The sequence below is a fragment of the Pseudomonas thivervalensis genome (assembly GCF_001269655.1).
Lineage (GTDB): Bacteria > Pseudomonadota > Gammaproteobacteria > Pseudomonadales > Pseudomonadaceae > Aquipseudomonas > Aquipseudomonas thivervalensis.
In genome coordinates this window covers 573,497-617,602 of the sequence record NZ_LHVE01000009.1, presented here as the reverse complement: position 1 = coordinate 617,602, position 44,106 = coordinate 573,497, and the positions used below count along the sequence as shown (strand labels likewise).

The 44,106-nt window shown below is 62.6% G+C and carries 41 protein-coding genes and 2 pseudogenes (1 of these 43 running past the window's edge); 22 read left to right on the top strand and 21 right to left on the bottom strand.

Annotated features, from left to right (window positions below; all coding sequences use genetic code 11):
* A partial coding sequence (locus tag AD659_RS14870; protein WP_053122481.1) for a carbon starvation CstA family protein occupies positions 1 to 1,794 on the bottom strand: 1,794 nt, incomplete at its 3' end.
* Between the two features lie 321 nt (positions 1,795 to 2,115).
* Between AD659_RS14870 and AD659_RS14865 the strand changes: the two genes are divergently transcribed.
* Both AD659_RS14865 and AD659_RS14860 read left to right on the top strand, forming a co-directional pair.
* Positions 2,116 to 3,477, top strand: coding sequence for a cache domain-containing protein (locus tag AD659_RS14865; RefSeq protein ID WP_053122480.1), 1,362 nt, complete (start codon positions 2,116 to 2,118; stop codon positions 3,475 to 3,477).
* A gap of 31 nt (positions 3,478 to 3,508) precedes the next feature.
* Positions 3,509 to 4,141, top strand: coding sequence for a response regulator (locus AD659_RS14860; protein WP_053122478.1), 633 nt, complete (start codon positions 3,509 to 3,511; stop codon positions 4,139 to 4,141).
* A gap of 110 nt (positions 4,142 to 4,251) precedes the next feature.
* Here the strand turns inward: AD659_RS14860 and AD659_RS14855 are convergent, their stop codons facing one another.
* Both AD659_RS14855 and AD659_RS14850 read right to left on the bottom strand, forming a co-directional pair.
* Complete coding sequence (locus tag AD659_RS14855; protein ID WP_053122476.1) at positions 4,252 to 5,118, bottom strand: SDR family oxidoreductase; 867 nt, start codon at positions 5,116 to 5,118, stop codon at positions 4,252 to 4,254.
* Between the two features lie 59 nt (positions 5,119 to 5,177).
* Positions 5,178 to 6,407 carry an arabinose transporter gene (locus AD659_RS14850; RefSeq protein ID WP_053122474.1) on the bottom strand — a complete coding sequence of 410 codons (1,230 nt, stop codon included), beginning with the start codon at positions 6,405 to 6,407 and terminating at the stop codon, positions 5,178 to 5,180.
* A gap of 142 nt (positions 6,408 to 6,549) precedes the next feature.
* On the opposite strand from AD659_RS14850, the gene AD659_RS14845 reads away from it, so the two are divergent.
* Both AD659_RS14845 and AD659_RS14840 read left to right on the top strand, forming a co-directional pair.
* Positions 6,550 to 7,176: a TetR/AcrR family transcriptional regulator gene (locus AD659_RS14845; protein ID WP_053122472.1), complete on the top strand. Its 627-nt coding sequence runs from the start codon at positions 6,550 to 6,552 to the stop codon at positions 7,174 to 7,176.
* A 67-nt stretch (positions 7,177 to 7,243) separates the two neighbouring features.
* The gene (locus AD659_RS14840) at positions 7,244 to 8,035 is read left to right on the top strand and encodes a transporter substrate-binding domain-containing protein (protein WP_053122470.1); all 792 of its coding nucleotides are present in this window, start codon (positions 7,244 to 7,246) and stop codon (positions 8,033 to 8,035) included.
* A gap of 148 nt (positions 8,036 to 8,183) precedes the next feature.
* Here AD659_RS14840 and AD659_RS14835 read toward each other — a convergent pair whose 3' ends face one another.
* Genes AD659_RS14835 through AD659_RS14825 form a run of 3 tightly spaced genes read right to left on the bottom strand, consistent with a single transcriptional unit; the run spans position 8,184 to position 11,090 of the window.
* Entirely contained in the window at positions 8,184 to 9,203 is a 1,020-nt protein-coding gene (locus AD659_RS14835) for a TRAP transporter substrate-binding protein (RefSeq protein ID WP_053122468.1), read from the bottom strand.
* Between the two features lie 49 nt (positions 9,204 to 9,252).
* Positions 9,253 to 10,533 carry a TRAP transporter large permease subunit gene (locus AD659_RS14830; RefSeq protein WP_053122465.1) on the bottom strand — a complete coding sequence of 427 codons (1,281 nt, stop codon included), beginning with the start codon at positions 10,531 to 10,533 and terminating at the stop codon, positions 9,253 to 9,255.
* The gene (locus AD659_RS14825; protein ID WP_053122463.1) at positions 10,530 to 11,090 is read right to left on the bottom strand and encodes a TRAP transporter small permease; all 561 of its coding nucleotides are present in this window, start codon (positions 11,088 to 11,090) and stop codon (positions 10,530 to 10,532) included. The genes AD659_RS14830 and AD659_RS14825 overlap by 4 nt, the downstream gene beginning before the upstream one ends.
* 518 nt (positions 11,091 to 11,608) lie before the next feature.
* On the opposite strand from AD659_RS14825, the gene AD659_RS14820 reads away from it, so the two are divergent.
* On the top strand, positions 11,609 to 11,818 hold the full coding sequence (locus AD659_RS14820; RefSeq protein WP_053122461.1) for a hypothetical protein: 210 nt from the start codon (positions 11,609 to 11,611) through the stop codon (positions 11,816 to 11,818).
* 204 nt (positions 11,819 to 12,022) lie between these two features.
* Here the strand turns inward: AD659_RS14820 and hpaR (AD659_RS14815) are convergent, their stop codons facing one another.
* Complete coding sequence (gene hpaR, locus AD659_RS14815) at positions 12,023 to 12,445, bottom strand: homoprotocatechuate degradation operon regulator HpaR (RefSeq protein WP_003201625.1); 423 nt, start codon at positions 12,443 to 12,445, stop codon at positions 12,023 to 12,025.
* Between the two features lie 267 nt (positions 12,446 to 12,712).
* Positions 12,713 to 13,618, bottom strand: a complete 906-nt coding sequence (hpaA, locus tag AD659_RS14810) for a 4-hydroxyphenylacetate catabolism regulatory protein HpaA (protein WP_053122459.1) — start codon at positions 13,616 to 13,618, stop codon at positions 12,713 to 12,715.
* 185 nt (positions 13,619 to 13,803) lie between these two features.
* On the opposite strand from hpaA, the gene AD659_RS14805 reads away from it, so the two are divergent.
* The 8 genes from AD659_RS14805 to hpaI all read left to right on the top strand — a co-directional run bounded on the left by AD659_RS14805 (position 13,804) and on the right by hpaI (position 21,184).
* Positions 13,804 to 14,481, top strand: a complete 678-nt coding sequence (locus AD659_RS14805; protein WP_053122457.1) for a fumarylacetoacetate hydrolase family protein — start codon at positions 13,804 to 13,806, stop codon at positions 14,479 to 14,481.
* Complete coding sequence (locus tag AD659_RS14800) at positions 14,478 to 15,248, top strand: fumarylacetoacetate hydrolase family protein (protein WP_053122454.1); 771 nt, start codon at positions 14,478 to 14,480, stop codon at positions 15,246 to 15,248. Before AD659_RS14805 ends, AD659_RS14800 begins: the two co-directional genes overlap by 4 nt.
* A gap of 5 nt (positions 15,249 to 15,253) precedes the next feature.
* On the top strand, positions 15,254 to 16,714 hold the full coding sequence (gene hpaE / locus AD659_RS14795) for a 5-carboxymethyl-2-hydroxymuconate semialdehyde dehydrogenase (RefSeq protein ID WP_053122452.1): 1,461 nt from the start codon (positions 15,254 to 15,256) through the stop codon (positions 16,712 to 16,714).
* Positions 16,715 to 16,904: 190 nt separating this feature from the next.
* A complete protein-coding gene (gene hpaD, locus AD659_RS14790; protein WP_053122450.1) occupies positions 16,905 to 17,762 on the top strand; it encodes a 3,4-dihydroxyphenylacetate 2,3-dioxygenase in 858 nt (285 codons plus the stop codon).
* Positions 17,763 to 17,807: 45 nt separating this feature from the next.
* Positions 17,808 to 18,200 (top strand): tautomerase family protein, encoded by a 393-nt coding sequence (locus tag AD659_RS14785; RefSeq protein WP_053122444.1) that lies wholly within the window; start codon positions 17,808 to 17,810, stop codon positions 18,198 to 18,200.
* A gap of 51 nt (positions 18,201 to 18,251) precedes the next feature.
* Positions 18,252 to 19,556 (top strand): MFS transporter, encoded by a 1,305-nt coding sequence (locus AD659_RS14780; RefSeq protein WP_053122442.1) that lies wholly within the window; start codon positions 18,252 to 18,254, stop codon positions 19,554 to 19,556.
* A gap of 12 nt (positions 19,557 to 19,568) precedes the next feature.
* A complete protein-coding gene (gene hpaH / locus AD659_RS14775; protein WP_053122440.1) occupies positions 19,569 to 20,372 on the top strand; it encodes a 2-oxo-hept-4-ene-1,7-dioate hydratase in 804 nt (267 codons plus the stop codon).
* A gap of 14 nt (positions 20,373 to 20,386) precedes the next feature.
* Positions 20,387 to 21,184 carry a 4-hydroxy-2-oxoheptanedioate aldolase gene (gene hpaI / locus AD659_RS14770; protein ID WP_053122438.1) on the top strand — a complete coding sequence of 266 codons (798 nt, stop codon included), beginning with the start codon at positions 20,387 to 20,389 and terminating at the stop codon, positions 21,182 to 21,184.
* A 168-nt stretch (positions 21,185 to 21,352) separates the two neighbouring features.
* Here the strand turns inward: hpaI and hpaR (AD659_RS14765) are convergent, their stop codons facing one another.
* The 3 genes from hpaR (AD659_RS14765) to AD659_RS14755 all read right to left on the bottom strand — a co-directional run bounded on the left by hpaR (AD659_RS14765) (position 21,353) and on the right by AD659_RS14755 (position 24,273).
* Entirely contained in the window at positions 21,353 to 21,775 is a 423-nt protein-coding gene (gene hpaR / locus AD659_RS14765) for a homoprotocatechuate degradation operon regulator HpaR (protein WP_053122435.1), read from the bottom strand.
* Positions 21,776 to 22,103: 328 nt separating this feature from the next.
* Entirely contained in the window at positions 22,104 to 23,045 is a 942-nt protein-coding gene (locus tag AD659_RS14760) for a p-hydroxyphenylacetate 3-hydroxylase reductase component (protein WP_053122433.1), read from the bottom strand.
* 58 nt (positions 23,046 to 23,103) lie between these two features.
* Complete coding sequence (locus AD659_RS14755) at positions 23,104 to 24,273, bottom strand: p-hydroxyphenylacetate 3-hydroxylase oxygenase component (protein ID WP_053122432.1); 1,170 nt, start codon at positions 24,271 to 24,273, stop codon at positions 23,104 to 23,106.
* A gap of 311 nt (positions 24,274 to 24,584) precedes the next feature.
* Between AD659_RS14755 and AD659_RS14750 the strand changes: the two genes are divergently transcribed.
* The 6 genes from AD659_RS14750 (at position 24,585) to AD659_RS14725 (ending at position 29,629) form a co-directional block, all read left to right on the top strand.
* Complete coding sequence (locus AD659_RS14750; RefSeq protein WP_053122430.1) at positions 24,585 to 25,883, top strand: NAD(P)/FAD-dependent oxidoreductase; 1,299 nt, start codon at positions 24,585 to 24,587, stop codon at positions 25,881 to 25,883.
* A 216-nt stretch (positions 25,884 to 26,099) separates the two neighbouring features.
* On the top strand, positions 26,100 to 26,465 hold the full coding sequence (locus AD659_RS14745) for a cupin domain-containing protein (protein WP_053122428.1): 366 nt from the start codon (positions 26,100 to 26,102) through the stop codon (positions 26,463 to 26,465).
* Between the two features lie 51 nt (positions 26,466 to 26,516).
* Entirely contained in the window at positions 26,517 to 27,176 is a 660-nt protein-coding gene (locus tag AD659_RS14740; protein ID WP_053122426.1) for a helix-turn-helix transcriptional regulator, read from the top strand.
* 78 nt (positions 27,177 to 27,254) lie between these two features.
* Entirely contained in the window at positions 27,255 to 28,076 is an 822-nt protein-coding gene (locus AD659_RS14735) for a molybdenum cofactor biosynthesis F family protein (protein WP_053122424.1), read from the top strand.
* Positions 28,069 to 28,869, top strand: coding sequence for an SDR family NAD(P)-dependent oxidoreductase (locus AD659_RS14730; protein ID WP_053122422.1), 801 nt, complete (start codon positions 28,069 to 28,071; stop codon positions 28,867 to 28,869). Before AD659_RS14735 ends, AD659_RS14730 begins: the two co-directional genes overlap by 8 nt.
* Positions 28,862 to 29,629 (top strand): SDR family oxidoreductase, encoded by a 768-nt coding sequence (locus AD659_RS14725; protein ID WP_053122420.1) that lies wholly within the window; start codon positions 28,862 to 28,864, stop codon positions 29,627 to 29,629. Before AD659_RS14730 ends, AD659_RS14725 begins: the two co-directional genes overlap by 8 nt.
* Positions 29,630 to 29,802: 173 nt before the next feature.
* Here the strand turns inward: AD659_RS14725 and feaR are convergent, their stop codons facing one another.
* The 3 genes from feaR to AD659_RS14710 form a co-directional block, all read right to left on the bottom strand.
* On the bottom strand, positions 29,803 to 30,765 hold the full coding sequence (gene feaR, locus AD659_RS14720) for a transcriptional regulator FeaR (RefSeq protein WP_053122418.1): 963 nt from the start codon (positions 30,763 to 30,765) through the stop codon (positions 29,803 to 29,805).
* A 123-nt stretch (positions 30,766 to 30,888) separates the two neighbouring features.
* Positions 30,889 to 31,509: a DUF3156 family protein gene (locus AD659_RS14715; protein ID WP_053122417.1), complete on the bottom strand. Its 621-nt coding sequence runs from the start codon at positions 31,507 to 31,509 to the stop codon at positions 30,889 to 30,891.
* Positions 31,454 to 32,953 (bottom strand): APC family permease, encoded by a 1,500-nt coding sequence (locus AD659_RS14710; protein ID WP_053122415.1) that lies wholly within the window; start codon positions 32,951 to 32,953, stop codon positions 31,454 to 31,456. Before AD659_RS14710 ends, AD659_RS14715 begins: the two co-directional genes overlap by 56 nt.
* Positions 32,954 to 33,245: 292 nt before the next feature.
* Between AD659_RS14710 and AD659_RS14705 the strand changes: the two genes are divergently transcribed.
* Complete coding sequence (locus AD659_RS14705; protein WP_053122529.1) at positions 33,246 to 34,574, top strand: alginate export family protein; 1,329 nt, start codon at positions 33,246 to 33,248, stop codon at positions 34,572 to 34,574.
* A 125-nt stretch (positions 34,575 to 34,699) separates the two neighbouring features.
* On the opposite strand, the pseudogene AD659_RS30515 reads toward AD659_RS14705, so the two are convergent.
* Together AD659_RS30515 and AD659_RS30510 are read right to left on the bottom strand one after the other, a co-directional pair.
* Positions 34,700 to 34,867 (bottom strand): annotated as a pseudogene (locus AD659_RS30515) (methyl-accepting chemotaxis protein); the annotation flags it as partial.
* 126 nt (positions 34,868 to 34,993) lie between these two features.
* Positions 34,994 to 35,239 (bottom strand): annotated as a pseudogene (locus tag AD659_RS30510) (PAS domain-containing protein); the annotation flags it as partial.
* A gap of 628 nt (positions 35,240 to 35,867) precedes the next feature.
* On the opposite strand from AD659_RS30510, the gene AD659_RS14695 reads away from it, so the two are divergent.
* Positions 35,868 to 37,355, top strand: coding sequence for an aldehyde dehydrogenase family protein (locus AD659_RS14695; protein ID WP_053122411.1), 1,488 nt, complete (start codon positions 35,868 to 35,870; stop codon positions 37,353 to 37,355).
* Positions 37,356 to 37,504: 149 nt separating this feature from the next.
* Here the strand turns inward: AD659_RS14695 and AD659_RS14690 are convergent, their stop codons facing one another.
* From AD659_RS14690 to AD659_RS14675, 4 genes are all read right to left on the bottom strand, one after another.
* On the bottom strand, positions 37,505 to 38,962 hold the full coding sequence (locus AD659_RS14690) for an amidase (RefSeq protein ID WP_053122409.1): 1,458 nt from the start codon (positions 38,960 to 38,962) through the stop codon (positions 37,505 to 37,507).
* 17 nt (positions 38,963 to 38,979) lie between these two features.
* Positions 38,980 to 40,236, bottom strand: coding sequence for an MFS transporter (locus AD659_RS14685; RefSeq protein WP_053122407.1), 1,257 nt, complete (start codon positions 40,234 to 40,236; stop codon positions 38,980 to 38,982).
* A 12-nt stretch (positions 40,237 to 40,248) separates the two neighbouring features.
* Positions 40,249 to 41,181, bottom strand: coding sequence for a SphA family protein (locus AD659_RS14680; protein WP_053122405.1), 933 nt, complete (start codon positions 41,179 to 41,181; stop codon positions 40,249 to 40,251).
* Between the two features lie 69 nt (positions 41,182 to 41,250).
* Positions 41,251 to 42,243, bottom strand: a complete 993-nt coding sequence (locus AD659_RS14675; protein ID WP_053122402.1) for a helix-turn-helix domain-containing protein — start codon at positions 42,241 to 42,243, stop codon at positions 41,251 to 41,253.
* Positions 42,244 to 42,393: 150 nt separating this feature from the next.
* On the opposite strand from AD659_RS14675, the gene AD659_RS14670 reads away from it, so the two are divergent.
* Positions 42,394 to 43,404: a GlxA family transcriptional regulator gene (locus AD659_RS14670; protein ID WP_153044024.1), complete on the top strand. Its 1,011-nt coding sequence runs from the start codon at positions 42,394 to 42,396 to the stop codon at positions 43,402 to 43,404.
* Between the two features lie 24 nt (positions 43,405 to 43,428).
* Here AD659_RS14670 and AD659_RS14665 read toward each other — a convergent pair whose 3' ends face one another.
* Positions 43,429 to 44,106, bottom strand: the 3' portion of a protein-coding gene (locus AD659_RS14665) for a LysR family transcriptional regulator (protein WP_053122398.1). 264 nt of this gene lie beyond the right edge of the window; only the last 678 of its 942 coding nucleotides appear in the window; its start codon lies off the right edge, out of view — the gene reads right to left on this strand; its stop codon occupies positions 43,429 to 43,431.

Here is a 44,106-nt window from a genome sequence, read left to right as displayed (position 1 = left end):
GAACAGCTTGATCAAGCCCGCGGTGGTGGTGCAGATCAGCAGCCAGGCCGCCGGCAGCAGCGTGACCCAGACGTAGCGCTGGCGCTTCATCTTGATCAGCACCACGGTGGCGAGCATCAGGGCGATACCGGCCAGCATCTGGTTGGAGATGCCGAACAGTGGCCACAAGGTGTTGATGCCACCCAGCGGATCGATCACGCCCTGGTACAGCAAGTAACCCCACAGTGCGACGCAGCCGGCGGTAGCGATCAGGTTGGCCGGCCAGGATTCGGTGCGCTTGAGCGAAGGCACGAACGAGCCGAGCAGGTCCTGCAGCATGAAGCGCCCGGCACGGGTGCCGGCGTCCACGGCGGTGAGGATGAACAGCGCTTCGAACAGGATCGCGAAGTGGTACCAGAACGCCATGGTGTTCTCACCCGGCAGCACCGAGTGCAGGATCTGCGCGATCCCGACCGCCAGGGTCGGCGCACCGCCGGCACGGGCCAGTACGGTGGTTTCGCCGATGTCCTTGGCCACCGCTTGCAGCGCCTCGGGAGTGATGGCAAAGCCCCAACTGCTGACCGTCTGCGCCACGGCCACCACGTCACCGCCGACGATTGCCGCCGGGCTGTTCATGGCGAAGTACACGCCTGGCTCGATCACCGAAGCAGCCACCATGGCCATGATCGCCACGAAGGACTCCATCAGCATGCCGCCGTAACCGATGTAGCGGGCGTTGGTTTCGTTATCCAGCAGCTTGGGCGTGGTGCCCGAGGAGATCAGCGCATGGAAGCCGGAGACCGCACCGCAGGCGATGGTGATGAACAGGAACGGGAACAACCCACCCTTCCACACTGGCCCGGTGCCGTCGGTGAACTGGGTCAGCGCCGGCATTTTCAGCTCGGGCATGGTGACCAGGATGCCGATCGCCAGCGCCACGATGGTGCCGATCTTGAGGAAGGTGGACAGGTAGTCCCGCGGCGCCAGGATCAGCCACACCGGCAGTACCGCCGCGACAAAACCGTAGCCGATCAGCATCCAGGTGATCTGGATCCCGGTGAAGGTGAAGGCCTTGGCCCAGACCGGGTCGGCAGCGATCTGCCCGCCCAGCCAGATCGAGCCCAGCAGCAACAGCACGCCGATGATCGAGATTTCACCGATGCGGCCCGGGCGGATGTAGCGCATGTAGATGCCCATGAACATCGCGATCGGGATGGTCGCCATCACCGTGAAGATCCCCCACGGGCTCTCGGCCAGGGCCTTGACCACGATCAGCGCCAGCACCGCGAGGATGATGATCATGATCAGGAAGCAGCCGAACAGCGCAATGGTGCCGGGAATGCGGCCCATTTCCTCGCGCACCATGTCGCCCAGGGAGCGACCGTTGCGGCGGGTGGACAGGAACAGGACCATGAAGTCCTGCACCGCACCGGCCAGCACCACGCCGGCGATCAGCCAGAGCGTGCCGGGCAGGTAGCCCATCTGCGCCGCCAGCACCGGCCCGACCAGCGGCCCCGCCCCGGCAATGGCCGCGAAATGGTGGCCGAAGAGAATGTGTTTGTTGGTCGGGACATAGTCCAGGCCATCGTTGTTGAGCACGGCGGGGGTGGCCCGGCGCGCATCGAGTTGCATCACGTTGTTGGCGATGAAGAGGCTGTAGTAGCGGTAGGCGACCAGGTAGATGGCCACGGCTGCGACGACGATCCAGAGGGCGTTGATGGGTTCGCCGCGGCGCAAGGCCACGACACTCAACGCACAGGCTCCCAGAACAGCCACGGCAAACCAGGCGAGGTGTTTAACCAGACGGGTTGTCATTGCGTGTCTCCTGCCGATATCCAGTGGATTGCGGCGATTGTTTTTATAGTGTGCCCCGGCTATTCGGAGCCGGCCCAATATCCCTGCTGGCGGTCAAGAAATAAATCCGTAGTACTACGTAGAACCCCAATTCCCTGTGGGAGCTCGCTCGCGATGGCGGATCTTCAGCCAACACTACATTGACTGATACACCGCTATCGCGAGCAAGCTCGCTTCCACACAAGTTCGCGCCCACAGGTTTGTGCCTGGCAGGTTGGTTTGGCATATGATGCCGACCATTCACCTCCATCCCGATCCCGCCGAGCCCGGACAGGAGTACAGATGCTGCTCAAACACAAAATCGTCGCCCTCGGGATTTTGCCGCTGGTCCTGGCCATCGCGGTCATCTGCGCCCTGGTGATCTCGCTCAACCGCCAGTTGGGCGATCAACAGGCGCAACTGATCGAAGACAGCATCCTGGCGAGCAAGCGCGCCGAGTTGAAGAACTATGTCGAGATGGCCCAGAGCCTGATCGCCCCGCTGTATGACGACGGTCAGGGAGACGCACGCGCGCAACAGCAAGTGCTGGAAGAACTGCGCAAGCTCAGCTTCGGCATCAACGGTTACTTCTTCGTGTATGACCGCCAGGGCCGCAGCCTCATGCATGCCCGCCAGTCGGAACTGGTGGGGCAGTACCTCTGGGACATGAAGGACCCTCACGGCCTGCCGGTCATCCAGGCGCTGATCAGAAGCGCCGAGTCAGGCGATGGTTTCCAGCGCTACGCCTGGAACAAGCCCTCCTCCGGCCAGGTGACCGACAAGTTGGCCTACGTCGTGAGGCTCGACAAATGGGGCTGGACGCTTGGCACCGGGATCTACCTGGAGGATGTCGAACGCGCCACCCAGCAAGCCCGTGACGAAGTTGCCCATGGCATCCACACCACCATGCAAGCCATCGCTGCCATCGCGTTAGTGGCGGTCCTGCTGGTATTCGCCGGTGGCATGACCCTCAACGTCAGCGAACACCGCCTGGCCGACAAAAAGCTGCAGCGGCTGAATCAACGCATCGTGAGCCTGCAAGAAGAAGAACGCTCACGGGTTTCCCGCGAGCTTCATGACGGCATCAGCCAACTGCTGGTGTCGATCAAGTTCCAGTTCGAACTGGCCAGCCATGTGTTGGAGAACGGCCAGGAAAACGGCCTGGGCATCCTGAAGAACGCCACCGACCGGCTCGGCGAAGCCATTGGCGAGATCCGTAATATCTCCCACGACTTGCGCTCGTCCCTGCTCGACACCTTGGGCTTGCCCTCCGCCATCGGCCAACTCGCGACCGAGTTCCAGCAGCGCAGCGGGTTGGAAGTGTCCTACCGCAGCAACGAATTCGATTGCCGCTTGGAAAATGGTGCCCCTGTCTCGCTGTTTCGCATCGCCCAGGAAGCCTTGACCAACATCGAGCGCCATGCCGGGGCGAAAAGCGTCGGCATTACCCTGTTCGGCTCCAGCCAGTCCTTGCGCCTGACAGTGGTCGATGACGGGATGGGGTTCAACGTCCCGCAAGTGGAACGCGGCCATGCCGGCATCGGCCTGCGTAACATCCGCGAACGGGTCGAGCATTTCGGCGGACGCCTGGAAGTGACATCGGTGCCGGGCCGCAGCGAACTGGACATCCTGCTGCCCATGAACCTCTCGGTCACGGAAAGCTGATGCACGCCCACGCCAACAAGAGTACTTGCCGATGACCCTGCCTCCCGTGATTCGCGTCGCGCTGGTCGATGACCACTCCCTGGTCCGTGACGGCATCAAGGCCCTGCTGGCGGTGATGCCGCAACTGGATGTGGTGGGTGAAGCCGAGAACGGCGCGCAAGCGCTCGAAATGGTCGGTCGCTGCCAACCGGACCTGCTGCTGATGGACATCGGCCTCAAGGACAAGAACGGGCTCGAACTGACCCGGCTGCTGGGCAAGCAATACCCCAGCCTCAAGATCCTCATCCTCAGCATGTATGACAATTATGAATACGTGAGCGAGTCCGTACGCGCCGGCGCCAGCGGCTACGTGCTCAAGAACGCGCCGTCACGGGAAATCATCGCGGCCATCGAAGCCATCATCAGCGGCAGCACCTTCTACAGTGCCGAGATCGCCCAGCGGCTGGCCACCGACCCCAGCACCGACAACGAGCTGACGCCACGGGAGAGCCAGGTGCTCTACCAGATGGTCCAGGGCCTGAACAACAAGGAAATGGCCCGGGAGCTGGACATCAGCGTACGCACCGTCGAAACCCATCGCCTGAGCATCCGCCGCAAGCTGAACATCGACAAACCCGCGGCCTTGGTGAAATACGCGATCGATCACGGGATCGTTTCGCGCTAGAAAACCATTGTGGCGAGGGAGCTTGCTCCCGCTGGGTTGCGAAGCGACCCCAATATTCTACGGTCGCTGCGCAACCGAGCGGGAGCAAGCTCCCTCGCCACAGGGACCCCTTATCCAGCGTAGTAACCAGGGTGTTCCAGATCGGCCAACAGGCTGGAGCCACTTGGTGTCCAGCCCAGCAGGGCGCGGGTGTATTGGCTGGACACGGCCATGGTCGCCCCCGCCATGTGGGCGAACCAGCCAAAATGCTCGCGCTCCCGGGACTCGACCGGCAACCCCAGGCCACGACCGATCGCCTGGGCGATCTCCTTGAACGGCACGGCCTCATCGGCGACGGCGTGGTAGACGGACTGCGTCACGCCCTGCTCCAGCGCAAGCCGATAGACCCGTGCGGCATCCAGCCGATGCACGCCCGACCAGCAATGGCCGCCGTTCCCAAGGTAGGCCGAGACGCCCGTCTCCCGGGCCAGGCGAATCAGCAGGGGCACGAACCCGTAATCGCCGAGGCCATGGACCGAGGGTGCCAGGCGCACCGTTGCGCAGCGAACCCCGCGCTCGACCAGCGCCCGGGCCGCCGTTTCGGATTTGCGCGGTGAGGCCGGGCTGGGCACTTCCAATTCGCTCGCCCCCCGGGTCAAGCCCAGCAGGCCGGACGTCACCAGCAAAGGTCGCATGGACCCTTGCAGCGCGCTGCCCAAGACTTCGATCACATGGCGGTCCTGTTCGGCGTTCTCGGCGAACCGCGAGAAGTCATGATTGAACGCGGTGTGAATCACCGCATCCGCCGACGAGGCGGCCCGGTGCAGGATATCGAGGTCATCCAACGTCCCGCGGACCACCTTCGCGCCCGTCGCGGCCAGTGCGGCGCCCTTTTTTTCGCTTCGGGCCAGGCCGGTGACCTGATGCCCGGCGCCGATCAAATCCTGTACCACGGCCGATCCAACCCAGCCCGTGGCACCAGTAACGAATACGTGCATGTGCAACGCTCCTGTTCTAAAAAAGCGAGACCGAATATCTTCTATAACCCATCGAAAGCTCAGGATTTGTATAGAACTTGTGCTTCCCGCCCTCTGAGCAGCACCAAGGCCACTGCGAAGGACAGAGCAACGGCAATGGCGCCGCCCAGGTAAACCGCACCGATACCCCAGCCACTCGCCAACAAACCGGCCAGCGGGCTGGTGATGCCCAGGGAAATATCCAGGAACGCGACATAGGCGCCCATGGCCAGGCCGCGTGCCTGCGGCGGCGCTCGCCGTACCGCTTCCACGCCGAAGCCGGGAAATGCCAGGGAATAACCGAAACCGGTGCATGCCGCGCCCAGGTAAGCGATGGTCGCGCCGTCGGCGCCCCAGATCAGCAGCAGCCCAACGGTTTCGATCAAGACGCAGACCAGCGCGACGCGGGCGCCGCCAAACTTGTCCGGAAGGTGCCCGAAAAGCAGACGCGCAGCGATGAACGCCACACCGAACGCCGTGAACGCCAAAGACGCGTTGCCCCAATCCCTGGCCGCGAACAACAGCGCGATAAAGGCCGTGATGACACCAAAACCAACGCTGCAAAACGCCAACCCCATGCCGGGCACCCACACGGCGCCCATCACCTTGTAGAACGGTGTCCGCCGAGTCGCCGTAGGGGCGACAGCCCGGACACCCGACACAATCACCAACGCCAGCAGCGCAATGAACACCGTCGCGACGGCAATCCCCGTGAACCCCCAAACGCTATTCAGCGCCACGCCGAGCGGAGCGCCCAAGGCATAGGCGCCGTACATGGCGATGCCATTCCAGGCCATGACCTTGCCAGCATGCTGCGCGCCGACCAGGCCCATGCCCCACCCCAGCGCACCGGTGACGATGAGACTTTCCCCAAATGCCAGCAGCACTCGTCCGCCCAACAGCAGCCAGACCGACGTGACAGGCACGGCAACGAACGCCAGGGAAACCAGATAGACCAACCCGGAAACCGCCGCCGTCACCAGGCCGACCATGACCGCGCGCTTGCCACCGCGCATGTCGGCGAAATTGCCAGCCCAGGCCCGTGACAACAGCGCCGCGGCGAACTGCGCACCGACCACCAGGCCAATCACCAGCGTACCCATGCCCAGGGTGTCATGCAGGTGAAGGGGCAAGACCGGCAATTGCATGCCCAGGGTGAGAAAACCGATGAAAACCGTCAGCGTGAGCGGCAACAGCTTGAGCACCGGATTGGCACCGAGGGATGCCTGAGGCACCGCAGAGGCGCCTAGATGAATATTTTCTTGAGTCATGACCCTACCCACGGAAAAGGATGCGATATGACGTTGAACGCGGCCTGTGGAGCCCACTAGAATGCGATCAATTCGTCGCATTCAAGATACGAATAATCCGTCGCGTTTCCTATTCGCATTCCCTACCGAGGTTCATGCCCGCATGTCCGAACGCTCAAGCCCGCAGATTTCCTCGCGTAAACAGCCGAAACAGGCACGCTCCACCGAGCTTGTGGCGGCGGTCCTGGAGGCGGCTGTTCAGGTTTTGGCGACCCAAGGGGCGACACGTTTCACAGTGGCCCGTGTGGCCGAACGGGCGGGGGTCAGCGTCGGTTCGGTGTATCAATACTTCCCGAACAAAGCGGCGATCCTGTTCCGCCTGCAAAGTGATGAATGGCGGCAAACCAGTGACATGCTGCGCGAGATTCTTGAAGACAACCGCAAGCCGCCCTTCGAGCGGCTGCGTACCCTCGTGCGGGCGTTCATCCAGTCCGAATGCGACGAGGCGCAGATACGCGTCGCCCTCAACGACGCCGCACCGCTCTACCGCGACGCCCCCGAGCACCAGGCCGCGCGGATGTCAGTGCAACGGTCGGTGGACGCTTTCATGCTGCAAGCCTTGCCCGACGCCCCGGCACCGATCCGCGCCTTGGCGGGTGACCTGGTGATCACGACCCTCAGTGCCGTGGGCAAGCGCTTTTCATCAGCGCCCCGCTCTCCTGCGGAAGTCGCCACCTATAGCGACGCCATGGCCGATATGTTCTGCGCCTACCTGGGAAGCCTGCAGTGACAGCTTGCCGACACTTTTACTACACTCCCCGATCTTGTTTCCCTCCGCTACGAGACGTCCTATCACTATGAAAACCATAACAAGCTCGATGACGTTCTGTGGCCTGTTGGCGCTCTCCTGCAGCGCCTTGGCCGAGCCAGCACCTTCTCTGCTGGACCAGGTCCTGCAACGCGGCGAACTGAAGGTGTGCACCACCGGCGACTACAAGCCCTACACCTTTAAAACCGAAGCAGGCGAATATGAAGGCATCGACATCGACATGGCGCGCTCCCTGGCTGCCAGCCTGGGCGTCAAGGTGCAATGGGTGCAGACCACCTGGAAAACCCTGATGCCGGATATGGTTGCAGGCAAATGCGACGTCGGCATGGGCGGGATTTCGGTGACGCTGGAGCGCCAGAAGAAGGCCTATTTCAGCACCACCCTCGACGTGGATGGCAAGATCCCGCTGGTGCGTTGCGAGGACAAGGAGCGTTACCAGACGATCGAGCAGATGAACCAGCCTTCGGTGCGTCTTGTCGAGCCGGCCGGCGGCACCAACGAAGCCTTCGTCCGCGCGTTCCTGCCCAACGGCCAATTGAACTTCCATGACAACGTGACCATCTTCCAGCAACTGCTGGACAAGAAAGCCGACGTGATGATTACCGACGCGTCCGAAGCGCTCTACCAGCAAAAACTCAAGCCCGGCCTGTGCGCCGTCAACCCGACCCGCTACCTGCAATATGGTGAGAAGGCCTACCTGCTGCCACGGGATGACAACACCTGGAAGATGTACGTCGACCAGTGGCTGCACCTGAGCAAGGCCAATGGCAGCTACCAGAAGGTGATTGGCCAATGGCTGGCCGTTCCAGCCGCTCAATAACCGTTCACTGACGAAACAAAAATCCCTGTAGGAGCGAGCTTGCTCGCGATGGCGTCAAGTCAGCCGCCTTGATCTTGGCTGATACACCGCTATCGCGAGCAAGCTCGCTCCCACAGGGTTGGTTCTGTTAAGGGCTGGTCCGTTTACCTCACTGCGCCGCCCGCACCTTGGCGATTTCGTCGTACATCGTCTTCACCAGGTCGCCATCCAGGGATTTGGCGAACTTATCGATCACCGGCTTCACGCGCTCGCGCAAGCGGTCTTTCTCGGCTGGACTGATTTCATTGACGGTCATCGCATTGGCCAACGTGGCCTTGGCTTTGTCCATGCCCGCCGCCGTGACTTCACGCTGGAATGTTTGCGCCTCGGCCGCGGCCGCGCGAATCATTGCCTTTTCATCGTCGTTGAGGCGGTTCCAGGTTTTCTGGCTGATGATCAGCGACTGCGGGTTGAAGATGTGCCCCGTGACGGAAAGGTACTTCTGCACCTCATAGAACTTGTTGCCCTCAATCACCGTGAAAGGGTTTTCCTGGCCGTCGATGGTGTGCTGCTCAAGGCCGGTGTAGACCTCGGGGAACGCCATCGGCACGGGGTTGGCGCCGAGGGCGGAGAAGGTCTCCAGGTAGATCGGCGACTGGATCACGCGAATCTTCAAGCCCTGCATGTCTTCAAGCTTGGTCACCGGGTGCTTGCTGTTGGTCAGGTTACGAAAACCCAGGTCCCAATAACCCAGCCCTACCAGCCCTTTGCTGTCCAGTTGCGCCGCCAGTTTCTGCCCGACCGGCCCATCGATGACTGCATGGGCTTCCTCGACGTTGTTGAACAGGAACGGGAAATCGAGCATGGCGTAATCCGGGGCCTGGGCGGCCAGGATGCCGGAGTTGAGCACGGTGATGTCCAGTGTGCCGCCCTGCAACGCCGATACCGTTTGCACGTCGCCGCCCAACGTACCGCCGGGGAACAGGCGGACCTTGATCTTGCCACCGCTCTTCTCGCTGAGCAGGTCGGCGAACTTCTGCGCGCCCTGGCCCTGGGGGTGTTCCTTGACGTTCTGGAAGGCGAATCGCAAGGTGCGTTCGCGTATTTCGTCCGCGTGGCTGGCCACACTGCTCAACAGCAAGCCCGTCGCGCACGCCCCGGCCAGCAGGGTTTTCATCAGTTTTCCCATGTCACTCTCCGATCGTTATTGTTTTAAGGTCGAGCTAGCCAACACCGGGTTATCCGGTGAAGAATTTCAACGGTCCCAGGACCAATTGCGGGAACAGGACCAACAGGAACAGCACCACGAACTGCGCAAACATGAACGGCCACACTCCGCGCACGATCTCCTCGAAGTCGAGCTTGGCCACTCCGCAAACTACGTTGAGCACCGTGCCCACGGGCGGCGTGATCAGGCCGATGGCCGTGTTGATCAGGAACAGCACGCCGAAGTACACCGGGTCGATCCCCGCCTGGATGACGGCCGGCATCAGCACCGGGGTCAGGATGAGGATGGTCGGGGTCATGTCCATCACCGTGCCCACCAGGATGATCAGCGTCATCATCACCAACAGCAGGAGAGTCTGGTTGTCCATGAACGGCGCCAGCAGTTCCGCCAGTTGGCCGGGCAGGTCGGCGATGGTCACCAGCCACGAGGAAACCATGGCCGCCGCCACCAGCAGCATCACCACCGAAGTGGTCCTGGCCGAGGACAGGATCACTTCGTACAACTGGCTGACTTTCATTTCCCGGTAGATCACCAAGGACACGAACAGCGAATAGACCGCCGCGACCACCGCAGCTTCCGTAGGCGTGAAGATGCCGAACTTGAGGCCCAGAATGATGATCAAGGGCAGGCCCATCGCCCAACTGCCGTCGAGCAACGTGCGCAGCACTTCGGCACGGGAACGCTTGGGCGGCGTCTCGACGTTCTCGCTGCGGGAGATGTACCACCAGGCAACGGCCAGCGAAGCCCCAAGCATCAGCCCCGGCACGATACCGGCCAGGAACAGCTTGGAAATCGACACCCCGGACGCCACGCCAAAGACGATGAAGCCAATACTCGGCGGAATGACCGGCGCAATGATGCTACCGGCGGCGATCAGGCCAGCCGAGCGCCCTCGATTGTGCCCGGCCAGCACCATCATCGGCACCAGCAACGCCGCCAGCGCCGCCGCATCGGCCACGGCCGAACCGGACAACGATGCCAGCAGGCAGGAAGCGATGATCGCCACGTAGCCCAGCCCCCCGCGCTTGTGCCCCACTAGCGCCATGGCAATGTTGACGATGCGTTTGGACAGCCCGCCGACGTTCATGACTTCGCCGGCCAGCATGAAGAACGGCACCGCCATCAGCGGGAAACTGTCAGCACCGTTGAGCAGGTTCTGGGCAATGATTTGCGCGTCGAACAGATCCAGATAAGCCATCAACGCCACGCTGACCACCAGCAAGGCAAAGGCGATAGGTATGCCCAGTGCCATGCTGCCCATCAGGGACCCGAGAAAAATAACCAGTGTCATGGGCGGGTACTCTTGATGGGGTCAGGGGTGGCGGCGGTATGGGTGATCAGCTCGGCGTCGTTGTCCTTGACCATCACCAGCTCGTCATCCCCCAGCTTGCCGAACAGCGCCAGGTAGAGCTCGTAAAGCAGGATCGCTGCGGCACTGGCGCCGAACACCAGGCCGGCGCCGTAGAACAGCGCCATGGACAATCCCGACGCCGGGGCAACGACATTCAGGTTGATCGCCGCTTGCTGCCAACTGCCGCTGAAGATCAGCCAGCAGATGTACAACATCAGCAGATGGCCGATGACCAGGCAGATACGCTTGCCTGCTGGCGGCAAGCGCTTGACCAGGCTGTCCATGCCCAGGTGGGCACGGTCCTTGAGCGCCACCAGGGCACCGAGAAAAATCATCCAGACGAAGAACCAGCGCGACAACTCCTCCGACACACTGATGCCCGAGTTGAAGGCATAGCGCAGCACCACATTGCCAAACACCAGCACGATCATTGCGACCATGCACAACACAATCAGCAGCTTCAGCAGCTTGAAATACAGATCCACGACTTTTGTCATCTTGAAGAACTCCGAGGCTTGTCGAGCGCCGACATCCCACTGGCGCAATAAGACCGCAACAGCGTGGGCCGCTAGCGAATCAAACCTGGAAGGCTGGACGGAGCACTCGAGAGATGAATCAAGGAGACGGCGTGGGACGCTCGCAGACGGACTGGCATGGGGTGTTCCTCTATTTTTATTATGGTCTCGGTCACGAGGGACAAGACAAGTGCCACTAAAATGTACCACCCGGTTAGTTTGGTCAATAACCCACGCAGGGATCCACCGCAAAGCGTGCGATTATCGACCAGACAATGCGCGGTTTTTCATCTCGTGGAACTCTCAGCAGCGCCCCCGCGTCCCCACGCTGCAACAGGATTTGTATCGCTCTGTATAGGAAGCACGGCTTGATACGAAACGGCAGGTTTCGCCCCCGCCTGGCACACATCGTCGATACATCTGCGCGTTTAACTGTGATCACCGGACAGCAACACCTTCGCTGCCACGGACCTACTCAATCAAACGCAAGGAGAATCACCATGTTCAACTTCCCGAAACTGTCGTCCTTGGCAATCGCCCTGACACTGGTTGGCGGGGTCGGCCTGTCGAACGTTGCCTCGGCAAAGAACGCCCCGGCCCAGGCTGCGCATCAACTGGCTGAAGGCGGCTCCGATCGCTTGAGCCAGAATCGCGTGGCCGAGGGTGGGGCTGATCGATTGCAGGAGTTGCGTGAACGCAGCCCGGTGTGAAGCGTTTCTGTGGCGAGGGAGCTTGCTCCCGCTGGGCTGCGTAGCAGCCCCCTGCCCATTCCCGCAAGTTCAGGCATCGGTCGGCGGGCTTTGCGACTGCTTCGCAGTCGAGCGGGAGCAAGCTCCCTCGCCACAAGAACTCAAAGCTCAAGACACACTGGCCCAAAACTCAAGCCACAGGGCTCAGGGCTCAGGGCTCAGGGCTCAGGGCTTGATGTTCTTCAGCTCATTGAGCAACGCGAGCAGTTGCTGCATCTTTTCCTCGCCGAACTGTTCTTCAATCCGCCGGTAGTTGCTTTCCATGCCCTCGCTCATGGACACGAAACACTGCTGGCCGCGCTCGGTCAGGCCCACGAAGACCCGTCGCTGGTCCTGGCTGGACTTCTGCCGACGCACCAGCCCATCGCGCTCCAGGCGACTGAGCACACCGGTCATGCTCGGCTTGAGGATGCACGCCTGGTGAGCGAGCTGATGGCTTTCCAGTTCTCCTTGCTGATGCAGGATGCGGATCACCCGCCATTGCTGCTCCGTAAGGTCATGCTGGTTCAGCGCCGGGCGAAAAAAAGCCATCGCCGCTTCGCGGGCTTGCAACAGCGTCAGGGTCAAAGAAGGTCTGGGGTTGGCCATGTTCGAACTGTGTGGATGGGCGAATCGGCAGCTTAGTGTCGTCTCCAGGCTGCCGCAAGAAGCAAAGCCGCACGGGAGCTTCCGTGGCCAGAGATTGCTCCCGCTCGGCTCTGTAGGCGCTGGCGAAGCCTGCGATCTTTTGATCTTTCGCTTGAGATCCAAGTGTCTCGAGAAAGATCGCAGCCTCGCTCCGCTCGACAGCTCCTACAGGCCCAGCGGGAACAATCTCTGGCCACGGGACTATCTGCATAAAGTACGGCTGCGTTTTCAGCGCAACCCCGACTGCCGCTGGCGATACTCCCCCGGCGTGAGTTGGGCGTAACGCTGGAAAAAACGGCTGAAATACGCCGGGTCCTTGAAGCCGAGCTGGTAGCAGATTTCATTGGCCGAGCTGCCGGTGAACAACAACAGGCGCTTGGCCTCCTGCATCAGTCGCTCCATGATCAGGCGCTTGGAGGGTAGATCGGCGATGCGTCGACACACGTCATTGAGGCGCGCCTCGGTCACGCCGATGCCTTCGGCGTAGCGCGACAACGGCCAATGTTGCAGGTAGTGGGCCTCGATCAGCTCGTTGAAGCGGTGAAAGATCTTCAGGTCTTCATGCCGTGCCGGCCTGGCTTGCAGGGAGTTGGAACACAAGCGCAGCAAGCTGATCATGATCAGCCGCGTCAGGCCGTCCAGCGCAGCGCTGCGTCCCGGCCGCCCCGCCACCACCTCCTCGCTCAATTCCTCGAACAGGTATTCCAGCCGCCGCGCCTCCCCCGCTTGCTGCGGCCCCAGTTGCGTCAAGGCCACGCAGGCTGCCGGCATCTGCACGCCAGCCGGTGCCAGGCTCGGGTCGGCATCGATCAACTGCCACACCAACTGCTGGCGCACCGTCAGCACATGCCCGTCGCTGTCGGCCTCGGTCACGAAGGCATGGGGGATGGTTGGCGGTGTAAGGAAGAACATCGGGCCGGATTCGACGTACTGCTGGTCATCGAGGTACACCCGCACGGTACCGCTCTTGACGTAGTGCACCTGGAAGAAGCGGTCGTGGCGATGCACCGGCATGTTGCGACCGAAAAAACCCGCCAGGTTGGCGAGCCGGTCGTAATGCACTTCGGCATCGCTGTAGCGCTGGTCGTACACCTGACCAATGTTGATGTTCGGGATCGGCTGGCGGTCGGTCATCACGCAGTGCTCGTTTTTATTCTGATTCAGGTACCTGCCGCCCTCATCCTGCACCGAATCCGGCAAGGCAACCAGTGCCGGTCATTCTGTCACGCTTGACGATAGTTAACATCTTAATTATAACTGTTAATACATTAACAATAACCGCAGAGCCCTCATCACTCTGCCATCGCCAGGAGACAAGCATGAGCCGTGCCCTGCATGACGTCGCGACCGGTACCCTGTTCGGGGTCGCGCTGAACTACCAGGGGTTGCTGAAACAGCGCCTCGCCGAATTCGAGCAACCGCCCTACCAGAAGCCACCGCTCAAACCTGTGCTGTTCATCAAGACGCCCAATACTCGCAACCGACACGACGCCAATGTGGTTCACCCAGGTGGCGGCGAAACGCTGCAACCAGGACCGGCCCTTGGCGTGGTGATGGGCAAGTCGGCCAGCCGCGTCAGCGCCGCCGAGGCCCTGGATTACGTGGCCGGCTACACCGTCGTCAATGAATTCAGCCTCCCGGAAGACAGCTATTACCGCCCCGCCGTCAAGGCCAAGTGCCGGGACGGCTTCTGCGCCATCGGCCCGGAACTGGTGCCCACCGCCCAGGTGGCCGATCCCCACAGTCTGGCGATCACGCTGTACGTCAACGGCGAGGTGCGCCAGCAAAACAGCACGGCCAACTTCGTTCGCAACATTCCCCAGTTGATTGCCGAGATCAGCGAGTTCATGACCCTGCATGCTGGAGACGTGCTGATCACCGGCACGCCTGAAGGTCGGGTCGATGTGCTGCCCGGTGATCGTGTCGAAGTGGACATCAGCGGCCTGGGCCGTCTCGTCAATACCATCGTGGCCGAGGAAACAGGAGCAGGTTCATGAAACACGCGCGCATTCGTTTTGCCGGCCAGGATCACGCCGTCATCGTTGAAGCCCACAATGCCGTACGGCTGGCCGACGGTCGCCTGCTGGCCGAGGATCAGGTCCAGTGGCTGCCACCGGCCACCGGCAGCATGTTCGCCCTGGGCCTGAACTACGCCGATCACGCCGCTGAACTGGCGTTCAAGCCACCAACGGAACCCCTGGCGTTCATCAAGTCGCCCGGCACCTACACCGGCCACAACCAGGCGACCTGGCGCCCCGATAACGTCGCCTACATGCATTACGAGTGCGAGCTGGTGGCGGTCATCGGCAAAGCCGCGCGCAACGTCAAGCGCGAGGATGCACTGGACTACCTGGCCGGTTACACCGTGTGCAATGACTACGCGATCCGCGATTACCTGGAAAACTACTACCGCCCCAACCTGCGGGTGAAAAACCGTGACGCGACGACGCCCGTCGGCCCATGGATCGTTGATGTGGCCGATGTACCGGACCCGAGCAACCTCACGCTACGCACCTGGATCAACGGCGAGTTGCGCCAGGAAGGCAGCACCAAGGACATGATTTTCGACATCCCCTACCTGATCGAATACCTGTCCAGCTTCATGACCCTGCAGCCCGGCGACATGATCGCCACCGGCACGCCGGAAGGCCTGGCGGATGTGGTACCCGGTGATGAAGTGGTGGTGGAAGTGGAAGGCGTCGGCCGTCTGGTCAACCGAATTGTCAGCGAAGCCGAGTTCTTCGCATCCCGTAAAGAGGCTTGAGCAGCATGATCAAACACTGGATCAACGGCCGTGAGGTCGAAAGCAAAGACGTCTTCGTCAACTACAACCCGGCCACCGGGGAAGCCATCGGCGAAGTCGCCAGCGGCGGTGCCGAGGAAGTCGCCCAAGCGGTCGCAGCCGCCAAGGAAGCGTTCCCGAAATGGGCCAACACCCCGGCCAAGGAACGCGCCCGGCTGATGCGCAAGCTCGGTGAGCTGATCGAGCAGAACGTACCGAAGCTGGCCGAACTGGAAACCCTCGACACCGGTTTGCCGATCCACCAGACCCGTAACGTGCTGATCCCGCGCGCTTCCCACAACTTCGATTTCTTTGCCGAAGTCTGTACACGGATGGACGGCCATAGCTACCCGGTCGACGACCAGATGCTCAACTACACCCTCTACCAGCCGGTGGGTGTCTGCGCGCTGGTCTCGCCCTGGAACGTGCCGTTCATGACCGCGACCTGGAAGACCGCGCCGTGCCTGGCGCTGGGCAACACGGCCGTGCTGAAGATGTCCGAGCTGTCGCCGCTGACCGCCAACGAGCTGGGTCGCCTGGCGGTCGAAGCCGGCATTCCCAACGGTGTGTTGAACGTGATCCAGGGCTATGGCGCCACCGCTGGCGATGCGTTGGTGCGTCACCCCGATGTGCGGGCGATCTCCTTCACCGGCGGCACCGCCACCGGCAAGAAAATCATGCAAACCGCCGGGTTGAAAAAATACTCGATGGAACTGGGCGGCAAGTCGCCGGTGCTGATTTTCGAAGACGCCGACCTGGAACGGGCCCTTGATGCGGCATTGTTCACGATTTTCTCCCTCAATGGCGAGCGTTGCACCGCTGGCAGTCGGATCTTCATCCAGGAAAGCGTCTATCCGCAGTTCGTCGCCGAGTTCGCCGCCCGTGCCAAACGCCTGATCGTCGGTGACCCGCAAGACCCGAAGACCCAGGTCGGCTCGATGATCACCCAGGCTCATTACGACAAAGTCACCGGCTACATCAAGATAGGCCTCGAAGAAGGCGCCACCCTCCTGGCCGGCGGCCTGGAACGCCCGGCCAACCTGGCGGCGCACTTGAGCCGCGGCCAATTCATCCAGCCGACGGTATTCGCTGACGTCAACAACAACATGCGCATCGCCCAGGAAGAAATCTTCGGCCCGGTGGTGTGCCTGATCCCGTTCAAGGATGAAGCCGAAGCCTTGCAACTGGCCAACGACACCGAGTACGGGCTGGCCTCGTACATCTGGACCCAGGACATCGGCAAGGCCCATCGCCTGGCCCATGGCATCGAGGCCGGCATGGTCTTCATCAACAGCCAGAACGTGCGCGACCTGCGCCAACCTTTCGGCGGCGTAAAGGGTTCCGGAACGGGCCGCGAAGGCGGACAGTACAGCTTTGAAGTGTTTGCCGAGATCAAGAACGTTTGCATCTCCATGGGCAGTCATCACATACCGCGGTGGGGGGTATAGGCCCAAGCCTCATGGGCGACGATGACTCCGTGGCGAGGGAGCTTGCTCCCGCTCGATTGCGCAGCGATCGCAAAAAATGGGGCCGCTTCGCAGCCCAGCGGGAGCAAGCTCCCTCGCCACAAGAGCTCATTGGCAATGACTTGATTCACCGTTTCAAGATCAACAAGAACAATTTTTCAGGAGAATCATCATGGGCGAAGTCGTCCTGGCTGCGAAAATCTGCCACGTTCCCTCGATGTACCTGTCGGAGCTGCCCGGCAAGCACCACGGTTGCCGCGCCGCCGCGATTGCCGGGCACAAGGAAATCGGCCGCCGTGCCCGTGAACTCGGCGCCGACACCGCCGTGGTGTTCGACGTGCACTGGCTGGTCAACAGCGCCTATCACGTCAACAGCGGCGAGCACTTCAAGGGCATCTACACCAGCAACGAGTTGCCGCACTTCATCAAGAACATGGAGTACGAATACTCCGGCGCGCCGGAACTGGGCGAGCTGATCGCCGCCGAGGCCAATGCCGTGGATGTGCGCACCCTGGCTCACAACATCCCAAGCCTGGAACTGGAATACGGCACGCTGGTGCCCATGCGCTACATGCACATGGATGTTCCGCAAGACCAGAAATTCAACGTCGTGTCGATTGCCGCCTGGTGCGCCTGGCATCGCCTGCAAGACAGCTTCGCCTTCGGCGCCGCGGTGCGCCGGGCCATCGAGAAAAGCGATCGCAAGGTGCTGGTGCTGGCGTCCGGCTCGCTGTCACACCGTTTCTCCGATGATCGCAACGCCGAAGCCAATATCCATAACTGGACGCGGGAGTTCGACAAGCAGGTCGACCTGCACGTTGTCGAGATGTGGCGCCAGGGCCGCTGGAAAGAGTTCTGCGCGATGCTCCCGGACTACGCCGAACACTGCTTCGGCGAAGGCAAGATGCATGACACGGCGATGTTGCTGGGGCTGCTCGGCGGGCCGGACTACGACAAGCCTGCCGAAATCATCACCGAGCCGTTCGGCAGCTCCGGCACCGGACAGATCAACGCTGTCTTCCCTGTTTGACACTGCGGCCGTACGGCATCCCCGTGCGGCCTGAAGGAGCCGTTCATGCCGCATTTCATCGCTGAATACACCGATAACATCGAACGACAAGCCGACCTGCCCGGCCTGTTTGAAAAGGTCCACGCCGTGCTGGGCGATAGCGGCGTGTTCCCCCTGGGCGGCATCCGCAGCCGGGGCGTGCGCCTGGGTACCTGGCGCATGGCCGACGGCAAGCATGACTACGCCTTCGTGCACATGACCTTGAAAGTCGGCCACGGTCGCGACCTGGCCACCCGCCAGAAAGTCGCGGAAAAACTCTTCGAGGTCATCACTGCGCACTTCGCCGAACTCCAGGCCCAACGCCTGCTGGCCCTCTCGTTCGAGATGATCGAGCTGCACGAGCAACTCAACTTCAAGGCCAACAACGTCCACGCCTTCCTCAAGGGCCAGGCCAGCTGAATCCGTCTGTCCGCACTCCCCATCGGCCTCTCTGACAAAAAGTACAAGATCATGAGCACAGCCAATACCGCCGACACTGCCGGCACGGTCGCCCACGACCGCACCCACGCCACCATCACCTGGCGGCTGATGCCGCTGCTGCTGGTCTGTTACCTCTTTGCCCACCTGGACCGCATCAACATCGGCTTCGCCAAGATGCAGATGAGCACCGACCTGCAGTTCAGCGACACGGTCTACGGCTTCGGCGCCGGTCTGTTCTTCATCGCCTACGCACTGTTTGGCGTGCCCAGCAACATGGCCCTGGACCGGGTCGGCCCACGGCGCTGGATCGCCACGCTGATGGTGGTCTGGGGCGCCTTGTCCACCGGCATGTTCCTCATCGAAAGCGCCACCGGTTTCTACGTGCTGCGCTTTCTGCTTGGCGTCGCCGAGGCCGGTTTCTTTCCCGGTATCCTGGTGTTTCTCAACCGCTGGTACCCGGCCCGGCGCCGGGCCCAGGTGACCGCGTTGTTTGCCATCGCGGTGCCGATGGCCGGGGTGATTGGCGGGCCCTTGTCCGGTGGCATTCTCGAGCATTTCCATGACCTTGGCGGCCTGCGCGGCTGGCAGTGGATGTTCGTCATCGAAGGGCTGCCAGTGATCCTGCTCGGCCTCGTGGTGCTCAAGTGCCTGCCGGACAGTTTCGAGACGGTCAACTGGCTCACACCCCACGCCAAGCAACAACTGCGCGAACAACTGAGCCTTGAAGAGCAGCGCAAATCCATCACCTCGTTCTCGGCGATCCTCAACAACCCACAAGTCTGGTTGTTGGTGGCGGTGTACTTCGCCGTGATGCTGGCGGTGAACACCCTGGCCTTCTGGATGCCGACCCTGATCCACGGTGCCGGCATCGGCAGTGACGGCAAGGTCGGGCTGCTCAGTGCGGTGCCCTACCTGGCCGGCTGCTTTTTCATGATCGGCTGCGGACGCTCGTCCGACCGCCAGCGCGAACGCCGCTGGCACCTGTGCGTGCCGCTGTTGATGGCGGCGCTGGGCATCGCGGTCGCCGGGCTTTCCCCCGGCAACCCGACCCTGGTGCTCAGCGGCCTGATCGTCGCCGGCATGGGCGCCAGTGCGGCGCTGCCGATGTTCTGGCAATTGCCACCGGCCTTCCTGTCCAACGGCACCCAGGCCGCCGGCATCGCCCTGATCAGCTCCTTCGGCAGCATCGCCTCATTCTTCGCGCCCTACCTGATCGGCTGGATGCGCGACACCACCCAGAGCGCCAGCCTCGCCCTGTACGTGCTGGCCCTGCTCATCGCCCTTGGCGGCTTGCTGGTGCTGCGCACCCGGGCTGCCATCGTCAATCCTCAATAAGAGACCCTTGCCATGCTTGACCAGACCTTCATCCAGCAAGCCGCCGCCCGCCTCGACCAAGCCGAACGCTCCCGCGAGCAGGTGCGGCAGTTTTCCCTCGACCACCCGGGCATCACCATTGAGGACGCCTACGCCATCCAGCGCGCCTGGGTCGCACAAAAGATCAAGGACGGCCGCAAGCTGGTCGGCCACAAGATCGGCCTGACCTCCCGGGCCATGCAAGTCTCGTCGAACATCACCGAGCCAGACTACGGCGCGCTGCTCGACGACATGTTTTTCGATGAAGGCACCGACATCCCGTTCGAGCGTTTCATCGTGCCACGGGTGGAAGTGGAGCTGGCGTTCATCCTCGGCAAACCCTTGAAAGGCCCGAACGTGACGGTGTTCGACGTACTCGACGCCACCGAATGGGTGATCCCGGCGCTGGAAATCATCGATGCGCGCATCCAGCAGGTCGACCCGCAGACCAAGGCGACCCGCAAGGTGTTCGACACCATTTCCGACAACGCCGCCAATGCCGGCGTGGTCATGGGCGGTCGCGCCGTACGCCCGACCGAGATCGACCTGCGCAAGGTCCCGGCGGTGCTCTACCGCAACGGTGTGATCGAAGAGTCCGGCGTCTCGGCGGCCGTGCTCAATCACCCGGCCAAAGGCGTGGCCTGGCTGGCGAACAAACTGGCGGCCTATGACGTCACCCTGCAACCAGGGCAGATCATCCTCGGCGGTTCCTTCACCCGCCCCGTGGCTGCCAACCCCGGCGATACCTTCCATGTCGACTACGACATGCTCGGTTCCATCGCCTGCCGTTTCGTCTGATCGGAGACTGCCTCATGGACATGCCCATCAATACCTTCAAGCAACGCCTGCGCAGCGGCGAAGCGCAGATCGGCCTGTGGCTGGGGTTGGCCGATGCCTACTGTGCGGAACTGGCGGCCAATGCCGGCTTCGATTGGCTGCTGATCGACGGTGAGCACGCACCGAACGACTTGCGCACCTTGCTCGGCCAGCTCCAGGCCATGGCGCCCTACCCCAGCCAACCGGTGATCCGCCCGGTGATCGGCGACACGGCTCTGATCAAGCAAGTGCTGGATATCGGCGTGCAAACCTTGCTGGTGCCAATGGTGGAAAGCGCCGACCAGGCGCACGAACTGGTCCGCGCCATCCACTACCCGCCCCACGGTGTCCGCGGTGTCGGCAGTGCGCTGGCCCGGGCGTCACGTTGGAACAGCATCCCCGGCTACCTCGACAAGGCCGATGAACAGATGTGCCTGTTGGTCCAGATCGAGAGCCGCGAGGGCCTGGCCAACCTGGATGCCATTGCGGCGGTGGAAGGCGTGGATGGGGTCTTTATCGGCCCGGCGGACCTGAGCGCATCGATGGGGTTTCGCGGCAACCCCGGTCATCCGCAGGTGCAAGCGGCCATCGAAGACGCCATCGCCCGTATCCGCCAGGCCGGCAAGGCCGCCGGGATTCTCAGCGCCGATGAAAAACTGGCCCGGCGTTACATCGAACTCGGCGCGGCGTTTGTCGCCGTGGGCGTGGATACGACGGTGTTGATGCGGGGCTTGCAGACGCTGGCGGCGACGTTCAAGGGCACACCGAAGCCAGCGACAGGTGGTGTGTACTGATAGCAACACAAATCTCTGTGGCGAGGGAGCTTGCTCCCGCTGGACTGCGCAGCAGGCCCTGGATCAGTCGCTGCGCAGGGTCAGGCAATAAGAGATTGGAGTGTTGTTGGGGCCGCTTCGCGGCCCAGCGGGAGCAAGCTCCCTCGCCACAAAAGCCCTATACCTGCTTCAGCGCCTGATCGCTTTCAGCTCATTGAGCAACCCCAGCAACGTCTGCAATTTTTCTTCCCCTAATTTTTCCTGCAAGCGCTGGTAGTTCGCTTCCATGCTCTGGCTCATCGAGTCGAAGCTCGCCTGCCCTTGCGGCGCCAGGCGCACCAGTACCCGCCGCTGATCCTGTTCGGCCTTGCGCCGCACCACCATGCCCGCCGCCTCCATGCGCACCAACACGCCGGTCATGCTGGGCTTGAGGATGCAGGCCAGTTCGGCCAGGCGATTGATCTCCAGTTCATCATGCTGGCTAAGGATACGGATGACCCGCCATTGCTGCTCGGTCAAGCCGTGTTGATTGAGGGAAGGCCGGAAAAAACCCATGGCCGCTTCGCGGGCCTGGAGCAGGGTCAGGGTCAAGGATTGGCGCGGCTTGGGCATGAGTATGTTCGCGAGAGGGATTTAGTTAATGAGTTAACTAAATCTTAGCACCTCCCACCCATGCCGGACCATCCGTTCACAGAATCTGGATCAAGCGATGGCCCTGTGACAAGGAAGCTTGTATGAGCGGTGTGGACGCGGTGTAAAAGCGAGCGCTGTGTAGGAGCTGTCGAGTGCAACGAGGCTGCGATCTTGTCCCAGACAATTGAGTCGAGAGCGAAAAGATCAAGATCAAGATGATCAAGATCAAGATCAAGATCAAAAGATCGCAGGCTTCGCCAGCTCCTACAGAGCCCAGCGGGGGGCAAGGGAAGGTATCGATGCGAGCTCAAGCGCCCTTGATCACCCCTTTGAGCACTTGTTTGAAATGTTCGACCTGTTCCTCGCTGAACTGGCCGAACACCTTGTCTTGCTGCTCCTTGGCAATCGCCCAGAGCCCTTCGGTCTCATCGATGCCCTTGACGGTCAGGCGTACCCGCTCGCCTTCATCGCTCACCAGGCCCTTGCGCTTGAGGTTGGCCACGGCTTCTTCGATCTCGCGCACCGGCATCGCCACTTCCCGCTGCAGGTCGCACAGGTTCAGCCCGGCGTCGTTCTCCAGCACCATCAACATCCGCGCTTCGCTGGTGCGCAACCCCGTGGACAACTGACGCGGCTGGTAGCTGGCCTGGTAGGCCCGCAGCGCCTGGGTCATCAGGTAATACAGGTTGTGGCTCAAACGGCCCTGGAAGTGACTGCTGGGGGACTGGCCCTCTTCCCGCTTGGTCATGCGGGTGTGGGGCAGCACCATCGAGTAGGCACCCTGGTGATAGAGCAAGGGCGAGCGCCCGAAATCGTCAAAGGCCACGACCTTGCCGATCATGATCCAGTGATCGCCACCGTCGACCTGCTGGAATTTTTCGCAGTGAAAACGCGCCGAGCAATCGACAAATACCGGAGCGCCGCCTTCGCCGGCCTCGAATTCTATTTCAGCGAAGCGGTCCTCCTTGGGTCGGGCGAAATTGTTCGACAGGTCGATCTGGTCGGCGGCCAGCACGTTCACCGCAAAATGACTGGCGGCTTCGAACACCTCGTGGCTGCTGGAACGCTTGTCGATGCTCCACAAAATCAGCGGCGGGTCCAGGGACACCGAGTTGAAACTGTTGGCCGTCACACCGACCTTGCGGCCATCTTCAGTGGCGGCGGTGACCACGGTCACGCCGGTGGCGAAGTTACCCAGGGCCCGGCGGAACGCGCGGGTGTCGAAAGCGGTATCACAAAGACTGGACATGCAAGACTCCCGGCCGCTTCAAGGGGCGGCCTCGATTATTGTTCTAGGGGACAAGCGATCAAACCATGGACGGATCAGGCTCAAGCCCCATCAGCTCACGGCCGAGGATCTGCGCACAGACGTCGTAGTCGGTGTAGGCATGGGCGCCGGTCAGGTGGGCATCGCGGAACAGCCGTTGCAACTCGTTGGTCTCGAACCAGGCGCCGCCGCCAGCAGCTTCCATCAAGCGGTCGACGGCCTGGATGCACATCTTGGTGGCGTAGCCCTGGTTGGTCCGCCAGAACGCCAGGGTTTCCCGGCTGGGGTACTCGTGACGCTCGCCGTGTTCGGCGTGCTCCTGCCAGGTTTTCTCCAGGAAAGCACGGGCCGCCGCCACCTGATGGGTAGACTCGGCCAAGCGCATCAACGCCGGGGTGGCGGCACCGACGGCCGCGCCGGTGTAGGCCCGCACGCGGTTGCGGGTTTTCTCGCGAAAGACTTCCAGCATGCGTTCGGCCACGCCCAGGCTGACCGTGGAGAAACCACTGGCGAAGTACGGCCGGTACGGCGAGTAGAAAATCTTGCTGTCGGGGTACAAGCCGAAGCCGCCGGACTTGCCTTCCATCATGTCCTTGGCTTTCTGGATCCGGTGTTCCGGCACGAAAGCGTTGTCGATGATCAAGGTCTTGCTGCCACTGCCGCGCATGCCCACCGCGAACCAGTCATCGCGAATTTCATAGTCGCTGCGCGGCAGCACCGCGAAGCAATAGTCCTGGGTGCCTTCGGCGTTTTTCCGGCGAAACCCCACGATCGCCCATTCGGCATGATCGCAGCCGCTGCTCCAGCCCATTTCACCGCTGAACATCACACCGCCGTCGACTTCCTCGGTGCGACCAAACGGTGCGATGCTGCTGCTGGCGGTGGCATCCGGGTCATCACCCCAGACTTCCTGCTGGGTCTTGGCCGGGAACATTGCCAACTGATGGCTGTGGGTGCACAACAGGCTCATGGCCCAGGCCGTGCTGGCACAGGCGCCAGCCAGCGACGCAATGCAATCGGCGAACTGCGGCAGGGAAATCTCCATGCCACCGTAGGGTTTGGGCTGGAAGGCCCGGTGCATGCCGATGCTCTTGAGCAAGGCGATATTCTCGGCAGGCACGCTACGGTCTTTTTCCGCCTGGAAGGCGTTCGCGGCAATGGCCGGCAGGAGGGGCTTGAGGTCTTCGAGCAGCGGGTTTGGCTTTTTCATGGACGGGCTCTTTTATTATTGGCATCTGCCGATCCCGCCTTTGCCCGGCAACCTGAGGTTGCACAAACGGCGGGATCAGTGATTAAGGCCGGTCCAGTATGGGCAATCGCGGGCAGGTGAAAAATGCACCTTCCAGATCCAAGATTGTACTTTTCATGGCGCAGGTTCCGACGCCCTGGCGCGCTCGGTCAAAAACCCCGGCACGGATGATCAAGACAAGCGACCCGCCAGGGCTCTTAATAGGGCCATCCCCTGCCGTGCCTTGCGTAGGCGTGGCACCGGAGTTTCCTTTCACTTTGTCAGGTTGCGTCATGATCAATATCGAAACGCCCACCTATTACACGGCCACCAAGAAATACAACCTCAGCTTCCCCACGCTGGAACAGGACGTGGACGCCGACGTCGTGGTCATTGGCGGCGGTTTCTCCGGCATCAATACCGCCCTTGAGCTCGCCGAAAAAGGCATCACCAACATCGTGGTGCTGGAGGCACGTTACCTTGGGTTCGGCGGCACCGGGCGCAATGGCGGGCAGATCATGGCCGGCATCGGTCATGACCTGGAAAAGATCAAGAAGGACGTGGGTGAAGACGGCCTGCGCCAGGTTTTCGAGATCAGCGACCTGGGCGCCGACATCATCAAGGACCGTATCGCCAAGTACGGCATCGACGCCGACTTCTGCCACGGCTACGGCTACATGGGTTTCAACGCGCGCCAGGAAAAAACCCTGCGGGCCTGGGAAAAAGACTTCAAGTCGATCAACAGCAAGCATGAGATCCGCTTCCTCGGCGGCTCCGACGTGCAGCAGATCATCGGCTCCAACGCCTACAGCAGCGCCTTGCTGCACATGGGCGGCGGGCACGTGCACTCGCTGAACCTGTTGCTGGGTGAAGCCAAGGCCCTGGTCAGCCACGGCGTGCGGATTTTCGAGAACAGCCCGGCCCTGGAAGTCAGCTATGGCGAGCGCATCACCGTGCGCACCGGACGCGGTTCGGTCAGGGCCAGCAAGCTGCTCTGGGCCTGCGACAGTTTTCTCAACAAGCTGGAACCGGAACTGCACCGCTCGACCATCAACACCTACGCCTTCCAGATGATGACCGAGCCGTTGTCGGACGAACTGATCCAGCGTATCAGCCCGATTCGCGGTGCCTACAGCGACATTCGCCCGGTGATCGACTACTACCGTGTCACCAACGAAAATCGCCTGCTGTTCGGTGCCGCGACGCCGCTGGTGGAGCACATCCCCCAGGACCTCAAGGCCTGGAACCGGCGCCTGATGCTGAAGATCTTCCCCTACCTAAAGGACGTGAAGATCGACCTGGCCTGGGGTGGCCCGATGGCGTGCAGCCCGAACCTGTTCCCGCAGATCGGCACCCTGCCCGGCCGCAGCAACGCGTTTTTCGTCCAGGGTTACTCAGGCTTTGGTGTCACGCCGAGCCACATCATCTGCAAGGTGCTGGCCGAAGGCATGAGCGAAGGCTCGGCGCGCTACGACCTGGTCAGTTCGATCCACCGCCCGACCATCCTCGGCAAGGACGCCATTCGTCCGTTGCTGCTGACTGCCGGCAAGTCCTGGCACCAGCTGTCTGGCTACTGGAACGGCCGTCGCTGATAGGAACGACTGAACACAAGCCCTGTGGCGAGGGAACGCCCCTGCGCCGCCGAACCGGACCGTAGGAGCTGACGAGTGAAACGAGGCTGCGATCTTGCCACTGACAATTGAGTCGAAAGTGAAAGATCAAAAGATCGCAGGCTTCGCCAGCTCCTACAGTGTCCGCCACAAAAGCCCACCTAACTTCCTTTTTTTCAATCATCAGGAGTCACTGCCATGCCCCTTATCACCCTCGAAAAAGATATCCAGTTGTCCGACCTGGACGCCTGGGGCACCGTTGCCGATCTCGGTTCGCAGATTCTCGAAGGCGAGGTCAAGGCCTTCGGCAAGATGACCTTCGGCGCCCCCACCGACCCGGTCAGCAGCGCCTACTTCGGCACCACCCAAGGCAAGTTCCGGATGGTCTACCCGTTCGCCGAACAAGCCACCGTGGTCACCGGTGAAGTGGTCCTTACCGACGAGGCCACCGGCCAGAGCACCCGCTACAAGGCCGGTGACAGCTGGTTCGTGACCAAGGGCACACCGGTGCTGTGGGAAGTGGTCAGCGAAAGTTTCGTCAAGCACTACTTCGCGGTAGTCTGACCGGACAGGGCTGCCGGCCCAACCGGCGGCCCGCTTGCAAAGGTTATGACCATGAATGTCATCCCGACCCAGGACATCGCCGGCCAGTGCCTGCACGCCTTCACCCAACTGGTTCCGGTCAGCCGGGCGGCGTTCTACTGCGTCGATCGGCACCTGCAAGTCCACGACTTCAGCCTCCATGGGATGAGCGGCGAGATGCACCGCGACTACCTGGACAATTACCGTCAGTTCGACCCGCTGCATCCGCGCCGCTGTGCGTCCAGCGAGCTGGCCGTGGTGCCGTTGGGCCTGGCGATGGCCAGCCAACCGCTGCGTGACAACCATCGTTATCGCGACTTCCTGCAACGCTATGGCGTGGTCGACGTGGTGGAAGTCTTCGCCCATCGCGACGGTCAGCCCCAAGCCGCGATTTCGCTGCTGCGCACCGCCGAGCAAGGCGCATTCACCCCTCAGCAGTTGAGCCAACTCAGCGCGTTGCAGGCCCTGTTGCAACTGGCCGTGGCCCATCTGCCGGCCCATGAGGACGCACTGGCCGACCTGACGCCCAAGGAACGCCAGATCGCCTGGCTGCTGCGCCAAGGCGTCAGCAACAAACAATTGGCCCGGGAACTGGAGGTGGGTTTGCCGACCATCAAGACGCACCTGATCCACCTGTTCCGCAAGGTGGGGGTGAGCAGTCGCACCGAGTTGGTCAGCGCACTGTTCCTCTGATCAACCATTCGGTTGATAGGCCAGCATTGCCCGGCGCCCCATGATCCGAGTGGCTACTTCAACCACCGGAGCCTTGCAATGAGCACATCTTCAGACTGGATCACCGTCGGCGCCCTGGCCGATGGCTTTGCCCCCGAAGCCTTCATCCTGCCAAACCTGGCCGACCTGGACGGCAAGACCTTCACTTTGCATTTCGCCAATGGCTGGCAGATCGAGCATCGCTTCGAGCAGGACACCCTGAGCTGGAACGCCGCCGATGGGCACTCCAGCGGTACCGCGCCCTACCGGGCCACTTCGGTACGCCCGGGCCTGTACCTGGTGGACTTCATCAAGCGTGAAGGCGAGCTGACCTCGTCGATCAGCCTGGTCCTCGATACCGCCAGCGCCTCGTTCACCGCCGTGATCGGCCGCATGCCCAGCCAGGAACAGACTGGCGAAGGCCTCTATAGCCGCGCATTGACCGGCAAGCCCCTGACCTCGGTTCAAGCACAGTTCCTCCACGGCAGCCTCGATCGTCCCTGGCAGCCTGGCCTGTGCCCGCACGCACCGACCACCGAGCTGGTGGGGCTGCGCAACCTGTATCGCTACAGCCCACGCGAAGTCTACGAACACATTTACCTCAACGACCAGTTCTATTCCTGGCAATGCCTGAAGGGCGTCGAACAAGGCCTGTGCGACACCGATCGCTGCGACACCTACAAGATCGCCGATCAGTTGTACCTGTTCGTGTGGCGGGAAAAAATCATCCCGACTTTGGGGCTGGTGCTGATCGACCTGCAACAGCATCGCAGCGACGGTAAGATCTTCGGCTACGCCGGTGAATCGTTCGATGAGTTTTCCAATTTCCCGGTCAGTTCCTACTGCCAGGTGCTCAACCAGACGGAGTATCCCGATGCCTGACTCACGCACCGTGGTGATCACCGGCGCCGGCACCGGCATCGGTGCCGCCTGCGCCCGCCTGTATGCCGCCGAAGGCGCCAACCTGGTGTTGATCGGCCGCCGTCGCGAGCCCCTGGAAGCACTCGCCGAGGACATCGGCGGACTGGTGCTGGTGGGCGATGCGGCCTGCCCGAGCACCTGGGACGGCTTCATCGAGCAGATTCACGCGCGTAATGGCCGAATCGATGTGCTGCTGGCCTGTGCCGGCGGCTTGGGCATGGGCAGCGCCACCGAGACTCAGCCATCGGCCTGGGAAGCCGCCCTGCGCAGCAACCTCGACAGCGCCTTCTACAGCGCCCGGGCGTGCCTGCCACTGCTGCGGGAAAGCGCCGGCAACATTGTGCTGATCGCCTCCATCGCGTCATTGGCGGCAGGCCCGCAGGTGTGCGGCTACACCACGGCCAAGCATGCGCTGCTGGGCCTCAACCGCTCCCTGGCCAGGGACTACGGGCCTCACGGCGTACGGGTCAATGCGGTCTGTCCAGGTTGGGTCCGTACGCCCATGGCCGATGAAGAAATGCAGGTATTGATGCAGTTCCATGGCGAAACGTTGCAGCAAGCCTATGACCGAGTCTGCGCCGACGTGCCGTTGCGCAGGCCAGCCAGCGCCGAGGAAATCGCCAGCGTCTGCCGTTTCCTGGCCTCGCCTGAGGCGTCGATCATCACCGGGGCGACGCTGGTGGCCGATGGCGGCTCCAGCATTGTCGACGTGCCGACCCTGGCCTTCAGCCGGATGGAGGCCAGTGATGCCTGACGATCTGGATTTCAGCGGCCAGACCGTACTGGTCACGGGCGGTGCACAAGGTATTGGCCGGGCCATCGTCGAAGCGTTTGCCCTGCGCGGGGCCCGCGTGGTCATTGCCGACCTGGGCCTGGCCCGGGCCGAGGCAGTGGCCGGTGAATTGACGGCCGCGGGCTGTCAGGTGCAAGCGGTAGGCGTCGACCTGGCCGACGCGACGGCGATCTTCGACATGATGACGGAGTTGGAGCAACGCTTGGGAAGGCTGGATACCCTGGTGCACAACGCCGGGTATTTTCCGTTGACGCCGTTCGCCGAGATCACCCCGGCGATACTTGAACGGACGCTGGCGGTGAACTTGTCGGCACTGTTCTGGCTGACCCAGGCGGCGCTGCCGATGTTCCGGCGCCAGGGCCGAGGCTGCGTGCTGGTGACTTCCTCGGTCACCGGCCCGCGGGTGGCGTATCCGGGGCTCAGCCACTACGCGGCGTCAAAGGCCGGGGTCAATGGTTTCATTCGCAACGCCGCGCTGGAACTGGCGCCCGAGAATGTCCGCGTCAACGGGGTCGAGCCGGGCATGATCGCCACACCGGCCATGGCCAACCTGGGGGACGATGAGGTCAACCAGGACATCGCCCGCCGGGTGCCGCTGGGTCGATTGGGCCAACCGAATGACATCGCCGGCGCCATGCTGTTCCTGGCGTCGAGCCTGGCCAGTTATGTGACCGGGCAGACCTTGGTGGTCGATGGAGGTTCGACCTTGCCGGAGGTTTGAACCTGTGTGGGGGTGAGTCAGCTTGCGGTGAGGGTGGATGTACCACCGTCATCGCGAGCAAGCTCGCTCCCACAGTTTTTTCCGAGTCGCTCACGCCATCCGCGACCACCACAGCCCCCCTGTGGGAGCGAGCTTGCTCGCGATGACGGTCGTCCAGCCAGCGACGACCTTGTTCAAGCCACCCCCTGCCCCACCTGCAAACGGCTGGAACGAAACGCCTTGGGCGACAACTCGAACTGCTTCTTGAACGAACGGCTGAAATGCGCCGAATCGGTGAAGCCCCATTTGTAGGCGATCGAGGTAATGGACTCGTCCCGCAGGAACGGGTTGGTCAGGTCATCGGCGCTGCGCTTGAGCCGGGCTCGCTGGATGTAGCGGCACACGCTGTCATCCTGCTCTTCGAACAAGCGGTACAGATGCCGCACTGAAATATTCAACCGGTTGGCCAGGCCCACAGGGCTGAGACCGGGCTGGGTCAGCGATTCGTCGATGACCTTCTGCACATAGCTACGCAAGTGGCTGCCCTGCAAGGCTACCCCTTCGTCCCGGCCATCGGCATCCTGCTCCAGGGCCGAGCCCAACAGCGAAACGAAGGCACTCTGCAAGGCTTCACCCTCGCCCGCCGCGCCCTCTCCGTCCGGCGTATCCTTGCACAACTGGTCCATCAACACATGCAGCATCCGCCCACACGCCTTGCGGGACGACACCTTGCCGAAGGTCCTGGTGTCCCCGCCCAGCTGCCTCGACACGTCCTGGCGAGACAAAGACAGCACCGCGTGCTCGATCAGGCCAAACGGGGTGATCTCGAGCGCGCCTATGGAATCCATCAATAACAGTTCGCCGGGCGCCAATTGGACGCTCTGGCCGTTCTGGGTAATGCGGCAGTAGCCGCTGCGCTGGCTGACCAGGAGACAATCCTGGTCATCATCGTGATCGGCGTTGGGGGAATGGCGCTTGATGTTACCGGCGTTGGTGCGCAGGTTCGCGACGGCAAGGCCGCCTCGATGGACATTCGACACTTCACCAATGAACAGCGCGCGATTGAAGGCCAGCTCGGTATCGAAGTGGCCGCAAGTCGCCCGCAGTTCCCGGTTCCAGATATCCAGACCGTCGTGCCCAACCTGTTGCATGCTCATGGCATTCTCCGCAGTGGCTTTTTGTTTTTGTGCGGCAATAGTTAACATGTTATCTATATGCACGCAACAAGTACCTGATCGCCAGAGCAGTAGCAGGAATGATGCCAGGGCAGCACAACAGAATCAGAGCATTGCCAACACCCGCTGCAGGCCGCTCAAGGTTGCCAGCAGGACGCCGCGTTGCTCGCGGCTCAACGGAATATAGCGACGAAAGGCGGGCATGCGATTGACCACCTCGCTACCGCCCATGTGTTCCAGGCGCACGCACCACTGGCGCCCCTGCAGATCGATGCGCAGCCGTTTGAAATCCAGCGGCATGAGGGCCTGATACAACTCAGGATCCCTCTCCACAGCCGCCTGCACCCTGGCTGCCAGGTCACTGTGCCCGTCCCGCTGCCGGCAACGAATGCCACTGCGCCGGACAGCCCCGCCGTGGTGCAATTCCAGGCTTGCCGTGCCCTCTCGGGAAGCAGGCACGCGCAGCACGAACTCAGTCATCACCAAGTGCATCAGCAGCTGCGACTCGGTGCGCTCGACAATCTCCAACTGCAAGCTGCCGTCGTCGGTGGCAGCCGTGGCCATCGCCGGGCCCTCTACCTCGAAATTCGCCAATGCGAGGTTGCGCCGCAGGTGTTCCAGGGTCACCCCGGGCCGATAACCGGCCGGGGCGCGCCGGGTGCTGAACACCTCAGACAGTTTTTGCAGCAGGGTCGACAAACTCGCCCGCAGGTTGCCCTGGCTCATGGGAAAACTCCTTGGCCAGCACGTCTTCCACCGACGCCGGCTTGAATGGATTGACCTTCTGTACCACCAGGGTCCAGAACAAGGCGTACGCCGCGGTGCCACCGAGCATCACCGCGAAGGGCACGTAGATGTCCGCCGGATTCATGCCGGGCGGGGTGATGAACCACATGCCCAGCAGAATGCCGACACTGGACAGGATCTGTGGCAACGGGAACCACGGCGAGCGATAGGCCCGCGGCAGATCAGGGCGACGAATCCGCAGACTGACCACCGACACGGTCACCAGCAGGTAGGCAAAACTCCAGGCGCACACCGCCGCCAACACCAAATGCATGATGTTGTCGGGATTGCCACCCAACCACCACGCATGCAGGCAAGGAATCAGCATCGCCACCAGGATGCACAGCAACGGCGTCTTGAAGCGTGGGTGCAGATACGTGAACACCTTCGGCAACGCGCCGTCCACGGCCATGCCGTAGAGAATCCGCGGCACACCGGCCATCAGGGTATTGATGGTCGCCGCGCCGGCAAACAGGAAGCCAATGCCCAGCCACATCGGACCGATATCACCCATGACCTGTTCGGCGAAGCGTGGAATCGCCATGGGTGTGTCCAGCAGATGCACGCCGCTGGTGGCATCGAGCAGCACGTTTTCCACCTGCCGCTTCATCGCCGCCCCGTAGATGAACATGCAGGTGGCGACGCTGAACAAGCCCAGCATCATCGCCCGAGGCATAGTCCGGGCGGAGTGGCGCAGATCCGGCGCCAGCGGCGTGACGAATTCACAGCCGACAAACATGAACATGGCCATGCCCACCAACGACAACACCGTGACCAAATCCGTGCCCACCACGGAGGCACCAAACCACCCCTCCAGCTCCACTGCCGGCGCGGCGACCAGGCCCAACACGCCGAACACCATCAGGGTCGTCCACATGCCGAACGTCAGGATGATCTCAGCCCGGCCAAAGGCGCTGACACCGAACGCATTGAGCACGCCAAATACCACCACGAAGCCCACGCCCAGCAACCAGGAACCGCCCGCCGATTCGGCCAGGGTATTGAGATGTTCGAAGTTCACCAGGGCCATGACCCCAGCCAGGATGGTCTCGGCGGTGCCGGCGAACACATGGACAATCAGGTAGGCCGACAAAGTGCCGGTAATCGCGAAGAAACGGCCCATGCCACAGTTGATGTAGTCATAGACCGAGCCGGTGGTTGGAAGAATCGACGCGGCCTCGGCGAACGTCGTCGCCTGGGCCAGCATCATCACCACGGCGATCAGCATCGCCACGGCAAAGGCGCTGCCGCCGATGCCAAAGCCCATGGTCGCGGTGAGAATCACGGGGCTTGCCATGATCAGGCCAATGGTGCTGGCCAACGCAGTGGGAAAACCCACCGAACCCCGGTTCAAGTGCTCGGTGAGCCTGTCATTGATCGACATCGTGCGGATCCTCGAAAGCGGATTTTTAGTATGGATGCCACAGCCGTCCAGGAGCCGGCGATCATGCCTTCCCCAACCGGTCCCTGATCGAAACGGCGTTGCGTGCAGCCTTACTCTGCGCCGCCCTCGTCCCGGGCGTCTTGCCCATGTCTGCCGCCGCTTTTGTTGCTGCCTGCCAACACCGCCACGCTGGCGGCCTGGGTCAACTCCTTGGCAGGCAGGTGAAAGACTTCCCCGGGTGTCGCTCCCTTTAATGCGCGCTCTGCTGTCCTATCACACCGGGGAAACCACCATGGAGCACACACGCCGTACACCTTTGCTGCGCAACGCCGTCGGCCTGGGCATCGCCCTGCTGGTCGCCGACTCATCGGCCCAGGCCTATGAGCTTTACGCCGACGAAGACACCACCGTCACCGGTAACTTCCTGGCAGTCTACGGGCTGTTCAACAGCCGCAAGAACTACGACGGCACCGCCGGGGGTTCGAGCTGGCGCGAAGGTTTCATCAAGTATGGCCTGAGTATCGACCAGACACTCGGGGGCCTGGGCAGTGTCTACGGGACGGCCAACCTGGTCAGCTCCGGCACTTGGGGCGATGGCGACGCGGCCGGCCTGAGCGACGGTTCCGAACGCACCACGAAGTTCGACGAGGCCTTTGCCGGCTGGCGCTCGGGTGACCTGTTCCCGGCACTGGGCAAGGACGGTGTCGATCTGTCCTACGGCCGCCAAGTGATCACCCTCGGCGATGGTTTCATCATTAACGACGACGGCCTGAACCTGGGCAAAGGCGTCGCCGATGGCGAGTTCAACCGCGGCGGTGCCTATTACCTGGCGGCCCGGCATGCCTTCGACGAAACCGCTGTCGTGCGCCTGGGCGGCAAGGACGGCGTGCATGGCAGCCTGATGTGGATCAAGTCCGACAACCGCGCCCAGGCCAACACCGAAATGGCCGCCGGCACCCTGGAATACACCGCCGCGCCAGGCACCCTTGGGCTGACCTATATCCATGGCATCGATGTCGATGACCGCTACGCCAGCGACTTCCAGAAGCAGCGCGACGGCATGGACATCTACAGCCTGCGCGGCGCCGGCAATGCCGGCATCGAAAATGCGCATTTCTCCTTCGAGTACGCCTGGCAGGACAAGGACGCGGGCCCTGAGAAAGCCTGGTACGCCGAAGCCGGCTACACCTTCGCCGACCTGCCCTGGACGCCGGACCTGACCTATCGCTACAGCCGTTATTCCAAGGATTGGGACTCGATGTTCAACGGCCAGAACCGCGGTTACGGCACTTGGTTCCAGGGTGAAGTGGCGGGCAACTACGCCGGGCCATTCAACAGCAACACCGCCATCCAGCACGTCGGCCTCAAGCTCAAGCCGGCGGAAACCGTGACCATTGGTGCGCTGTTCTTCGATTACCAGACCCTGCACACCCGTGAAGCGCTGAACCTCGACGCACAGGAGCTGGACCTGTACGTGGAATGGGCGGTGAATGAACACCTGATCGTCACGCCGCTGGTGGGTTTGTACAAGCCTGAGAAGGATGCGGACAGCGGTGGCAATCAGGTCGGCGGCAACGGGACCAATGTCTATAGCCAGTTGGTGGTGGCGGTTCCGTTCTAGACGACTGACCGTAGGAGCTGCCGAAGGCTCGGGCCGCGTTCGGACGATCTTTTGATCTTTCGCTTGAGATTCAAGTGTCTGGGGAAAGATCGCAGCCTCGTTGCACTCGTCAGCTCCTACTTGTGCTGATGCAACATGGTCTGGATCTGATGGGTCGCCTGCCGGGTGCTTTGCGCCAGCTTGCGCACTTCATCGGCCACCACCGAGAAACCGCGCCCGACCTCACCGGCCCGGGCCGCTTCAATCGCGGCGTTCAAGGCGAGCAGATTGGTCTGGTCGGCGATGCCCTTGATCACCCCCACCACCGTGGCAATCTGGGCATAGGTCATCTGGTTCTGCTCCAGCATGCGCTGATGGGTGGCCTGGGCCGAGCGCTCATCGCTGATATCCCGCACCGCACCGATGACCCGGACCAATAGCCCGTGCGGGTCGCGTACCGCCCGACCGCGTTCGCGGCACCAGATGTAATCCCGGCTCTTGTGGCGCATGCGGTATTCGAAGACGTATTCACCGCTGCCCTGGGGGCCGAGGATCTCCCGGTCGAAAATGGCCATGATCTTCGGCAGGTCGTCCGGGTGGGTGATGCCGACCTGGGCATCCCAGCCATCAGGCAAGTCTTCGGGCTCGTAACCCAGCAGCGCACGGAACTGACTGGAAAAGCGCATGCCACTGGCCGGGTGCTGGAGATCGCCGTCGACCACGGTAATGTCCCAGCAGCCTTCCGTCAGGGTCGACTGCAGCAGCTCCCAGATCTGCGTGTCCTGCCGGTGCTGTTGCAACTGCTGGCGGTGTTCGTCCAGCTGCACTTCAAGCACCTGCTCGCGCTCGTGGGCTTGCGCCAGTTGCTGGCGAACCTGGTGCAACTCATGTTCGTTTTGCTGCCAGCGCAGGGCTTGCGCCTCCACGTGTGCCTCGGCCTGATGTAACTGCAAAGTGGCGTTTGCCATCTGCCGCGCGTGCTGTTCGAGGACGGCCCGCAGTGGCGGGTACGCGTCGAGCACCGGCGCGTCCTCCCTTTCACCGGCCAGCACACGCTGCACCTGTTCGATCAACACCCGTTTCTGTTTGTTGGTCTGAAGAAACATCGCCCGCCCCTTTGCCCATCAAGTCGAAACCGAATCTGATCGCAAACCGGCCAGGCTGGCTTGTCCCTGGCTGCACAGAGCCTTGCTCCTGGCTGCCAATCGCACGGGTTGGCAGCCACAGACATACCGCGCGGCAGGCACAGTCAAGCCGGGCAGTCGCGTCGGGATTACCCTCGGGCTTTCCCTTGTTCGCGATCAGGAAACCCTCATGAGCGATATTGCCCTGCTGCCTCAGGTCGAAGCCTTCCTCGCTAGACATCACGCGCTGTTCATCGACGGTGGCTACGTCGAAAGCCAGGGCCGCCAGACGCTGGACGTCATCAACCCCGCCACCGGCCAAGTCATCGCCCAGGTCAGCGACGCCGCCCCCGGCGACATCGATGCGGCGGTGGAGTCGTCCCGTCGCGGCTTCCAGCAGTGGTCTCAAACCGCGCCGGCGGTGCGCGGCCATGTGCTGCTCAAGTTGGCGGACCTGTTGGAACGCAACCGCGAAGAACTGGCGCAGATCGAAACCTGCCAGTCGGGGAAGATCATCCATATCTCCCGGGCCTTCGAAGTCGACCAGGCTGCGCACTTCCTGCGTTACTACGCCGGCTGGGCCACCAAGATCAACGGCGAGACGATCACCCCCTCGCTGCCCTCCTTCGCCGGCGAACGCTACACCGCGTTCACCTTGCGTGAACCGGTCGGGGTGGTGGTCGGTATCGTGCCGTGGAATTTCTCCACCATGATCGCCATCTGGAAGCTGGCCTCAGCCCTGGTGACCGGCTGCAGCATCATCATCAAGCCCAGCGAATTCACCCCCCTGACCATTCTGCGCATCGCTGAACTGGCCATGGAGGCCGGGCTGCCAGCCGGTGCCCTGAATGTGTTGACCGGCGGTGGCCAGGTGGGCAAAGGGCTGATCGAGCATCCGGGCACCAACAAAGTCTCATTCACCGGTTCCGTGCCCACCGGCCTGGCGGTGGGTCAGGCGGCCATGGGCGCCGGGTTGACCCGCGCGACTTTGGAGCTGGGAGGAAAAAATGCCGCGGGGTTCCTGCGTGATATCGACCCCGAGGTGGCGGTCAACGGCATCATCGAGGCAGGGTTCCTGCATTCGGGACAGATCTGCGCGGCGGCGGAACGGTTCTTCGTCCATCGCTCGCAGATCGAGTCGATCATGGACAAACTGGCCCAGCGCCTGAGTAAACTCACCATTGGCTCGCCCCTGGACGAGCGCACCGAATTCGGCCCGGTGACCAACCGCCAGCATCAACGTAAGCTTGCAGAGTTCTTCGCCAAGGCCCGTGCGCAGAACAACACCATCGTCCACGGCGGCAAGCTGATCGACGGGCCGGGTTGCTACGTCGAGCCGACCATCATCCTCGCCCATCGCCGCGACGACAGCCTGCTCAACGAAGAAACCTTCGGCCCGATCGCCACGTTCTTCCCTTACGACACAGAGGAGGAATTGCTGGAACTGATGAACGACACACCCTACGGCCTCAGCGCCAGCCTCTGGACCAACGACCTGGGCAAGGCCCTGCGCATGGTCCCCGCCATCGAAGCCGGCACGGTCTGGGTGAACATGCACACCCTGCTCGACCCGGCCGTGCCTTTTGGCGGCAGCAAGTCTTCCGGGATGGGCCGTGAATTCGGCAGTGCTTTCATCGATGACTACACCGAGTTGAAATCGGTGATGATCCGCTACTGAGCAACAAAAGGGCACTGGAGCGACACCCCAGAGCCCTGTTAAACAAAAAGCCCCCCTGTGGGAGCGAGCCTGCTCGCGAAAGCGGACTATCAGCCAACCATGATGCTGAATCTGACACCGCCATCGCGAGCAGGCTCGCTCCCACAGCTTTAACGCCGGCAGGCGTTGACCGGTGGCACTCGGCCGCGCCAGGGTTGGGCGCGTTCCAGTTGGGCGGCCAGGGCCAGCAAGGTGTTTTCTTCACCAAAGCGCCCGGCAAAATGTGCGCCCATCGGCAGGCCATTGGCGCTCCAGGACAATGGCACTGACATCGCCGGCTGGCCGCTGGCATTGAACAGCGCGGTGAACGGCGAATAGCTGTGGTAGCGCTCGATCAGTTGATCCAGGCTCATGCACACATCCTGCAGGTCCAGCTCGCCAATCAACACCGGCTCACGGGTCAGGACCGGGCTCAGGATCACGTCGTAGTCCTGCATGAACACCGCCAACTGCCGGCCGAGGGCATGAATCCATTCCACCGCCGCAGCATATTGGGCGCCGCTGACGTTGCCCTTGTCCCGCAAGATGATCCGGGTGCGCACTTCCAGCTCTTCCGCCTGCACGGCGAACCCACGCATCTGGCCCAGCAGGTCGACATAATGCCGAGAGCTGGCGCCAATGATGGTGAACACATGGTCGAGAAACTCCGGCAGCCCCACCGGCAGGCTCACCGGTTCGACACGATGCCCCAACGCCTCGCACAACCGGGCCGCCTCTCTCACCGCCTGGAGGCTGTGCGGCGCGGTGGGCCAAGGGCCGAGTTGCTCGACCAGGGCAATGCGCAGCGGCTTGGGATCCGCCTGCACCGCCATCACATACGGCAACGCCTGGACCGGCGCGGCATAGGGCGCGCCCAGGTCCATCCCGGCGGTGGCATCCAGCAGCGCCGCACTGTCGCGCACCGAGAGGGTAATCGCATGGGGCGTGCCCATCCCCGCCCAGCCCTCGCCCACAATCGGCCCCGACGGCATCAGGCCACGGCTGGGCTTGAACCCGAACACACCACAGCAAGACGCCGGCACCCGCAATGAACCGCCGCCGTCGTTGCCATGGGCGAACGGCACCACGCGGGCCGCCACCAAAGCGGCGGCGCCGCCGCTGGAGCCACCGGCACTGTGCTCGAGACTCCAAGGGTTGCGGGTGGCACCGAAGCGCGCGGACTCGGTGGAGTACGACGTGCCAAACTCCGGCGATGTGCTGGTACCCAGCATCTGGCATCCGGCACGACGCAAACGCGTCACGACTTCCGATTCGAAATCCGCCCGGAAGTCGCCCAATGCGCGAGAGCCGTTGGTCATCGCCGCGCCGTGGACCGGTGAAAACAAATCTTTGATCAAGGTCGGCACACCGGCCAGCAGGCCTTGGCCAACCTGCGGCGTGCGCGCCGCCTGCCGGGCCGAATCGTATAAACGCTCGGCCACTGCATTGAGCTGTGGCTCGACCTGTTCCAGGCGCTCGATGGCGGTTTCCAGCAGTTCGCTGGGCAGGACCTCGCCACGCCTGACCCATTCGGCCAACGCCGTGGCGTCTTCATTGTCCATCAAGTGGTGGATGTCTTGCATACCCATGTTTCAGCTTCCTTATGTCACGACGATTGATGTGAGCCGACAGTGCTTGCCTGTCCCTGACCCCGAGCCCGCAGGCCGACAACGACCCAGAGCAGCGCCAAGACAAAACTGGCCAGGGCCAGCCACTGGATGGCGTGACGCAGGTCGCCGGCGAAGACAATCACCAAGGCCACCACCAGCGGGCTGACGAATTGGCCGATGTACAAGCACGAGGTAAACCCGCCCATACCCCGACCGCGGGTGCTGGCGGTCAAGGCATTCATTACCGGTGCCATCACGTTGGGCACCAGCAACCCAGCCCCCAGGCCCTGAACGAACACCGCCACCAGCACGTCGTTGTAGCTTTGCCCGCGCATCAGCAGCCACAGCCCCAGGCCCATCAGGCCGAGCAACAGAGCGTTGCAACCGGCGATGCCGAAGCGGCGGCGCAGCAACGGCCACATCAGCGAGCCGCCCAAGGTCGCCAGCAGGCTCAGCCCCGCGGCCAGGCCGATCATCGTGCTAGAGGTGATGCCCAGGCTGACCAACAGCGTCGGCGCCTGGATCGGCATGATGAACGTCAGGACCATGCCGCCCAGGATCATCAGGTAGCCAACCAGCAGTGGCAGCACGGCGACCTTGCCCGGAGCCGACTCATCGACGCGCTGCCCGGTCATCTGCGGCTTCGCCACTGGCGGCTCCCAGAGCACTTTCACCATGGCCGGCACCAGCAGCAACGGCAGCAAATACAACAGGAACGGCGCACGCCACGAATGCTCGCCGAGCACACCGCCTACCACGAAAAACAGTGCCCCCACCAGACCGATAGTCACGACCTGGCGGTTGACGTAGCGCAGCCGCTCCTCGCCCTGCCAATAGTCGGCGATCAGCGTCGCGCAACAGGTCATCACCGCCGCCTCCGTGCAACCGAACAACAGCCGCGCACCGACAATCGAAGGCAGGCTCTCGAGCAGGGCTGGCAACGCGCCAAGCAAGGCATAGAGCACCGTGGCAATCACCAGCAAGGCCTTGCGTCCGACCCGGTCGGCCAACCAGCCCGCCAACGGTGCGCACACGGCAATCGCCAGGGCCGGGCCGGTGATCGCCAGCGGCACCAGCAGATCGGCGCGCGGTTCCATGGGGCCGAATTCGGCGCCCAACCTGGGCAGGATGGGCGTGACCATCACCGCGCCCATGATCGTCAGGCTGCTGCCCAGCATCAGCACCCCGCCTTCGCGCCAACTGGCCTGGCGCGACGGGGTGGCCGTCGTTGAAACGGAACTTGATTGGTTCATGGCGAGCCCCTTTTAGAAACTGTGAGAAATACGCAGCGCCGTGGTATAGCCCTCGGCGCGGTTGCGCGCATCGAGCTCCTTGTAGACATGCAGCCACACCGGCGGCATGCCGGGCTGGAAGTAGCTCACCGCCGGCCCGACCGCCAACACCCGGGCGCGATTGCCCGCTTCCAGGCCCGGCGCATCGTCGTCGGTGAATTGCCGGTAGTAATAACCGCCCACGCCCACGGTCCACGGGCCGACGTGTTGGCCCACGGCGAATTCGTGACGGTACTCGACGCCGTTCTTGTAGTCAGTGGCTTGGTTGCGCGTATTGATGTCGGCTTCGAAGCTCGAAGACACCTCGAAACCGCTGTCGGAGATGTACGTGGCGTTGAGGATCGGTGAGAAGGTCCAGTGGTTGAGACCCGGTGAGATCAAGCGATCCTTGTCGTAGTCGCCTGTGGGTGCCTGGATCTGGAACTGGGCGTTGACGAACAGGTTCGGCGACAAGGTCCACTGCAGGATCACCGGCAGCACCTGTATATCGGCCATGCGGAACGGATCGGCTTCCAGGTCCAGCGGGCCGATGGGTGTCTGCACCCGTACCGAGGCGTCCATCTGGAAGAACGGCACGACGGCGCCGAAGCCATACTTGGCGCCCAGCACCGTGTAATCGGTCATGCGCATGTAGGCGACGCCGATGGACAAGACATCCAGGGAGAAATTGTTGTCCACGGACTTGCCGTGGCGGTCTTTCTGCACGTTGGCCGAATAGAACGCGGTGCGCAGGCCGACGGTGCCGAAGGGCGTGGCCGGCGGCATCATGCCCGCGCCGAAATCGTAGACCCCGACCGCCGTGGTCGGCGCACCGTTTTCGGTGCCATGGGCAGCGCCACACGCACCGATCAGCCCCAAGGTCAACCCGGTACAGCACCAGGCGTTTGCTTTTTTATTTTGATTCATCGAATGCCCCTCCAACCTTGTGGTGTTGGGGTCATCCTAGGGAGCCGGCCGGTCAGCCGTTATCCGTTTTCAGCACAGTTGCGTACGACGCAAGGTTTGTGAAGGCGTCTCGCCGAACAGCACCCGATAGTCGCTGGAAAACCGGCTCAAGTGCCAGAACCCCCAGCGTGCCGCCACCTCCTGCACCCCTTGGGCGTGGCCGCCGCTGCGCAGTTCACGGCGCACGGCATTGAGGCGCAACGCCCGCAAATAGGCCACGGGATTGATGCCCAATGTCTCCTGGAAGCAATACTGCAGTTTGCGTCGGCTGGCCCCGATGTGGTTGCACAGGTCGAGGATCGACAGCGGCTCATCGACATGGGCCAAGGCGTACTCCCGGGCACGGTCAACCATGCGCTTGCGCGCGGTGGGATTGAGCGGCGGCGCCTCGTCCGGCGCCACCAGTTCCAATAGGTGCAACATCACCGTGTCACGCAGGCCGCGGCGAATCGACTCGTACCCCAGCAATGAGTCACGCCCCTGCTCGCCCCCTTCCAGCTCATCGAACAACGCCGCAAGCTCGGCGGGCAGCGTCGAGTTGCCGAGACGGTAACACTTGGGAAGATCGGTAATTCGAAAGCGACTGCCTTGGCGCTCCAGCACATGCTCCAACGCCTGCTCGTCGATGGCGACACCGAGCAGATCCAGATGCTGGGGCGTACGCAGCTCGGGCAGGTTATGGCCACGGGCGACCAACAGGCTGGGCTCGACAATCGGGTGCCCGGAGCAAAAGACCGGCCCGTCCGCACTCAGCGGCACGCTGAAGGTGATGGCGCCCTCCCAGGCCATGCCTTGCTTGGTCAGGGCCTGATTAGAGCGGTCGCGCACCAGTTGCATCCAGTCCGAGCGGAACTCGATCAACTCGCCGTCGAAGCGCCCGGGGGTCAACTGGTCATAGCACACCTGCCAGCCGCCCATGTTCCGGGCGTGCTCGTCGATGTCCGTGGTGCGAAACCGATTGATCGGCAGCATCGGCAACCCGTCCGACGAGACCACGGGCTGCGCCATGTTGTCATTGTTCATTGACCCGACCTTTGCTGATTCCAGGGCTTATGGGTCAAACCCAGGCAAGTTCCATTCCGCCTGGCAGGCCACTCGTTCAATTGTGCCGAAAACGGATAGACTCGTTGACCGCCCCTGACAAAAATCCAGCGCGAAGCGATCATGAACGAAATGACCCTGGAGATCGGCATCGCCGCCAAGTCCATTTGCCAACCGCGCACCTTGGTATTCCTCGCCTACCCGCAGATGGGCTTGCTGGACCTGACCGGGGCCCAGACCGTGTTCTGGGCCGCCACCAAAGCCATGACCGAACGCGGCCTGCCCGGCTACGCCATGCACACCGCCAGCCTGGCCGGTGGGTTGATGCAAAGCGCCGAAGGCCTGGTGGTGGATACCCGTGCCCTGCATGAGCTCGACGGGACGCTCATCGACACGCTGATCGTGCCCGGCGCCCCGGACATACAGCAGGCGATGATCGACTGTGTCGACCTGGTGCAATGGCTGCGTTATGCCTCGGTCCAGGCCAGGCGCACCGCATCGGTGTGCAGCGGCACCTTCCTCATGGCCCAGGCCGGCTTGCTGGACGGACGCCGGGCCGCCACCCATTGGGCCATGTGCGACATGCTCAAGAGCGTGTTCCCCTCGGTCGAGGTGGACCTCGATGCGATTTTCATCCAGCAGGACAACGTGTGGACCTCGGCCGGTGTCAGCGCCGGTATCGACATGGCCCTGGCATTGGTCGAAGCCGATTGCGGTCGCGACGTGGCCCTGCAGGTGGCCCGTGAGCTGGTGGTGTTTCTCAAGCGCCCCGGCGGGCAGGCGCAGTTCAGCCAACTGTTGCAATTGCAGATGCAGGAGAGCGCCGGGTTCGACGAACTGCATGTCTGGATCTCCGAACACCTGGACGACAACGACCTCACCGTCGAACGGCTGGCCCGCCAGGCCAGGATGAGCCCGCGCAATTTCGCCCGGGTCTACAAACGCCTGACCGGTCGAACCCCGGCCAAAGCCATCGAGATGTTCCGCCTGGAAGCCGCGCGTCGAATGCTGGAAGACTCCCAGCGCAACATCGACCAGATCGCCCGGTCCTGCGGTTTCGGTGACGAGGAACGAATGCGCCATACCTTCCAGCGTCACCTGTCGATTTCCCCCCGGGAGTACCGCAATCGGTTTTCCCGCTGAGCGGGAAAACCTTGCGTCGTCCTGTCAGGCCACTCGCCTGGATCGCTCCTGCGACTCGTCCTGCTCGGCCAGGAGCGCGCTGCAACGGGAACGCAACCAACGCTCCCCCGGATCATTGTGCGAAGCGCCACGCCAGACCATGGAAAGCGCGTGCTGGGGCAGGCAGATCGGGGCCGCTTGCGCCCGCATGCCGGTCGTCATCGCCATCGCCTGGGCCACGTAATCCGGCACGATGGCGATCATGTCGCTCTGGGCCAGCAGCACGGGCAAGGCGCTGAACTGCGGCACGGTCAACACCACCCGCCGCTGTCGGCCCACCAGGCATAACGCGCGGTCCGAATCATCGATGACATTGCCCATGGACGACACCACTGCGTGGGGCCGGCGGCAGAATTCGTCCAAGGTCAGTTCGCCAGGCTGCGAATCGGCGCGCAAGAGCATCGGTCGAATCGGCCGTAATGTCTTGCGCCGGGCATTGGCCGGCAGTTCCAGGGTCGGGCTGATGCCCAGGGAAATCTCGCCGCTGGCCAACAGCTGGGACACCTGCCATTGATCGGCCCGGCGCACCACCAAGGTGGTGCCAGGTGCCTCGATCCGCAGGCGCCGCAACAGCTCCGGCAGCAGCGCGTATTCGACGTCATCGCAAAGGCCGACATGGAAGGTCGCCTCGCTGGTGGCCGGCTCGAATGCCTGGCAGCGGCT

Excerpts from the sequence above, each read along its gene's own strand:
- AD659_RS14865 (WP_053122480.1), top strand. The coding sequence starts at position 2,116 with ATGCTGCTCAAACACAAAATCGTCGCCCTCGGGATTTTGCCGCTGGTC.
- AD659_RS14860 (WP_053122478.1), top strand. The coding sequence starts at position 3,509 with ATGACCCTGCCTCCCGTGATTCGCGTCGCGCTGGTCGATGACCACTCC.
- AD659_RS14855 (WP_053122476.1), bottom strand. The coding sequence starts at position 5,118 with ATGCACGTATTCGTTACTGGTGCCACGGGCTGGGTTGGATCGGCCGTG.
- AD659_RS14850 (WP_053122474.1), bottom strand. The coding sequence starts at position 6,407 with ATGACTCAAGAAAATATTCATCTAGGCGCCTCTGCGGTGCCTCAGGCA.
- AD659_RS14845 (WP_053122472.1), top strand. The coding sequence starts at position 6,550 with ATGTCCGAACGCTCAAGCCCGCAGATTTCCTCGCGTAAACAGCCGAAA.
- AD659_RS14840 (WP_053122470.1), top strand. The coding sequence starts at position 7,244 with ATGAAAACCATAACAAGCTCGATGACGTTCTGTGGCCTGTTGGCGCTC.
- AD659_RS14835 (WP_053122468.1), bottom strand. The coding sequence starts at position 9,203 with ATGGGAAAACTGATGAAAACCCTGCTGGCCGGGGCGTGCGCGACGGGC.
- AD659_RS14830 (WP_053122465.1), bottom strand. The coding sequence starts at position 10,533 with ATGACACTGGTTATTTTTCTCGGGTCCCTGATGGGCAGCATGGCACTG.
- AD659_RS14825 (WP_053122463.1), bottom strand. The coding sequence starts at position 11,090 with ATGACAAAAGTCGTGGATCTGTATTTCAAGCTGCTGAAGCTGCTGATT.
- AD659_RS14820 (WP_053122461.1), top strand. The coding sequence starts at position 11,609 with ATGTTCAACTTCCCGAAACTGTCGTCCTTGGCAATCGCCCTGACACTG.
- hpaR (WP_003201625.1), bottom strand. The coding sequence starts at position 12,445 with ATGGCCAACCCCAGACCTTCTTTGACCCTGACGCTGTTGCAAGCCCGC.
- hpaA (WP_053122459.1), bottom strand. The coding sequence starts at position 13,618 with ATGACCGACCGCCAGCCGATCCCGAACATCAACATTGGTCAGGTGTAC.
- AD659_RS14805 (WP_053122457.1), top strand. The coding sequence starts at position 13,804 with ATGAGCCGTGCCCTGCATGACGTCGCGACCGGTACCCTGTTCGGGGTC.
- AD659_RS14800 (WP_053122454.1), top strand. The coding sequence starts at position 14,478 with ATGAAACACGCGCGCATTCGTTTTGCCGGCCAGGATCACGCCGTCATC.
- hpaE (WP_053122452.1), top strand. The coding sequence starts at position 15,254 with ATGATCAAACACTGGATCAACGGCCGTGAGGTCGAAAGCAAAGACGTC.
- hpaD (WP_053122450.1), top strand. The coding sequence starts at position 16,905 with ATGGGCGAAGTCGTCCTGGCTGCGAAAATCTGCCACGTTCCCTCGATG.
- AD659_RS14785 (WP_053122444.1), top strand. The coding sequence starts at position 17,808 with ATGCCGCATTTCATCGCTGAATACACCGATAACATCGAACGACAAGCC.
- AD659_RS14780 (WP_053122442.1), top strand. The coding sequence starts at position 18,252 with ATGAGCACAGCCAATACCGCCGACACTGCCGGCACGGTCGCCCACGAC.
- hpaH (WP_053122440.1), top strand. The coding sequence starts at position 19,569 with ATGCTTGACCAGACCTTCATCCAGCAAGCCGCCGCCCGCCTCGACCAA.
- hpaI (WP_053122438.1), top strand. The coding sequence starts at position 20,387 with ATGGACATGCCCATCAATACCTTCAAGCAACGCCTGCGCAGCGGCGAA.
- hpaR (WP_053122435.1), bottom strand. The coding sequence starts at position 21,775 with ATGCCCAAGCCGCGCCAATCCTTGACCCTGACCCTGCTCCAGGCCCGC.
- AD659_RS14760 (WP_053122433.1), bottom strand. The coding sequence starts at position 23,045 with ATGTCCAGTCTTTGTGATACCGCTTTCGACACCCGCGCGTTCCGCCGG.
- AD659_RS14755 (WP_053122432.1), bottom strand. The coding sequence starts at position 24,273 with ATGAAAAAGCCAAACCCGCTGCTCGAAGACCTCAAGCCCCTCCTGCCG.
- AD659_RS14750 (WP_053122430.1), top strand. The coding sequence starts at position 24,585 with ATGATCAATATCGAAACGCCCACCTATTACACGGCCACCAAGAAATAC.
- AD659_RS14745 (WP_053122428.1), top strand. The coding sequence starts at position 26,100 with ATGCCCCTTATCACCCTCGAAAAAGATATCCAGTTGTCCGACCTGGAC.
- AD659_RS14740 (WP_053122426.1), top strand. The coding sequence starts at position 26,517 with ATGAATGTCATCCCGACCCAGGACATCGCCGGCCAGTGCCTGCACGCC.
- AD659_RS14735 (WP_053122424.1), top strand. The coding sequence starts at position 27,255 with ATGAGCACATCTTCAGACTGGATCACCGTCGGCGCCCTGGCCGATGGC.
- AD659_RS14730 (WP_053122422.1), top strand. The coding sequence starts at position 28,069 with ATGCCTGACTCACGCACCGTGGTGATCACCGGCGCCGGCACCGGCATC.
- AD659_RS14725 (WP_053122420.1), top strand. The coding sequence starts at position 28,862 with ATGCCTGACGATCTGGATTTCAGCGGCCAGACCGTACTGGTCACGGGC.
- feaR (WP_053122418.1), bottom strand. The coding sequence starts at position 30,765 with ATGAGCATGCAACAGGTTGGGCACGACGGTCTGGATATCTGGAACCGG.
- AD659_RS14715 (WP_053122417.1), bottom strand. The coding sequence starts at position 31,509 with ATGAGCCAGGGCAACCTGCGGGCGAGTTTGTCGACCCTGCTGCAAAAA.
- AD659_RS14710 (WP_053122415.1), bottom strand. The coding sequence starts at position 32,953 with ATGTCGATCAATGACAGGCTCACCGAGCACTTGAACCGGGGTTCGGTG.
- AD659_RS14705 (WP_053122529.1), top strand. The coding sequence starts at position 33,246 with ATGGAGCACACACGCCGTACACCTTTGCTGCGCAACGCCGTCGGCCTG.
- AD659_RS14695 (WP_053122411.1), top strand. The coding sequence starts at position 35,868 with ATGAGCGATATTGCCCTGCTGCCTCAGGTCGAAGCCTTCCTCGCTAGA.
- AD659_RS14690 (WP_053122409.1), bottom strand. The coding sequence starts at position 38,962 with ATGGGTATGCAAGACATCCACCACTTGATGGACAATGAAGACGCCACG.
- AD659_RS14685 (WP_053122407.1), bottom strand. The coding sequence starts at position 40,236 with ATGAACCAATCAAGTTCCGTTTCAACGACGGCCACCCCGTCGCGCCAG.
- AD659_RS14680 (WP_053122405.1), bottom strand. The coding sequence starts at position 41,181 with ATGAATCAAAATAAAAAAGCAAACGCCTGGTGCTGTACCGGGTTGACC.
- AD659_RS14675 (WP_053122402.1), bottom strand. The coding sequence starts at position 42,243 with ATGAACAATGACAACATGGCGCAGCCCGTGGTCTCGTCGGACGGGTTG.
- AD659_RS14670 (WP_153044024.1), top strand. The coding sequence starts at position 42,394 with ATGACCCTGGAGATCGGCATCGCCGCCAAGTCCATTTGCCAACCGCGC.